The sequence below is a fragment of the Lentzea sp. NPDC051213 genome, assembly GCF_044455585.1.
GTDB lineage: Bacteria > Actinomycetota > Actinomycetes > Mycobacteriales > Pseudonocardiaceae > Lentzea.
The window spans coordinates 1-56,817 of the sequence record NZ_JBITEX010000013.1; the positions used below are offsets into that span (position 1 = coordinate 1).

General features: G+C 69.0%; 53 protein-coding genes (1 of these 53 only partly in view). 22 read left to right on the forward strand and 31 right to left on the reverse strand.

Features of this window, described 5'->3' with window-relative positions:
* Positions 1-498 precede the first annotated feature (498 nt).
* Positions 499-1,992, reverse strand: a complete 1,494-nt coding sequence (gene rpsA / locus ACIA8G_RS41160) for a 30S ribosomal protein S1 (protein ID WP_396424243.1) — start codon at positions 1,990-1,992, stop codon at positions 499-501.
* Positions 1,993-2,171: 179 nt separating this feature from the next.
* Here rpsA and ACIA8G_RS41165 point away from each other — a divergent pair, with 179 nt between their 5' ends.
* The 5 genes from ACIA8G_RS41165 to ACIA8G_RS41185 all read left to right on the forward strand — a co-directional run bounded on the left by ACIA8G_RS41165 (position 2,172) and on the right by ACIA8G_RS41185 (position 7,094).
* A complete protein-coding gene (locus ACIA8G_RS41165) occupies positions 2,172-3,005 on the forward strand; it encodes a class I SAM-dependent methyltransferase (protein ID WP_396424244.1) in 834 nt (277 codons plus the stop codon).
* An 11-nt stretch (positions 3,006-3,016) separates the two neighbouring features.
* Positions 3,017-3,937 carry a GNAT family N-acetyltransferase gene (locus tag ACIA8G_RS41170; RefSeq protein ID WP_396424245.1) on the forward strand — a complete coding sequence of 307 codons (921 nt, stop codon included), beginning with the start codon at positions 3,017-3,019 and terminating at the stop codon, positions 3,935-3,937.
* Positions 3,938-4,015: 78 nt separating this feature from the next.
* Positions 4,016-4,645, forward strand: a complete 630-nt coding sequence (locus ACIA8G_RS41175; RefSeq protein ID WP_396424246.1) for an ABC transporter ATP-binding protein — start codon at positions 4,016-4,018, stop codon at positions 4,643-4,645.
* On the forward strand, positions 4,642-6,522 hold the full coding sequence (locus ACIA8G_RS41180; protein WP_396424247.1) for a YhgE/Pip family protein: 1,881 nt from the start codon (positions 4,642-4,644) through the stop codon (positions 6,520-6,522). Before ACIA8G_RS41175 ends, ACIA8G_RS41180 begins: the two co-directional genes overlap by 4 nt.
* On the forward strand, positions 6,519-7,094 hold the full coding sequence (locus tag ACIA8G_RS41185; RefSeq protein ID WP_396424248.1) for a TetR/AcrR family transcriptional regulator: 576 nt from the start codon (positions 6,519-6,521) through the stop codon (positions 7,092-7,094). Before ACIA8G_RS41180 ends, ACIA8G_RS41185 begins: the two co-directional genes overlap by 4 nt.
* Here ACIA8G_RS41185 and ACIA8G_RS41190 read toward each other — a convergent pair.
* The gene (locus ACIA8G_RS41190; RefSeq protein WP_396424249.1) at positions 7,057-7,659 is read right to left on the reverse strand and encodes a DUF4328 domain-containing protein; all 603 of its coding nucleotides are present in this window, start codon (positions 7,657-7,659) and stop codon (positions 7,057-7,059) included. The two genes, ACIA8G_RS41185 and ACIA8G_RS41190, sit on opposite strands and share 38 nt — an antisense overlap.
* A 63-nt stretch (positions 7,660-7,722) precedes the next feature.
* Entirely contained in the window at positions 7,723-8,370 is a 648-nt protein-coding gene (locus ACIA8G_RS41195; RefSeq protein WP_396424250.1) for a DUF4328 domain-containing protein, read from the reverse strand.
* Between the two features lie 122 nt (positions 8,371-8,492).
* Between ACIA8G_RS41195 and ACIA8G_RS41200 the strand changes: the two genes are divergently transcribed.
* Positions 8,493-8,942, forward strand: a complete 450-nt coding sequence (locus tag ACIA8G_RS41200) for a hypothetical protein (protein WP_396424251.1) — start codon at positions 8,493-8,495, stop codon at positions 8,940-8,942.
* A 16-nt stretch (positions 8,943-8,958) separates the two neighbouring features.
* Here ACIA8G_RS41200 and ACIA8G_RS41205 read toward each other — a convergent pair whose 3' ends face one another.
* The 4 genes from ACIA8G_RS41205 to ACIA8G_RS41220 form a co-directional block, all read right to left on the reverse strand.
* Positions 8,959-9,471, reverse strand: a complete 513-nt coding sequence (locus tag ACIA8G_RS41205; RefSeq protein WP_396424252.1) for a hypothetical protein — start codon at positions 9,469-9,471, stop codon at positions 8,959-8,961.
* Positions 9,468-10,040, reverse strand: a complete 573-nt coding sequence (locus ACIA8G_RS41210) for an AAA family ATPase (protein WP_396424253.1) — start codon at positions 10,038-10,040, stop codon at positions 9,468-9,470. The genes ACIA8G_RS41205 and ACIA8G_RS41210 overlap by 4 nt, the downstream gene beginning before the upstream one ends.
* 88 nt (positions 10,041-10,128) lie before the next feature.
* Positions 10,129-10,332, reverse strand: coding sequence for a cold-shock protein (locus ACIA8G_RS41215; RefSeq protein ID WP_396424254.1), 204 nt, complete (start codon positions 10,330-10,332; stop codon positions 10,129-10,131).
* 173 nt (positions 10,333-10,505) lie between these two features.
* Positions 10,506-11,027, reverse strand: coding sequence for a hypothetical protein (locus ACIA8G_RS41220; protein WP_396424255.1), 522 nt, complete (start codon positions 11,025-11,027; stop codon positions 10,506-10,508).
* 139 nt (positions 11,028-11,166) lie between these two features.
* On the opposite strand from ACIA8G_RS41220, the gene ACIA8G_RS41225 reads away from it, so the two are divergent.
* Positions 11,167-12,690, forward strand: a complete 1,524-nt coding sequence (locus tag ACIA8G_RS41225; protein WP_396424256.1) for a hypothetical protein — start codon at positions 11,167-11,169, stop codon at positions 12,688-12,690.
* A 1-nt stretch (position 12,691) separates the two neighbouring features.
* Here the strand turns inward: ACIA8G_RS41225 and ACIA8G_RS41230 are convergent, their stop codons facing one another.
* From ACIA8G_RS41230 to ACIA8G_RS41255, 6 genes are read right to left on the reverse strand one after another with little or no spacing between them, the layout of a single operon-like run.
* The gene (locus ACIA8G_RS41230; RefSeq protein WP_396424257.1) at positions 12,692-13,738 is read right to left on the reverse strand and encodes a Gfo/Idh/MocA family protein; all 1,047 of its coding nucleotides are present in this window, start codon (positions 13,736-13,738) and stop codon (positions 12,692-12,694) included.
* Between the two features lie 5 nt (positions 13,739-13,743).
* On the reverse strand, positions 13,744-14,220 hold the full coding sequence (locus tag ACIA8G_RS41235) for a hypothetical protein (protein ID WP_396424258.1): 477 nt from the start codon (positions 14,218-14,220) through the stop codon (positions 13,744-13,746).
* Positions 14,217-15,044, reverse strand: coding sequence for a carbohydrate ABC transporter permease (locus tag ACIA8G_RS41240; RefSeq protein WP_396424259.1), 828 nt, complete (start codon positions 15,042-15,044; stop codon positions 14,217-14,219). The genes ACIA8G_RS41235 and ACIA8G_RS41240 overlap by 4 nt, the downstream gene beginning before the upstream one ends.
* Positions 15,041-15,856 (reverse strand): carbohydrate ABC transporter permease, encoded by an 816-nt coding sequence (locus tag ACIA8G_RS41245; protein WP_396424260.1) that lies wholly within the window; start codon positions 15,854-15,856, stop codon positions 15,041-15,043. The genes ACIA8G_RS41240 and ACIA8G_RS41245 overlap by 4 nt, the downstream gene beginning before the upstream one ends.
* Entirely contained in the window at positions 15,856-17,118 is a 1,263-nt protein-coding gene (locus ACIA8G_RS41250; protein ID WP_396424261.1) for an ABC transporter substrate-binding protein, read from the reverse strand. Before ACIA8G_RS41250 ends, ACIA8G_RS41245 begins: the two co-directional genes overlap by 1 nt.
* 9 nt (positions 17,119-17,127) lie before the next feature.
* Positions 17,128-18,393: a Gfo/Idh/MocA family protein gene (locus tag ACIA8G_RS41255; RefSeq protein ID WP_396424262.1), complete on the reverse strand. Its 1,266-nt coding sequence runs from the start codon at positions 18,391-18,393 to the stop codon at positions 17,128-17,130.
* 116 nt (positions 18,394-18,509) lie between these two features.
* Here ACIA8G_RS41255 and ACIA8G_RS41260 point away from each other — a divergent pair, with 116 nt between their 5' ends.
* Together ACIA8G_RS41260 and ACIA8G_RS41265 are read left to right on the forward strand one after the other, a co-directional pair.
* Positions 18,510-19,415, forward strand: a complete 906-nt coding sequence (locus ACIA8G_RS41260) for a nucleoside hydrolase (protein WP_396424263.1) — start codon at positions 18,510-18,512, stop codon at positions 19,413-19,415.
* 57 nt (positions 19,416-19,472) lie between these two features.
* Positions 19,473-19,991 (forward strand): hypothetical protein, encoded by a 519-nt coding sequence (locus ACIA8G_RS41265; protein WP_396424264.1) that lies wholly within the window; start codon positions 19,473-19,475, stop codon positions 19,989-19,991.
* 76 nt (positions 19,992-20,067) lie between these two features.
* Here ACIA8G_RS41265 and ACIA8G_RS41270 read toward each other — a convergent pair whose 3' ends face one another.
* Positions 20,068-21,546, reverse strand: a complete 1,479-nt coding sequence (locus ACIA8G_RS41270) for a hypothetical protein (protein ID WP_396424265.1) — start codon at positions 21,544-21,546, stop codon at positions 20,068-20,070.
* Between the two features lie 129 nt (positions 21,547-21,675).
* A complete protein-coding gene (locus ACIA8G_RS41275; protein ID WP_396424266.1) occupies positions 21,676-24,405 on the reverse strand; it encodes a BTAD domain-containing putative transcriptional regulator in 2,730 nt (909 codons plus the stop codon).
* 96 nt (positions 24,406-24,501) lie between these two features.
* Here ACIA8G_RS41275 and ACIA8G_RS41280 point away from each other — a divergent pair, with 96 nt between their 5' ends.
* Complete coding sequence (locus tag ACIA8G_RS41280) at positions 24,502-25,458, forward strand: FAD-binding oxidoreductase (RefSeq protein ID WP_396424267.1); 957 nt, start codon at positions 24,502-24,504, stop codon at positions 25,456-25,458.
* Positions 25,455-26,153 (forward strand): hypothetical protein, encoded by a 699-nt coding sequence (locus ACIA8G_RS41285; protein ID WP_396424268.1) that lies wholly within the window; start codon positions 25,455-25,457, stop codon positions 26,151-26,153. The genes ACIA8G_RS41280 and ACIA8G_RS41285 overlap by 4 nt, the downstream gene beginning before the upstream one ends.
* On the opposite strand, the gene ACIA8G_RS41290 is transcribed toward ACIA8G_RS41285, so the two are convergent.
* Positions 26,134-26,598, reverse strand: a complete 465-nt coding sequence (locus tag ACIA8G_RS41290) for a hypothetical protein (RefSeq protein ID WP_396424269.1) — start codon at positions 26,596-26,598, stop codon at positions 26,134-26,136. The two genes, ACIA8G_RS41285 and ACIA8G_RS41290, sit on opposite strands and share 20 nt — an antisense overlap.
* A gap of 24 nt (positions 26,599-26,622) precedes the next feature.
* Positions 26,623-27,135, reverse strand: a complete 513-nt coding sequence (locus ACIA8G_RS41295; protein ID WP_396424270.1) for a GNAT family N-acetyltransferase — start codon at positions 27,133-27,135, stop codon at positions 26,623-26,625.
* Between the two features lie 77 nt (positions 27,136-27,212).
* Here ACIA8G_RS41295 and ACIA8G_RS41300 point away from each other — a divergent pair, with 77 nt between their 5' ends.
* Positions 27,213-27,662, forward strand: a complete 450-nt coding sequence (locus ACIA8G_RS41300) for a winged helix-turn-helix transcriptional regulator (protein ID WP_396424271.1) — start codon at positions 27,213-27,215, stop codon at positions 27,660-27,662.
* A gap of 86 nt (positions 27,663-27,748) precedes the next feature.
* Entirely contained in the window at positions 27,749-29,209 is a 1,461-nt protein-coding gene (locus ACIA8G_RS41305; RefSeq protein WP_396424272.1) for an alkaline phosphatase family protein, read from the forward strand.
* 3 nt (positions 29,210-29,212) lie between these two features.
* Here ACIA8G_RS41305 and ACIA8G_RS41310 read toward each other — a convergent pair whose 3' ends face one another.
* Positions 29,213-32,215, reverse strand: a complete 3,003-nt coding sequence (locus ACIA8G_RS41310) for an AfsR/SARP family transcriptional regulator (RefSeq protein WP_396424273.1) — start codon at positions 32,213-32,215, stop codon at positions 29,213-29,215.
* 132 nt (positions 32,216-32,347) lie between these two features.
* Positions 32,348-32,950, reverse strand: coding sequence for a TetR/AcrR family transcriptional regulator (locus tag ACIA8G_RS41315; protein ID WP_396424274.1), 603 nt, complete (start codon positions 32,948-32,950; stop codon positions 32,348-32,350).
* 63 nt (positions 32,951-33,013) lie between these two features.
* On the opposite strand from ACIA8G_RS41315, the gene ACIA8G_RS41320 reads away from it, so the two are divergent.
* On the forward strand, positions 33,014-33,502 hold the full coding sequence (locus ACIA8G_RS41320) for a DUF1453 domain-containing protein (RefSeq protein ID WP_396424275.1): 489 nt from the start codon (positions 33,014-33,016) through the stop codon (positions 33,500-33,502).
* A complete protein-coding gene (locus tag ACIA8G_RS41325; RefSeq protein ID WP_396424276.1) occupies positions 33,489-34,703 on the forward strand; it encodes an aminotransferase class V-fold PLP-dependent enzyme in 1,215 nt (404 codons plus the stop codon). The genes ACIA8G_RS41320 and ACIA8G_RS41325 overlap by 14 nt, the downstream gene beginning before the upstream one ends.
* Here the strand turns inward: ACIA8G_RS41325 and ACIA8G_RS41330 are convergent.
* The 5 genes from ACIA8G_RS41330 to ACIA8G_RS41350 all read right to left on the reverse strand — a co-directional run bounded on the left by ACIA8G_RS41330 (position 34,700) and on the right by ACIA8G_RS41350 (position 40,305).
* Positions 34,700-35,743, reverse strand: coding sequence for an Hsp70 family protein (locus ACIA8G_RS41330; protein ID WP_396424277.1), 1,044 nt, complete (start codon positions 35,741-35,743; stop codon positions 34,700-34,702). The genes ACIA8G_RS41325 and ACIA8G_RS41330 overlap by 4 nt on opposite strands.
* Before the next feature lie 77 nt (positions 35,744-35,820).
* Entirely contained in the window at positions 35,821-36,978 is a 1,158-nt protein-coding gene (locus ACIA8G_RS41335; RefSeq protein WP_396424278.1) for a glycosyltransferase, read from the reverse strand.
* 101 nt (positions 36,979-37,079) lie between these two features.
* Positions 37,080-38,471 carry a LuxR C-terminal-related transcriptional regulator gene (locus ACIA8G_RS41340; protein WP_396424279.1) on the reverse strand — a complete coding sequence of 464 codons (1,392 nt, stop codon included), beginning with the start codon at positions 38,469-38,471 and terminating at the stop codon, positions 37,080-37,082.
* On the reverse strand, positions 38,468-38,977 hold the full coding sequence (locus ACIA8G_RS41345; protein ID WP_396424280.1) for a hypothetical protein: 510 nt from the start codon (positions 38,975-38,977) through the stop codon (positions 38,468-38,470). Before ACIA8G_RS41345 ends, ACIA8G_RS41340 begins: the two co-directional genes overlap by 4 nt.
* Positions 38,974-40,305, reverse strand: coding sequence for an Hsp70 family protein (locus ACIA8G_RS41350; protein WP_396424281.1), 1,332 nt, complete (start codon positions 40,303-40,305; stop codon positions 38,974-38,976). The genes ACIA8G_RS41345 and ACIA8G_RS41350 overlap by 4 nt, the downstream gene beginning before the upstream one ends.
* 380 nt (positions 40,306-40,685) lie before the next feature.
* Here ACIA8G_RS41350 and ACIA8G_RS41355 point away from each other — a divergent pair, with 380 nt between their 5' ends.
* The 4 genes from ACIA8G_RS41355 to ACIA8G_RS41370 all read left to right on the forward strand — a co-directional run bounded on the left by ACIA8G_RS41355 (position 40,686) and on the right by ACIA8G_RS41370 (position 45,096).
* Positions 40,686-41,258, forward strand: a complete 573-nt coding sequence (locus tag ACIA8G_RS41355; protein ID WP_396424282.1) for a hypothetical protein — start codon at positions 40,686-40,688, stop codon at positions 41,256-41,258.
* Between the two features lie 67 nt (positions 41,259-41,325).
* On the forward strand, positions 41,326-41,913 hold the full coding sequence (locus ACIA8G_RS41360) for an IniB N-terminal domain-containing protein (protein WP_396424283.1): 588 nt from the start codon (positions 41,326-41,328) through the stop codon (positions 41,911-41,913).
* A 7-nt stretch (positions 41,914-41,920) separates the two neighbouring features.
* The gene (locus ACIA8G_RS41365; protein WP_396424284.1) at positions 41,921-43,684 is read left to right on the forward strand and encodes a dynamin family protein; all 1,764 of its coding nucleotides are present in this window, start codon (positions 41,921-41,923) and stop codon (positions 43,682-43,684) included.
* Positions 43,681-45,096 (forward strand): dynamin family protein, encoded by a 1,416-nt coding sequence (locus tag ACIA8G_RS41370; protein ID WP_396424285.1) that lies wholly within the window; start codon positions 43,681-43,683, stop codon positions 45,094-45,096. Before ACIA8G_RS41365 ends, ACIA8G_RS41370 begins: the two co-directional genes overlap by 4 nt.
* Before the next feature lie 4 nt (positions 45,097-45,100).
* Here the strand turns inward: ACIA8G_RS41370 and ACIA8G_RS41375 are convergent, their stop codons facing one another.
* Positions 45,101-45,535, reverse strand: a complete 435-nt coding sequence (locus ACIA8G_RS41375; protein WP_396424286.1) for a VOC family protein — start codon at positions 45,533-45,535, stop codon at positions 45,101-45,103.
* A gap of 9 nt (positions 45,536-45,544) precedes the next feature.
* Positions 45,545-48,172 (reverse strand): DNA polymerase I, encoded by a 2,628-nt coding sequence (gene polA, locus ACIA8G_RS41380; RefSeq protein WP_396424366.1) that lies wholly within the window; start codon positions 48,170-48,172, stop codon positions 45,545-45,547.
* Positions 48,173-48,326: 154 nt separating this feature from the next.
* Here polA and ACIA8G_RS41385 point away from each other — a divergent pair, with 154 nt between their 5' ends.
* Both ACIA8G_RS41385 and ACIA8G_RS41390 read left to right on the forward strand, forming a co-directional pair.
* Entirely contained in the window at positions 48,327-48,686 is a 360-nt protein-coding gene (locus tag ACIA8G_RS41385; protein WP_396424367.1) for a hotdog fold thioesterase, read from the forward strand.
* Between the two features lie 76 nt (positions 48,687-48,762).
* Complete coding sequence (locus ACIA8G_RS41390; RefSeq protein ID WP_396424287.1) at positions 48,763-49,926, forward strand: lipase; 1,164 nt, start codon at positions 48,763-48,765, stop codon at positions 49,924-49,926.
* Between the two features lie 51 nt (positions 49,927-49,977).
* On the opposite strand, the gene ACIA8G_RS41395 is transcribed toward ACIA8G_RS41390, so the two are convergent.
* From ACIA8G_RS41395 to ACIA8G_RS41415, 5 genes are all read right to left on the reverse strand, one after another.
* Positions 49,978-50,694 carry an ABC transporter ATP-binding protein gene (locus tag ACIA8G_RS41395; RefSeq protein WP_396424288.1) on the reverse strand — a complete coding sequence of 239 codons (717 nt, stop codon included), beginning with the start codon at positions 50,692-50,694 and terminating at the stop codon, positions 49,978-49,980.
* Entirely contained in the window at positions 50,691-51,512 is an 822-nt protein-coding gene (locus ACIA8G_RS41400; protein WP_396424289.1) for an ABC transporter ATP-binding protein, read from the reverse strand. The genes ACIA8G_RS41395 and ACIA8G_RS41400 overlap by 4 nt, the downstream gene beginning before the upstream one ends.
* The gene (locus tag ACIA8G_RS41405; protein ID WP_396424290.1) at positions 51,509-53,242 is read right to left on the reverse strand and encodes a hypothetical protein; all 1,734 of its coding nucleotides are present in this window, start codon (positions 53,240-53,242) and stop codon (positions 51,509-51,511) included. Before ACIA8G_RS41405 ends, ACIA8G_RS41400 begins: the two co-directional genes overlap by 4 nt.
* On the reverse strand, positions 53,239-54,153 hold the full coding sequence (locus ACIA8G_RS41410; protein ID WP_396424291.1) for a branched-chain amino acid ABC transporter permease: 915 nt from the start codon (positions 54,151-54,153) through the stop codon (positions 53,239-53,241). The genes ACIA8G_RS41405 and ACIA8G_RS41410 overlap by 4 nt, the downstream gene beginning before the upstream one ends.
* A 75-nt stretch (positions 54,154-54,228) precedes the next feature.
* Positions 54,229-55,452: a branched-chain amino acid ABC transporter substrate-binding protein gene (locus ACIA8G_RS41415; RefSeq protein WP_396424292.1), complete on the reverse strand. Its 1,224-nt coding sequence runs from the start codon at positions 55,450-55,452 to the stop codon at positions 54,229-54,231.
* 226 nt (positions 55,453-55,678) lie between these two features.
* Between ACIA8G_RS41415 and ACIA8G_RS41420 the strand changes: the two genes are divergently transcribed.
* Positions 55,679-56,817, forward strand: partial view of a hypothetical protein gene (locus ACIA8G_RS41420; protein WP_396424293.1) — the 5' portion only. The gene runs 499 nt beyond the window's last position; only the first 1,139 of its 1,638 coding nucleotides appear in the window; its start codon is at positions 55,679-55,681; the stop codon falls past the right edge of the window.

Genomic DNA, 56,817 nt, shown 5'->3' on the forward strand with positions numbered 1-56,817 from the left:
GACTCAACAAGTCCACCGAGCCGGAGTGCTCACCCACCAGCGGCCACCAGGCCGAGCCTGCCAGAACGACCGGCCCACCACTCATTAGCCGAGCCGAGCCGCCCTGCCCACGAAGTGGGCGCGGTGGTGGCTCCCCCGTCTAGCGCTCCGAAGCCTTTGCCGCGCCCGAGGGGTCAGGTCAAGTCGACACGCTCTTCGTCGACTTGACCTGACCCCTCGGGCGCGGCTGCCTCTGGCGCGCTAGACGGGGGAGCCACCACCGCAACGCAACCACCTACGAAACCGCAAGCCGCCCAACGCAACAGGCGTGCCATCAACCCGCTAACGGCGTGGACGGCTCCTTTGGGAGTGTCGGGGTCTGGGGCAGAGCCCCAGGAATCGAACCAGGAACCCGCCAACGCACCCAGGCCACCTACGGAACCAGCGCGACCAACGACAAAGGCCCCCGCACCCAAGGTGCGAGGGCCAAAGTCAGTCAGCTAGCAAGCTGAACCCAGCTCACATACCGCCGGAAAGCTTCTCCCGAAGCGCAGCAAGCTGCTCATCAGAGGCAAGCGTGCCACCGGACTGAGCCGGCGCCCCAACCGAGGTGGAAGCAGGAGCGTCGCCACCAGAGGTGTAGTTGCCCGCACCCTCGGCAGAAGCCTCTTCCTCGGCCTCGGCAGCCTTCTTGATCTGCTTCATGTGGGCCTCGTAACGAGTGTGGGCCTCAGCGTACTGACGCTCCCACTCCTCACGCTGCTTGTCGAAGCCGTCCTGCCACTCCTGGGTCTCCGGGTCGAAGCCCTCGGGGTAGATGTAGTTGCCCTGGTCGTCGTACTCGGCGGCCATGCCGTACTGGGTCGGGTCGAACTCGGTGTCGACCGTGAAGCCCTCGTTGGCCTGCTTGAGCGACAGCGAGATGCGGCGACGGTCGAGGTCGATGTCGATGACCTTGACCATGACGTCGTCGCCGACCTGGACGACCTGCTCCGGGATCTCCACGTGGCGCTCGGCCAGCTCGGAGATGTGGACCAGGCCCTCGATGCCCTCGTCCACGCGGACGAACGCACCGAACGGAACCAGCTTGGTGACCTTGCCCGGCACGATCTGACCGATCGCGTGGGTGCGGGCGAACTGGCGCCACGGGTCTTCCTGGGTCGCCTTCAGCGACAGGGAGACGCGCTCGCGCTCCATGTCGACGTCGAGGACCTCGACGGTGACTTCCTGGCCGACCTCGACAACCTCGGACGGGTGGTCGATGTGCTTCCAGGACAGCTCCGAGACGTGGACGAGACCGTCGACGCCACCCAGGTCCACGAAGGCACCGAAGTTGACGATCGAGGACACGACGCCCTTGCGGACCTGGCCCTTCTGCAGCTGGTTGAGGAACTCGCTGCGGACCTCGGACTGGGTCTGCTCGAGCCACGCGCGGCGGGACAGGACCACGTTGTTGCGGTTCTTGTCCAGCTCGATGATCTTGGCCTCGAGCTCGCGGCCGACGTACGGCTGGAGGTCGCGGACGCGACGCATCTCGACGAGCGAGGCGGGGAGGAAGCCGCGGAGGCCGATGTCCAGGATGAGACCACCCTTGACGACCTCGATGACCGTGCCCTTGACGGGCTCGTCCTTCTCCTTGAGGGCCTCGATGGTGCCCCACGCCCGCTCGTACTGAGCGCGCTTCTTGGAGAGGATCAGACGGCCTTCCTTGTCCTCCTTCTGGAGAACAAGCGCCTCGACCTCGTCACCGACCTTGACGACCTCGTTGGGGTCGACGTCGTGCTTGATCGACAGTTCGCGCGAGGGGATGACGCCCTCGGTCTTGTAGCCGATGTCGAGCAGGACCTCGTCCCGGTCGACCTTGACGATGGTGCCTTCGACGATGTCGCCATCGTTGAAGTACTTGATCGTCTTGTCGATAGCTGCGAGGAAGTCCTCCTCCGTCCCGATGTCGTTGATCGCGACCTGCTTGGGAGCAGCGGCAACGGGGGCGGTGGTGGTGTCGGTGGACATTAGGTAGGTGGCTCCGGTACGGATTGGCATTATTGGCTGGTAGTGGTGCGCGCGCAGCGTCGCAGAGACCTTGAATCCCGACAGTTCTGGATCATGGGCAGCACTAACCCACTACGCACGCGATATCGTACGCGGCCGCGAGACGCGCAAGCAAACCAGCCCCCATGTGAAGGAGCAGTGTGTCCAACCAGCACGCGAGCGCGGAGCAAGCGCTCGGCACGACCGGCATCGTCAAGCGCGGGGCCGACGCCGCCGAGTCACGCGTGGCGAACCGAATCTGGTGGGACGCGGACGCCGACGACTACCACGAGACGCACGGCGACTTCCTGGGCGCGGCGGACTTCGTCTGGTGCCCGGAGGGGCTGCGCGAGGAAGACACCCGGTTCCTGGGTGAAGTCGCTGGTCAGAGCGTCCTGGAGATCGGCTGCGGCAGCGCGATGTGCGCCCGCTGGCTCGCCACGCAGAAGGCAGTCGTCACCGCTCTGGACATCTCCGAAGGCATGCTCCGGCACGCCCGCGAGAACAACGACAAGACCGGCATCCAGGTGCCTCTCGTCCAGGCGAGCGCTGATCAACTTCCGTTCCGGGCCAACGCCTTCGACGCCGCCTGCTCGGCGTTCGGGGCAGTGCCGTTCGTCGCGAACGTCCAGGAAGTCTTCAGCGAGGTCGCCCGCGTGCTGCGGCCCGGTTCCCCCTGGGTGTTCGCGGTGAACCACCCGATGCGCTGGATCTTCCCGGACGATCCGGGCCCGCTCGGCCTCACGGTCACCCAGTCGTACTTCGACCGGACCCCGTACGTGGAGGTCGACGGCGAGGGCCACGCCACCTACGTCGAGCACCACCGCACGCTCGGCGACTACCTGCGCGCCCTCACGAACACCGGCTTCGTGCTCCAAGACCTCGTCGAGCCCGAGTGGCCGAAGGGCCACACCCGCGTCTGGGGCCAGTGGAGCCCGCTGCGCGGCAAGCTCTTCCCCGGCACCGCGATCTTCCGCGCGCGCCTGACGTCGTAACCTAACCGCCCATGACCTCGGCACGCGGACTAGTTGCGGCCCAGTCAGCACGTTTCGCTTCACTGGACCCGCTACTCCCGCCCGCCGTAGAACCGCCGACGGACGGTCACGTCATCACGGCGGCACTCGCGGACGGCACCCGCGTGGCCGGGGTCATCAGCCACCAGACGTTCGAGCCGCACTCCACGACCCGGCTGTGGTCGGCGGCCGAGGTGTGGGAGCTGCTGCCGCTGGTCGGCACCACGCAGGGCATGGACGCGTTGCTGACGCGGTGGCGCAAGCACCTCGACACGCAGGAGCTAGGCGAGGACACCGCGTGCGTGCTGCACTGGCCGAGTCGTGACACGAAGGCCGCACGGGCGTTGCTCGACCACGGCCTGGTGCCGCTGTCCGTGCTCAGCATCAGGCTGAAGACTCCCCCGCCACGCGTCCCGCGCACGCTCACGATCCGCCGCGCCACCCCGCACGACCTCGAAACCGTCGTGGAGCTGTCGCTCGCGGAGCTGGAGTACTCCTCCTACGTCGGCTCGACGATCGTGCGCCCGGAAGCGCCGGCCCTCAAACGCCGTGCGCTCGCCGAACGCCTCACCAACGCGAGCCCCATCTGGCTCGCGGAACGCGACGGCATCGCGGTGGCGCTCGCCGAGTGCGCGATCGTGTCGTCCGAACCGGGCACCAACGCGGCGATGCGGCTGCCGCGCGGCCGCTGGGGTTACGTGAACTGCGTCTCCGTCCTGCCCGGCGCGCGCGGGACCGGCATCGGCCAGCAGCTCGTCGCCTACGCCCACCAGGAACTTCACCGGATGGGCGCGGTCGGCACGTACCTCTACTACAACCCGCCGAACCCGCTGAGCTCGGTGTTCTGGCCGCGTCAGGGCTACCGGCCGCTGTGGACCGTGTGGGAAGTACGCCCCGCCTCCGCCCTTAGGTGACCAATGTCCGAGTTGCCACGCGGACACGTCTGCGGGAGAATTTGTACTGACCGGTCAGTTTAAACGGAAGGTAAAGGCGTGGAGATCCGTGCGCAACGCGCAGGCGTCAACGGGGCTCATGGTCCCCTGCTCCGGCCGACTTCGCTGACCGTGCGACCGGGCGAGCTGACGCTGGTCGCGGGCGAGCCCGGCACCGGTCACACGGCACTCGGCCTGCTGCTCTCCGGCCGGATGAAGCCCTCCACGGGCACGGTCTCGCCGGACCCCCGGACGCTGCGCAAGCAGGTCGTCCTGATCGACGCCCCCGAGGTCAACGAGCCGGAGGACGCGCTGACCCTGGCCGCCGTCGTCGGCGAGGAGCTCGCGATGAACGGCAAGTCGTCCGGCAAGAAGGCGGTGCACGACTGGTTGGTGGAGCACGCCGCCGACGAGCACGCGGCCAAGCGCTTCGAGCACGTGCCGGCGCAGACCCGGTGTTCCGTGCTGCTCGAACTGGCCGCCGCCCGCCCCGGCATGACGGCGCTCGTCCTCGACTGCCCGGACCGCTACCACCCCGACCCGCGCGAGTGGTTCGCCTTGGCGCAGAACTACGTGACCCCTGAACGGTCCGTGGTCGCCCTGTGCTCGAACACCTCCGCCCACATCCTCGACATCCCGCACGCGCGCCTTGGTGAGGACAACGACACCAAGATGGAGATCACCGCATGAGCGCCCTTCGCATGGCCTTCAACGAACTTCGCCGGATCACCTCCGGCACGCTGCCCCGGCTCGCCGTGCTGGCACTGGCGCTCGTGCCGCTGCTGTACGCGTCGCTCTACCTGTACGCCAACAAAGATCCGTACGCGAACCTCAACCAGGTCCCCGCCGCGCTCGTCGTCAAGGACAAGGGCGCCAAGGACCTCAACGCCGGCAAGGAGGTCGCCGACGAGCTGCTCAACGGCAAGAAGTTCAACTGGCACGTCGTCGACGACACGGACGCCGCCGAGGGCGTGCGCAAGGGCAAGTACATCTTCGCTCTGACGCTGCCGGAGGACTTCTCCGACGCGCTCACCTCGCCGGAGGACTTCAAGCCGCGCCAAGGCGTGCTGACGCTGACGACCAACGACGCCAACAACTACCTGGGCAGCACGATCGCGAACCAGGTCGTCTCCGAGGTGCGCCGGGCGGTCACCGCGAAGGTTTCCACCGAGGCCGCGGACAGGCTGCTGCTCGGCTTCTCCACGATCCGCCAGGAGACCGCCAAGGCCGTCGAGGGCGCCACCAAGCTCGCCGACGGCAACGCGCAGCTGCGCGACAAGCTGGCCGAACTCGACAAGGGCGTCCAGCAGCTCTCCACCGGTGCCACACAGCTCAGCGACGGCACGCGCGAGCTCCGTTCGCAGACCGCCCAGCTGCCCGACGGCGCGAAGAAGATCGCTGACGGGGCGCGCCAGGTCGCCAACGGCAACGAGACCGCCGCGACCCAGGCCGATGAGTACGCGAAGAAGGCCCAGGCCCTCGTCGGCGTGCTCGACCAGGCCAACGGTGACATCGCGAACCGGTTGCGAGCCTCGGGCTTCACCGAGGAGCAGGTGCAGCACGTGCTGACCACGCTCGGTCAGGTCCGCAAGCCGGTGGACGACGCCAACGGCAAGGTCCAGGGTGCCTCCGGCGACCTGCGCAAGCTCGCGACCGGCGCGGACCAGGTCGCCGACGGCGCCGAGCAGCTCTCGGCGAAGATGCCCGGCCTGGCCGCGGGCATCGTCAGGCTCGACGACGGCGCCACGAAGCTCCGCGACGGCCTGCGGACGGCCGCGACCGGCACACCGCAGCTCCACGACGGCGCGGCCAAGCTCGCGGACGGTTCCGCGGAACTGCGCGACGGGCTGAACGGCGGCGTGAACAAGATCCCCAACGCCGACGACCCGACCCGCGCGGCCATCGCGCAGGCGATCGGCGACCCGGTCGCGGTGCAGAGCCTGTCCCAGACCAAGGCCGCCACGTACGGCGCGGGCCTCGCCCCGTTCTTCCTCGGCCTGGCGACGTGGATCGGCGCGTTCGTGCTGTTCCTGCTGCTCAGGCCGCTGTCACGGCGTGCGCTGGCTGCCGGCCAGTCCGCGCTGCGGGTGGCGCTGGGCGGGTGGCTGCCTGGTGCGCTGCTCGGCGTCGTGCAGGTGCTGGTGATGTTCTCGGTGGTGCGGTTCGTGGTGGACATCGAGCCGTCGAACCCCTTCGGCACGTTCGGGTTCCTCGTGCTGATGTCACTGACGTTCGTGGCGATCCTGCACGCGCTGAACGCGGCGTTCGGCGCAGTCGGCAAGTTCCTCGGTCTGATCCTGCTGATCCTTCAACTCGTCAGCGCGGGCGGCACGTTCCCTTGGCAGACCATCCCGGTGCCGCTGTATCCGCTGCACTACGGCCTGCCGATGGGCTACGCGGTCGACGGCCTGCGCCACCTCATGTACGGCGGTGACCTCGGCAGCGTGGGACGGGACGCTTTGATCCTTCTCGCCTGGCTGCTCGGGGCCCTAGCCTTGTCGTCCGTGGCGGCCTACAAGCAGCGCGTGTGGACACCCTCGAAGCTCAAGCCGGAGCTGGTCCTGTGAGCGCGCGAACCACGGCGACCAAGCAGAAGCTCTTCGACGCGGCGTTGAAGCTGGTCGGCGAACGGGGCGCGGCCTCGGTCACGGTCGACGAGATCGCCGCGGAGGCCGGCGTCGCCAAGGGCACCATCTACTACAACTTCGCCTCGAAGGACGCCCTGGTCGAGGCCCTGCTGCGGCACGGGGTGGAGATCCTCGCCGTCCGGCTGCGGTCGGCCGAGGGCTCGGAGGACTCGCTGGAGGCGCTGGTCGACGAGATGCTCGGCTTCTGGGCCGAGTACCCGGCGTTCGGCCAGCTGCTGGTCTCCGAGCTGTGGCGCACACCCGGCCAGTGGCACGGCACGCTGTCGCTGCTGCGCGACGACATCGTCTCGATCGTGCGCGGTCAGATGAAGCGCCTGGCCGACGCGGGCCGGCTCCCCGACGGAGTCGAGGTCGGCACCGCGTCGGCGGCGTTGTTCGGCACCCTGCTCGTGATCGCGCTCGACTGGCAGGTGTTCCAGCCGGAGCGGTCGCGGGCGGAGGTGCGCGAGTCGGTCATGCTGCTGGTGCGGGGAATGCGTTCTGCTCGTTGATCTGCATGTCGTTCACCTGACGGATCACCCGCGCGCCCAGCACCGCGGCCACGACCGACAGCAGCGCGGAGATCGTGGCGAACACCGCGACCTCGAACGCGTACTTCGGAGGCAGGGTCAGCGACACGTTCGAGAAGAGGAAGCAGAGCCACCACAGCAGGATCAAGCCGCTGGGCTCACGCTGCCGCAGGCCGATCATCGGCTGTGACCGGTCCGATCCACGCCAGATGTCCTGCATCACGGCGTACGGGATGTACAGGTTCGCGATCGGGATGAACCAGCCGAGGTACACCCACAGCTTTGCGAAGCGGCTCTGGTGCGGAGACGTGATGGTGTCGGCGTTGAGCCGCGCGTGGTGCATCCAGACCATGAAGGTGATCGCCGCGACGACGAACGCCACCAGCCAGATCCACGAGAGCGCGGCGGCCACCGCGGCGCCGAGCGGCGTGTACTGATCGGCATCGACCGTGAGCCACCCCAGGACCGCGACCAGGACCTTGACCCCGGCCACGATTCCAATCAGGACGGTCGCCGCCAGCCCGGCCCCGTGCACGGGTCTGAGCACACCGTTGTCCACTTGAAACCCCCGAAGACGCAGCTCCCCGACGTCGGCGGGGAGCGTACAGCCTCATGCTCCCGCGTGGGACGCGTTCTGCTCGTTGACGGAGTGCTGGGCGTCGTTGAGCGTCCGGATGATCCGGATCGCGAGCACCGCGGCCGCGACGGTCGCCAGCGTGGAGAACGTCGACCACACCGCGAAGTCCAGCTGGATCCTGCCGCCGACGTAGGCCAGCACGAACGACGCGATCCAGCAGGACCACCACGCGGTGACGAGGGTGCTCTTGGGCCTCAGCTGCAGCGCCAGCGTGCCCTGACTGCGGTCCGACGCACGCCAGATGTCCTGCATCACGGCGAACGGGACGAACAGGTTCACGAACGGGATGAGCCACCCGACGATCGTCCACATCGGTGCCCACTTGTGCTGGTGCTTGGACGCGGTGGCGTGGGAGTTGAGCCGTGCCCAGTACATCCACACCATGAACGTGATGCCCGCCAGCACATAGGCGACCAGCCACACCCACAACATCATCAGCAGCACCGCCTGCGCCGCCGTTACCGCTGTCTCGGACGCTTTGCCCAGCTCGTACTCGACCAGCACCTGGCCCACGGTCCAGTCCAGGACCGTGTTCACGATGTCGATGGCCGTCGTGATGATGATCAAAATGATCGCCGCGGTCCCGATCCCGCGCACGGGTCTGAAAGCCTCATTGCTCATTGCGAATACCCCCAGGCAAAGGTGCGTCCCCCGACGTCGGCGCGGAGCGTACAGCCTCAACGCCCGATCGAGCGATACCTTTGGTCGTGCGGGGCTAAACGGCTGCCGGTACCAACGATGACATGCCGAAACTTCTGAGCCTCGCCGCCGCACTGCTCGCCTGCGTCACCCTCACGACGGCCCCGGCGCTCGCAGCCGAGCCCGTGAAGGCCACCGCCGACTTCCAGGAGAAGCTGTTCTCCCCGGTCGACGGCACCCTCGACTTCGAGGAGACGGCCGACGGCATCAAGGTCACCGGTGTGTTCCAGAAGGGCTTCGCCTCCGAGCGGCCGACCGACTACCAGCTGCTGGTCCTCGACAACGCGACCGTGATCGTGGACTTCAGCGAGGCGTTCCAGGAGGTCGCCGAGATCGAGTCGGCCGAGGTCGCGGAGTTCGAGTTCACCACGAAGACCAAGAAGAAGATCGCCGACATCCGCAACGAGGACGTCGTGGTCCGCCAGCTCGTGGACGTGGCGGCGGGCATCAAGGTCCAGGCGGAGATCGGCCGGGCCAAGATCCAGAAGGGCTGACCTTCAGGCGCAAGTTTCAGCGGGCGTCCTCGTGGTGCAGCGAGGGCGCCCGCCCGTCCAACGCCCGTTCGACCGCCTTCAGCACGGCCTCGCGGATGTGCCGCGCCGCGTCGTGCGCGGAGTAGCCCAGCAACACCTGCTGCGTCGGGTGCGGGAGCACCGGATCCGGCACCGGCTGATGCGTGTGCACCTCCACCACCGGCGCGCCTTCTGCCAGAAGGTGCTGCACGGCTCTGAGCACGTCGTTGCGGTAGCTGTCGTGCACCCACGCCACCAGCAGGTTCACCTGACGGCCCTGCAGCTCGTCCTCGACCTCCGACGCGAGCTGCACGGGATCGGCCCAGTCCGCCTTGACCCAGGTCGGCCGGTGTCCCCGGCGGATCGAGGCCCGCGCCGCCCGGCCAGGCCCGTCATCGGCCATCAGCGGCTGCGTTCGCGACGGCAGCACCACCTGCCACCCGTCCGCCACGAGTCGTTGCGCACATCCGGACAACATCCCGGTCCCACCGAGCACCAGCGCCGTTCTCACCGAGCACGCTCCTCCCCGACCGAGGCCAGCGGCCCTGCCAGCCACCGTTCCACCTGGGCCTGCCCGGACAACCGCACGACCACGACCTGGTCGACCAGGGCCAGCACCCTGGTGCGGCTGCGCCGGTACGTCTTCCAGCCCCACCGCAGGATGTGCTCGGAGTCGGTGAACGCCGACCACAACGACGGCTCCTGGTTACCGTTCCACAACTCCACCCGCCGTGCGCGACGTCTGATCGTGCGAATCACCAGCCGCCCCATCACCATCGAGAACGGGTGATCGAGCCACACCAGCGTGTCCGCGCGCGCCAGCAACTCCCGGCGCACCTCGTTGTACTGGAACTCGGTGACCCAGCGGGTCTCCTCGGCGAACGCCGCCACCTCGGCGCGGAACTCCGGCCTGGGCGTCCACTGTGGACCCCAGTAGAGGCTGTCGAGCTCGACCCGCCTCAGGTCACGGCTTTCGGCGATGCGCCGGCAGAGCGTCGACTTGCCGGATCCGGCGTTGCCGGCGACGAGGATGCGCCGGGGCACGTGCGGCAGCGGATCGGCTGGTCCGAGCAACGGCATCGGCACAGGCTAACGAAAACCCAATGATCACAACACGAACGAAGGGCCCCCGGGAAATCCCGGGGGCCCTGCGTCAGCTAACCAAACGTCAGAGAGCGTTGACGTTCGTGGCCTGCGGGCCCTTCTGGCCCTGCGTGATGTCGAACGAGACCTTCTGGTTCTCCTCGAGGCTGCGGTAGCCGCCGCCGTTGAGGGCCGAGTAGTGAACGAAGACGTCAGCGCCGCCGTCCTCGGGGGCGATGAAGCCGAAGCCCTTTTCGGCGTTGAACCACTTGACGGTGCCGTTTGCCATGTACTTACTGCTCCTTCAATGCTGTAGAGCGGCCGCACTGTGCGACTGCCCCGTGGTTGGTCGTGAGCCGACCTCTCCAACCGCAAAGAAGGAGACGTGCCCGCAACTGGAGTTCAGCGAGCGTGAGAAGACACGAACACAAAACTGCAACCGATTGGACAGTCTAGCGCATGTCAGCCACGTCGCCCACGTGACTGTGGCACAGCGAACCTCTGCTGCATCGCCGAGACCCGCCAGATCAGGAAGCACGCGAACCCGGCCGCCCCGACCGCGCACACGGTGGACAGCGTCGAGAACACGACGTAGGCCGGTCCGTCCAGCATCAGGGTCTCCAGCAGGTCGAACAGCACCATCGCGAGGAACGTGTACTGCCACGGCCTGATCAACGGGCTCGTCGTCCGCTCCTTGAACGGCACCTCGCGCTGGCCGGGGTCGCTCGCCCGCCACACGTCCGCCATCAGCCGGACGCCGTGCAGCGCGATCGCCTCGGCGTTGTGGGTGACGTTGCGGAACCAAACGATGAACCCCACCGCGGCGGGCACCATCAGCAGCTGGGCGATGAAACTCCAGGTCGGCGACCCGCCCTGCCAGTCGTTGACCGTGCCCCACACGGACATGGCCGTGACGAGCACGATCAGGCCCTGGCTCACGTGGCCAGTCAGCCGGACATCCCTCAGGTCGATGTAGGCGCTCAACGCACAACCCCCGAAAAGAACGGACCTGGCCGGGGAGGGTACTCGGCAGCGACGGGTGCCGCCCGAGCCCCGCCGTCCATGCGCTGATCTGGCACTCGCCCGTGTCACGGCCGTGATCGCGGCACCGCAGGCTGTACCCATGCGAACCGGGGGGTTTCTGCGCTGGGTGGCACATCCGCTGACCGTGGGGGCCACGGCGGTGCTGCTGCTCAACGACCACGTGTTCAAGCAGGCGTGGCCCGGCCTCGTCACCGGCAAGCTCAGCGACGTGGCCGGGCTGGTGGTGGCACCGCCGGTGCTCGGGCTGCTGTCCGGCCTGTTCCTGGCCGGCCGGATCGGCGCCGCCGCGGCGGTGCTGCTGACCGGCGCCGGATTCGCGCTGGTCAAGCTGACCCCCGCGGGCGCAGAGGTCGCCTCGGCGGCGTGGTCGGTCGTCAACGGGCCCTCGGCCGTCCTGGCTGATCCGACCGACCTGGTCGCGCTGCCCGCGCTCGGCGCCGCGTGGTGGGCCTGGAGCCGGGTGGCGGCGGCCCCGCCGCTGCCGGACGGCCTGGTTCGCCGGGTGCGGGTGCTGGTCGCGGTGCCGTTCGCGGTGCTGGCGATCACCGCGACCTCGGCGCCACTCGACACGACCCAGTCGGTCGACTCCGTGAAAGGCCTGGACGAGACCGGCGCGCAGGTGAAGATCGAGGCGTACGGGCGGTCCTACGTCTCCCGATCGGGCGTTGGCGACTGGACGCCGCTGGCGGAGACGCCGCCCGAGCAGCGATCAAAGCGCCAGACGCGCGACGAGGCCTGCGTGCCCGGCGACGCCGCACACTGCTACCGGGTGCACGGCGGTGGTGGTGCCCTCGGCTCCTACGGGACACCGCCGCGCGGTGGTCGCCTGCTCGGCGTCGACGAAACGACCGACGCCGGTCAGACCTGGCGCACCGCCTGGGAGGTGCCCGCCACCCGGTGGCCGTTCGTCCTGCGCCAGCACCCGTTTCCCGGCGACATCGAGCGCCCGTCCAAGGTGGCCAGCGTGGACGTCCTGGTCCGCGCCGTCCCGGGTGGACACGAGGTGATCGTGGCCAACGGCGTGGAAGGGCTGGCGGTCCGCGGTGCCGACGGCGCCTGGCGCCGCGTGCCGGTCGTGGTCACGGACACCGGGCTGGACATCCGGCCGGCCCCGCTCACCGGCTTCGGCCAGGTGATCGGCAGAGAGGTCAGCATCGCCGGGCTGATCATCCTGCTCGCCCTGCTGATCGGGATCGCGATGGCGGCCGGCAGTGCCGGTGTCCGGTTCGCGGGCGGGATCGCCGTGCTGCTGCCCGTCGGCCTTCTCCTCCTGATGGACCTCCCGATCAGCGGCATGGTGGCGTTCTTCACCTCGGACTCCGGGTCGTCGACCGGGCCCTGGCTGGTGCTCACACTGTGCCTGGTCGGCGTCGGCACCGTGCTCACGTTGATTCCGGGGGTACTGCCCCGGCCGCGCATGGCGGTGGTCGCCGCCGCGGCGGTGCTGACCGGACTGGCGTTCATCGGACCCGTGCTCGGCTGGACCCTGGGTCACCCGCAGGAGCGCGCCCCCGCACTCCAGCTCGGGGCGCTGCTCGCGGCAGTGTGCATGGGCGGGGTCTTCGCGGCCGGCTGGTGGGCGGGCCGGCGACCGGCGAGCTGACCTACCTGCCGAAACCGCATCCCAGCTCGCCGAACGTCGCGATCTTCTCCGCGGCCCGCACGACGACCTCGTCGATTCCGTCCAGCACCACCCGGTCACCGTCGCGGCGGGCGGGCAGCAGCGGTACGTCGGCCTTCGCGCAGGACTCGACGACGGACGTGAACGCCCGTGCGGCCGCCAGCGGTGAAACCAGGGGTTCGCCGGTCTGCCGGTGCCTGATCAGGTTCTCCAGCAGATCGACGGGAGGCGCCACGGCCATCTTGTGATCGTTCACGGTCAGCCTGTCGTCGTCGTACCACCACACGGCCTGCCCCAGCGAGCCGTGCACCAGCACGACCGGTGGCAACGATGTCTGCGCGCACAGCGTTGCGGCCACCACGACCGGCGGCGCACCGTCAGCGGTGATCCGGACGCACGCGGTGTCGTCGGCGGTGATCGTGTCCCGGCACCGGAACAGTTCCATTTCGACGTTGATGTCCGTGCGTTCCTCGACGTCGGCGAGCAGCAGTGCGTTCTGCAGTGCGTGCGCGAACGGGTTCACCAGCGTGCCGTCCTCGCCGTGCCGACCGGCCCAGCTCGCGCGCGAGTAGTAGGAGTCCGAGCGCACCCACCGGCCGGCGGCGCCGATGCCCGAGATGTCGCCCAGCGCGCCCGACCCGATCAACGTGCAAAGCCGCCGGTACGAGCCAGTGCCCTGCGTCTGGAACCCGACCTGGCACACCAGGCCGCGCGCGGCGGCGGCCGCGGCGATCTCGTCGAAGTCCGCCACGGTCAACAGCGCCGGCTTCTCCACCAGCACGTCGCAGCCCAGCGCGAAGGCCGACAGCACCAGGTCCCGGTGGGTCGACGGCGGCGAGGAGATCACCACGATCTCTGGGTGCAGCTCGGCGGCCAGCGAGGGCAGATCGGGGTAGGACGGCACCGGCACGTCGACGTCGGCCACGTCGCAGACCCCGACGAAGGTGGCGACCCCGTCGTGGCCGAGCCGGAGCAGGTTCTCCACGTGCCGCGCCCCATGCCCACGTGCACCGACCAGCGCAACGCGCATCGTTCTCACCCTTCTCGGGCGGACTCCGCCGCCAGCGCGAGCGGTCCGGTGATCACCAGCGCCAGCGGAGGCAGGGCCCACACCAGCACACCGGCGACCACCAACGCGGCCATCAGCATCGGCCGAGGTGCGGCGAATTTCAATGCGCCGCGCCAACCAAGACGTGCTTGATCAAGAAGAAGAGCCCCCAAAGCGGCCGAAGCGAGCAATATCGCCCCACGAACCGGGAACGGCGCGGGCAACACCGTGACCACGAGGAGCACGTCCACCACCAGCACCACCCACAGTGCCGCGAACACCACGCCGGGCAGCGGTTTGAAGCGGAACAGCTCCCAGAAACGCCCGACCGGAAGTCCGTCCCGCAGCACCGCGCAGCCCGCACCGAAGGCCGCGAACGCGGTGATCAGCGGCAGTGAGGCGACGAAGACGAACAGCCCGACCAGCAGGGTGTCGGCGAGGACCTCCAGCCGTTCGCGGGTCATCCCTTCAGCCCGGTCGTGGCCACGCCGGCGACCAGGAACCGCTGGAACGCCAGGAAGAACAGCCCGATCGGCACCAGCGACAGCACCGACATCGCGAACATCGGCCCGTACGAGGACGACGACGTCTGGTCGATGAACAGCCGCAGCCCCATCGGGATCGTGTAGTTCTCCGTCGACGACAGGTAGATCAGCTGGGCGAAGAAGTCGTTCCAGGTCCAGATGAACGTGAAGATCGCGGTCGTCACCAGCGCCGGCCGGGACAGCGGCAGCACCACGTACCGGAAGCTGCGGACCGGCCCGCAGCCGTCGATCTTCGCCGCCTCGTCCAACTCGTGCGGAATGCCGCGCATGAACTGCACCATCAGGAACACGAAGAACGCGTCGGTGGCCAGCAGCTTCGGCAGGATCAGCGGCACGAAGGTGTCGATCATCTCCAGCCGCTGGAACACCACGTACTGCGGGATCAGCGTGACGTGCGCGGGCAGCATGATCGTGACCAGCGCGAACGCGAACAGCGGGCCGCTCAGCCGAAACCGCAGCCGCGCGAACGCGTACGCCGCCAGCGAGCACGACACGACGTTGCCGATCACCGCACCCGACGCGACGATCGTGGAGTTGCCGAGGAACGTCCAGAACGACTCGCCGCCCGCACCCTCCAGCGCATCGGCGTATCCGTCCGCCGTGATCCGGCCGGGGAACAACGACCGCAGGTTCGACACGAGGTCCTCGACCGGCGTCAGCGACGCGGAGATCAGCCACACGATCGGGTAGAGCACCAACGCCAGCGCCGCCAGGCACAGCAGAAAAGTCGCGGCCCGTTTCATCGTGCGTCTCCGTAGAAGACCCAGTACCGCGAAGTGCGGAACAGCACCGCGGTGATCAGCGCGATCGCCACCAGCAGCACCCACGCCATGGCGCTCGCATAGCCCATGCGGAACTCCGTGAAGCCGCGCTCGTAGAGGTAGAGCGTGTAGAACAGCGTCGAGTCGGCAGGGCCGCCACGACCGCCGCTCACCACGAACGCCTGCGTGAACGCCTGGAACGCGTGGATCGTCTCCAGCACGAGGTTGAAGAACACCACCGGGGACAGCATCGGCAACGTGATCGACGCCAGCCTGCGCCACCACCCGGCGCCGTCCACCGCGGCCGCGTCGAACAGGTCGCGCGGGATCTGCTGCAACCCGGCCAGGAAGATCACCATCGGAGCGCCGAACTGCCACGCGGACAGCAGCACGATGGTGACCAGCGCGTAGTCCGGTGTGTCGACCCAGGTGTCGAAGATCGCGCGCCACGCCAGCGCTAGGCCGACCGACGCACCGAGCAGCGACGGCGCGTAGAAAGCCGAGCGGAAGAACGCCTGCCCCCTGCCCCGCAAGGAGTTCAGCAGCAGCGCGACGGCCAGGGCGAGCACCAGCTTCAACGGCACCGACCACGCGACGTACTTCAGCGTGACGCCGACCGAGTGCAGGTAGCGCGGGTCGTCGCCGAAGAGCCTGGCGTAGTTGTCGAGGCCGACCCACCGAGGTTCGTTGAACAGGTCGTAGTCGGTGAACGACAGGTACAGCGACACGACCATCGGCGCGACGGTGAGACCGATGGCGCCGAGCAGCCACGGCCCCAGGAACAGGTACGGCACTACTTCAGTGCTTCTTCCGCGTCACGCCAGAACTCGTCCAACGCCTGATCGACGGTCTTCTTGCCGAACACGACCTCTTCGTGCTTGCGCTGCATCAGCTTGTAGATCGCGCCGTCGCCCTTCGGTGGCGCGGGCGGGGCGTCGCCGAGCTTGGCGTCGACCGACTTCTGGTACTCGAAGATGACTTTGCTGGCACCGCTGAGGTTCTGCGCCACCGCCTCGCGGATCTTCAGGTTCGCGGGCAACCCGCGGTTCGCGCCGAGGATCTTGCCCGCGTCCGGGTCGTTGAGCAGGAAGTCGATCAGCTTGACCGCGGCGTCCTTGTTCTTGGTGCGGGCGGACGCGCTGATGAGCTGCGACGGTTTGCGGTACGAGCCGAGGGTTTCCGCGCTGTCGCTCGGGTAGGGGCCGAGCTTCAGCTCGTCCGGGCGCACGGTGTTGTAGCCGCCGTAGAGGCTGTCGTAGCTGTGTTCGGACGCCGACAGCTTCTTGCCCATCGGGGTCTGCTCGGCGCCGGCGTTCAGCGTCGTCACGAGCTCGGCCGGGGTCGTGGCCTGGGCGTCGCGGAAGTCCTTGGAGAGCTGCCAGAACGCCTTCAGGTCGTCCTTGGTGTAACCGAGCCTGCCGTCGTCGCTGTAGAGCTTCTTGCCGCGCTGCCGCAGCCACGTCTCGAAGACGTCCTCGGTGCCGCCGAAGTCCGTGGAGCCCGCGACCTTGCCGCCGGTGCTCGCCTGGATCTTCCCGGCGACCTGCTTGTAGTCGGCCCAGGTCCAGCCGATCCTCGGTTCCTCGACACCGGCCGCGGCGAAGAGCTTGGGGTCGTAGACGATCGTCGTCGCGTTCTGCGCCAACGGCATCGCGACCTGCTTGCCGTTCAGCCTGCCGCTGCCGGCGAAGCCCTGGTTCCAGTCCGCGGTGCGGATCTCCTTGCCCACGAACGGGGTCAGGTCGAGCAGCACGTTGCGGCCCGCGTACTCGTTGAGGTAGCGGTAGTCCATCTGGATCACGTCCGGCGCGTTGCCGCCCGCGATCTCGGTGGAGAGCTTCTCGAAGTAGTTCTGGAAGTTCTGGAACGACGTCGAGACCTTGATGTTCGCGTTGCGGCTCTCGAACAGCTTCACCGCCTCGTTGGTCACCTTGGCGCGATCGTCATTGCCCCACCAGATGAACCGGATCTCGGTCTGGCCGTTGCTGCCGGATCCACCGCCACACCCGGCCGCCACGAGCGCGCCGCCGAGCACTAAGGCCACAGCCTTGTGCACGTTCACTCCTTATCGAAGGTCGATGACGTCCACGACGCGGACCGGTTCCCCGGTCTCGAAGCTGCGGTTGGCGGCGAAACCAGTCAGCAGCGAGAGCGTTCCGTCGTGGTGCGTCGCCTTGCGTCCCAACGGGTCTTCCTGCCCGGCCGGCCCGTACAGCGCGTCGACCATGCGCTGGTCAGCGCCGCCGTGCCCGTCTCGGTCGTACTCCAGCGGGATGTCCTCCCGTTCCTCGAACAGGCGCTGCACGGAGAGCTTCGCCCACCCCTCCTCGGGATTCGCGTTCACGCCGTGAACCGTCGGATTCTGGCTCGACACCCAGGAGTTCTCGACGACTTCGAGTTCGAGCCGCCCCAGGCTGCCGTTGACCATCAGCCGGTAGCCCTCCCACGGCGAGTAGGCCGTGAGGTGGTAGGTCAGGTTCGCGCCGCTGACGTAGCGGACGAGCACCGACATGTCGTCCTCAATGGACACACCGGGCGCGAACGGGTTCTGGTCGCGGTGGTAGCCGTCCTCGTGCCGGGCGTCGAGGTAGAGCTTCTTGAGCCAGTCGTTCTGCGCCAAGTCGAGCGTGAACCGGTCGTCCCGGGAGTAGCCGTGGCGCTCACCGTTTTCCTCGCCGTAGAAGAACAACCGGCCGTGCGCGTACACGGTGTCGGGCACCGAACCGACCCACCAGTTGAGCAGGTCGAAGTGGTGCGTCGCCTTGTGCACCATGAGACCACCGGAGTTGGCCTTGTCGCGGTGCCAGCGGCGGAAGTAGTCGGCGCCGTGCCGGGTGTCGAGCAGCCACTCGAAGTGCACCGACCCGATCTCACCGACGGCACCGTCCGCGAGCAGCGCGCGGACCTTCTCGTGGATCGGGTTGTACCGGTAGTTGAACGTGACGGTGACGTTGCCGTCGTTGCGGTGCACCGCGTCGAGGATCTTCCGCGCCGACGGGACGTCCGTCGTCATCGGCTTCTCCGTCACGACGTCGCGGCCCGCGTCCAGCGCCTCGACGACGTAGGTGACGTGGTGCCGGTCGACGGTGGTCACCACGACCACGTCGACCTGCTGCTCGTCGAGCATCTTGAGGAAGTCGTCCGCGTCGTACGTGGGAACCGGCTCGACCCCCAGTTCCGCGAGCCGGTCGTTGTGGACGTTCATCCGGGTGCGGTTCACGTCAGCGAACGCGACGAGCCGGCAGGTGTCCGCGTGCTCGACCGCGATGGCGTGGATGTGCCGCTCGGCCCGTGCACCGGTGCCGACCACGGCGTAGCGCCTGCGAGCCATCACGAACCTCCCCTGCAAACGTTTTCCACACGCTAGTCGCACCGGCCCTGACCTCGTCAAGGGTTGGCGAAAACGTTTTCGGCTGTTTCATGGACGTGAACGGCAGACTGGGGATCATGCCGACCCCAGTGGTGCTCGACTGCGACCCCGGCCACGACGACGCGATCGCGATCCTGCTCGCGGCCGGCGCGCCGGAGATCGACCTGCGCGCGATCACGACCGTCGCCGCGAACCAGACGCTCGACAAGGTCACCCTGAACGCCCAGCGGATCTGCTCGGCGGCCGGCATCGACGTGCCGATCGCCCGTGGTTGCGCCCGGCCGTTGGTGCGACCGCTTTACGTGGCCGAGGACGTGCACGGCGAGTCCGGAATGGACGGTCCCTCGTTCGGCCCGCCTTCCGTTGCGGTGGTGGAGGAACACGCGATCGACCTGATGCACCGGCACATGCCGGCGACGTTGGTCGCGACCGGGGCGTTGACGAACGTGGCTCTGTACCTGCAGCGCTACGGAAGCGCGGGCGTGCGCGAGATCGTGCTGATGGGCGGGTCGACCGAGCGCGGGAACACCACGCCGTACGCGGAGTTCAACATCTACGTCGATCCGGAGGCCGCGGCCGTCGTCTTCGAGAGCGGCGTGCCGGTCACGATGATCGGGTTGAACGTGACGCACCAGGCGTTGGTGACGCCGTCCGTGGTCGCCCGGTTGGAAGCTCTGGGACCGCTGGGGCAGATGTGCGAGGAGCTGATGACGTTCTTCGCGGCGACCTACCGCGAGGTGTTCGGTTTCGAGGCGCCGCCGTTGCACGACCCGGTCGCGGTGGCGCGGGTGATCGATCCGTCGCTGGTGACGTGCGTCGAGGCGTTCGTGGGGATCGAGACCGCCGGGATCTTCACCCGCGGCGCGACCGTCGTGGATCTGCACGGTCGCTTGAACCAGCCGCCGAACGCGCGTGTCGCCGTGGGACTGGACGTGGACCGGTTCTTCGACCGGGTCGTCGACGCTGTAAGCCGGCTCACGTAACGCCGTTGACGGCGTGGCGATGATAGGCGAAAGGGGGCTCTTTTCTTTGGGGGAATCATGACCAATCCTGTTTTCGACGCGCAGCAGCCCGCGGCCGAGCCGGAGCCACCGGCCGCGCAGCCGCCGGTGGAGTTCGACGTGTACACGCCGGTGTTCCCGCCGCAGCAGACCGCGCCCGCACCGGTGGAGCCGATGGGACCGGTGGCACCGCCGAAGCCGAAGAAGACCGGCATCGTCGTGCTTTCGGTGTTCCTCGTGCTGTTCTTCGGCGCGGCCGGCGCGCTCGGCGTGCTCTTCGCCCAGGAGAAGGACCGCTCCGCCGGTCTGACCAAGCAGGTCGAGGGCAAGGACCGCGAGATCGCCGACCTCACCAAGAAGGCTCAGAACAGCAAGGACGACGCGCTGCGGGCCGCGGACCTGCAGAAGCAGGCCGAGGCCGCGCAGAAGAAGGCCGAGGGGGACGCGGCGACGTCGCAGAAGTGCCGCGACGCGGCACGTGAGCTGAGGGCGGCGGCCATCGCCAACGACATGAACAAGGGCGAAGCGGCAGGCAGGGAGATCTTCACCCACTGCTGACCCCTGAAAATGCCATGAGGGTGACCTTCATGGACCTGAGGTCCATGAAGGTCACCCTCATGGCATTGCTAACGCATCAGCTGATGCCTCGGTCGCTGAGCAGCGCCCACTGGCTCCAGCCCGCCTTCTCCTTGTAGAAGCGGCGGATCAGCTTGCCGTCCTCGCTGCGGGCGAAGACCTCGATGGTCTTCGTCTGCGCGTGGTACATCGCGTTCGGTGCCTCGGTGACCTTGGTGGTGCCGAGCTTGGTCCACGTCGTCCAGCCGTTGGCCGTGGCGCGCGCGTGCTCGACGATGCCGCCCTCACCGAGCTGCACGACGTCGATCGAGCCGGTCGTCGTGTTGAACACCGCCGACGGAGCGCCGGTGCCCTTGCCGCCCAGCGTCTTCCAGACGCCCGCCGAGTACTGCTCGACGGAGCCGGTCTCGCTGCGGACGAAGACCTGGTCGACGGCGATGCTCGGGTCGCTGACGATCTTCGTGTCGCCCTGGTCCTGCCACTTCTCGCCGTCCCACTTGACGAGCTTGTCGTCGGCGGAGCGGGCGTAGACGTCCTTGTCGGCGATGGCCGGGTTGCCCTGGATCTTGCGGTCGCCGACCGGCGCCCACTTGTCCGTGAAGCGCAGCAGTTCACCCTGAGCGCCGCGGGCGAGAACCTCGACGGCCTTGCTCTTGTCGTTCCAGAAGAGCACCGGCTCGCCCGCGACGGCGGTGTCGCCGAGCGCGACCCACTTGCCGTCGACCCGGCGGTAGACCTTGTCGTCGGTGCCGCGTGCGAACACCTCGACGATCTTCGTCTGCGGGTTCATCAGCGCGACCGGGTCACCGGCGAAGAGCTCGGGCCCGAGCTGCTGCCAGCCGTTCCAGCGGCTCGTCTTGTGGAAGTTCGTGATGATCGTGCCGTCCGCGGCGCGTGCGTAGATCTCCAGCTGCTGCTGGCCGGTGTTGGAGATCTGCGGGCCGGCGGTCACGACCGGCTTGTCCGTCACCGGCGTCTCGCTGCCGGACTCGCTGTTGCCGCTGCCGCCGGACTCGACGAGGTTGTTGTAGCGCAGCGGCACGTACCGCTGGGCCGTGCTGGCGCTCCAGACCCGCTGCACGGGCTTGCTGCCGTCCGGGCCGGCCTGCTCGCGCACGATCGGCCGCGTCTTCGCGGCGTCCGCCCACCCGATGAACAGCGCGACGTGGTTCAGGCGGTCGTTGAGCGCGTCGCCGGGACGGAGGTCCGCCCAGTCGATGCGGTGGGCGACCTGCTCGAGGATGTGCGTGGTGTAGGAGATGCGCAGGCCCCAGGCCATCGACACGTAGCCGGAGCAGTCCGTGCGGTACGCGCCGTACTTGTTGCCGAAGCAGTCGCTCTGGCTGTACGGCACGCGGGCGCTGATCCACGTGCGCGAGCGCGCCAGGATCTCACTACGGGTGATCTTGGAGTTCGCCGCGTACGTACCGCAGGCCACCCCACCCTGGGCCTCAGCGACCGCGACGTCTGGCATGGCCAGCGTCGAGCCGAACGTGATGGCCGCTGCGGCGACCGCCAACATCCCCCACGATCTCATGCCGGTCACCGTAGCAAGGCGATGTGAAGTTTTGGTCCAGTCGAAGGTCCCATGTTCCAGCTTCCTGCCTGGTCGGGTGACGATCTTGAACACACGGTTGACTGATACCTGTGGTCTCGGGAAACAGGCTCACGGCGTTACCGGGCCGAGCGCATCGAGGCGGTCAATTGTGAACGGCCAGCCGAACCCGCGGGCAGCGAACTCCGCCCTCGCGGCCCGCGCGATCTCGCCCGCGCGGGCGGTGTCACCTTCCTTCGCGGCCAGCGCGGCGGCCACCGGCTGGACGGCCAGCCAGGTGAGGTCCTCCTCGTCGCTGGTCGCGGCGGCCGCGGTGAGCTCGGCCCTGGCCTCGGCCTGCTCGCCCTTGCGCAGCAGGGCGTAGGCGAGGTCCACGCGGAGCAGACCGGTGTCGGCGCCCGCCTCGGCGTCGTCCAGCACCGTGCGAAGCTGCACCACGGCCTCGTCGAACCGGTCGGCCAGCAGCACCGCACGGGCCCTGATCATGCCCACGAAGGTGGCGCCGATGACGTCGCCCAGCCGTTCGGCCAGGGACTCGGCCTCGTCGACGCGGGCCAGCGCGCCGGGCACGTCACCGGCGCTGAGCAGGACCACCGCCTCGTTGACCAGGCCCCTGGCCAGGCCGTGGTCGTCGCCCAGGGCCCGGTCGATGGCGTTGGCGTCGAGGTGGGACTGCAGCGCGGCGTCCAGCTCACCCGCGTACATCTGGGCGATGCCGAGGCAGCAGCCGAGCGCGGAGAGGTAGATCTGGTGCTCGATGCGCTTCGCCACCGCGAGGCCGCGGGTGAGCCAGGAGATCGCGGCGGCCGGGCAGCCGCGCTGGATCTCCGCGATGCCGCGGTAGTAGAGGACGCGGATCGTCAGGAGGTCGTCGCCCTCGGCCAGCGGGGCGGCGCGGTCGAGCAGCCGGGTCGCCAGCGAGAGACGGCCCACCTGCGTGCAGAAGAAGCCGTAGTTGCAGAGCGCGATGGCGCGGACGGAATCCTCGACGTCAGGTGCGTCGATCAGGCCCTCGTAGACGCGGGCGGCCTGGGTGACGACGCCGCGGACCATCCACGCGTCGTGCATCGACACCGCCAGGCGCAGGCCGGAGCCCGCCCGCGGGGTGCCGGGGGCGGTCTCCAGGGCGGCGAGCAGGTTCGGCCACTCCAGGTAGAGCTCGGGCATCACGGTCGCGGCTTCCGAGCCGATCTCGCGAGCCGCCACGTACGAGGCGCACCACGCGATGTGGCGGGAGCGCACGGTTTCTTCCTCAGCCGAGTCACGGAGCTTGGCGAGGGCGTAGTGGCGAACGGTTTCGAGCATGCGGAAGCGCGGGCCGTCGGCCACGGCGATCAGGTTGCGGTCGGCCAGTTCGGTCAGCGCGGCGGCGACGTCGGCGACCTCGATGCCGTCGAACGCGAGGACCTCCTCGGCCGCTTCGAGGGTCCAGCCGCCGAGGAACGCGCCCGCACGGCGCAGCACGGTCTGATGGACGTCGTCCAGCAGTTCGTGGCTCCAGTCCAGGGCGGCGCGCAGGCTGCTGTGGCGCTGCCTGCTTCCGCGCAGACCACCGACAAGCAGCCGCAACCGGTCGTCCAGCCGGCGAGCCAGCTGCGGAACGGACAGGGTGCGGGTGAGACCGGCGGCCAGCTCCACGCCCAGCGGCAGGTGGTCGACGGCGGCGCAGATGGCGTCGACGTCCGGGCCGGGTCCGGCGCCGCTGCGGTCGCAGAACAGCAGCGCGGCCGCGGCCGGCGGCAGGGCGCCGACGTGCCGGACCTCCTCACCCTCGGCCAGCAGCGGGCGCTGGGAGGTGGCCAGCACGGAGAGCTTCCCGGTGGCGGACAACAGGTCGGCGACCACCGCGGCAGCGGCGTCGAGAACGTGCTCGGCGTTGTCGACGACGAGCAGCGCACCTTCCAGTTCGACGAGGTAGTCCTCGCCGACCTCAGCGGTCAACGCGGGCAGGATCTCGTCAGCGGCGCGCACGGCCGTCAGGTCGAGCCACACCACCGGGCGTTCGACGACGCGAGCGACCTCCAGTGCCAGCCGCGTCTTCCCGCTGCCCGCCACGCCCGTCAACGTCACCAGGCGCGTCACCGACAGCCGTTCCGCGACGGCGGCCCGCTCGGCGTCACGCCCGAGGAACGTGGTCCCGGCATCGGGCAGCCGGCGCCGGGGAGCGCCTCCCGCGGCCTCCTGGCGCAGGATCTGCAGCTCCACCGCCACGGTCTCGGGCGCCGGGTCCACGCCCAGCTCGTCCGAGAGCCGGGAACGCAGCCGCGACAACACGGTCAACGCGTCGGCCTGACGGCCACCCCGATACAGCGCGAGCGCCAGCATGCAGCTCAACCGCTCGTGCAACGGATGCTCGCCGACGAGTTCCTCCAACTCGGCGCGCAGTTCGACACCGGCGCCCGCCTCCTGCTCGACGGCCAGACGCGCGACACGGAGGTCAACGCGCAGCGCGTCGAGGCGCTCCCCCTCGGCGAAACCGAACGGCACCGCGCGCAAGTCCGCCAACGAGTCGCCGCGCCACAGCTCGAGAGCCGCCGCGATCGCCTCCCGGCTGCCCCGCGACAGGGCCTGCTCGGCGGCGACCACATCGGACGGTTCGGCGTCGAGCACATAGCCCGCTCCGGTCCGCGACAACGCCGAGGACGCTTCACCGAGGTTTGCCCGCAACCGCGAGGCGAGCACGCGCAAGCGTTCGCGCGGCCGCGCCAGGTCGACGTCGCCCCAGAGGTCGCGGGCCAGGCGCTCGTCGGAGACGGCGACACCGCGGGCCAGTGCCAGCCGGGCGACCAGCGCGCGTTCGAGCGGCCGGTCCAGCATGATCGTGACATCGGAAACCCGCACGTCAACGGGTCCGAGAAGGCGTACCGAGAGGGTTGGCACAAGGTCAGCATCTCACGCTGAGACGTCCGTGAAACGCGCGCCCGCGACTCTCGTCCCATGGACATCACGACGTTGTGCACGGCGGTCAGGGGAACCGTGCGAACGCCGGGCTCCGGGGGGAGCGCCGCGGTCGCCGAGGTGCGGGTGGCGACGCCGCTCGACATCTCGGCGGCCATGCGGTTCGCACGGCAGCGCAGGCTCAGGATCACGACGAGCCGCCGTCCGAAGGGGGACGAGGTCGCCCTCGACCTGACCGCGCTCAAGGGGATCACGGTCAACGCGAGGGAACGCACCGCCGAAGTTCAGGCGGGCACGACGTGGGCGGAGCTGGACGCGGCGACGCAGGCACACGGCCTGGCGACGCCGGGACCGCGGCTGTCGCACACGTCTGTGGTGGGCGCTGTGCTGGGGAGGGCACAGGGCTGGCTGACGCCGTTGCACGGCACGACCAGCGACAACCTGGTGCGTGCCGAGTGCATCACGGCCGATGGCCGGCTCATCACCACAGAGGAACCGGAAGGCGTGATCACGAGCGTCACGCTGAAGCTGCACCCGTTGGGACACAAGGTCTACGGCGGTGTGCTGCTGTACCGGCTGGCCGATGCGCCCACCACGCTGGGGGTGCTCGGCGAACTCGCGTCGAGGGGGCGCGAGTTCGCCGGGCTGGCCGCCTACGTCACGGCACCGCCGGAACGGTTCGTGCCGGGCGATCTGGTGGGACGCCCGGTGCTCGCGGTGGTGCCCGCGTTCATGGGCGATCCGGTGATCGGGGCGTCTTATGCCAGGCCGTTGCGGGTGAAGGCAAGGCCTTTGGTCGATCAGGCCCGGCCACTGGCCTATGTGGAACAACAGTCGCTGTTCGATCGCCATGTGCCGCACGATCTGCGCTGCGACACCACCGAGGTCCCCGCGCTGACGCCGGACCTGCTGCGCCACTTCGAAGACACGAGCACCGCACTGAGGGTCCTGGTCCCGCACGGGTCGGGCTGGACCGTCCACGAGGGAGAACAGTGAGAATCACGATCATCGCCGCGCTCGTCGCACTACTCGCGGGGTGTGGTGCGGCATCGAAAGCGGGTCCCCAGACCACGATGCCGTCGACCCCTGCGGCTCAGGCCGGCACCCGGGGCGACGTGCAGGACGGCCAGTCCCGCGCCGGCGACATCGCGAGCGCCGACGAGCAGGACACCTACGACATCGACCTCGGCGACGCGACGGAGTTCGAGCTTGTCGAGGTCGAGGGCGAGGTCGACTTCAAGGTCGCCACGCAGGAGGAGAGCGGCGCGAACCAGAAGGGCAACGGCCTGCCCGGCCCGAACCAGTTCGGCGTCACCGCTCCCGGCAAGCACAAGCTCGTCGTCTCCGGACACGAGGGCCAGCCGGGCAAGTACAGCTTCCGCCTGGTCACGCTGAAGAAGCGCACGGTCCAGTCCAAGCCTGGCCAGATCAAGGGCAAGCTCGACGTGCCCGGCCGGGTCGACGTCCACGTGCTCGACGCGGCGAGCGTGCAGATCGAGGACGGCAAGCCGTGCGAGGACATCCAGCTGGGCTTCTCCGCCGAGTCGGCCGAGGACGAGGCGAAGACCTACACGCCGCACTACGTCTGCTGGAACCCGAAGCACGAGAGCGAGAACGGCAAGACCCAGATCGTGATCTGGTCGGAGACCGGCAAGACCGGCGACTACGAGTTCACGGTTCAAGCACGCTGAGGTAGCGGCGCGGCAGGTACAGCTCGGCCGCGCTGTCGTACGGGAACTCGATGTGCCGCAGGCGGGTGCGATGACCACCCGCCTGCTCGTACGCCCAGTACCAGCCTGGCTCCTCCGCCCACGCCGCGAAGATCACGACGTGCCTGGTGAGGTTGGTGCCGTCCGCCCGGATGAGCACATCACCCGCTCGCAGATCCCCCGACTGGATCTGCGAGCTCACCCCGGCGAGGCCGGGGGTGTCGAGTCCGCCGTGCCGGTCCTCCGGTTTGCCCGGCAGCCCCCAGGCCATCGAGACGAAGCCGGAACAGTCCGCGCGGTAGATGCCGTGCTCGTTCTGGTGGAACTTGGTCTGGCTGTACGGGACCGAATCGCGCAGCCACGTGCAGGCACGCTCCACGATCTCGGAGCGGAGGATGAGGCGGCCGGTGGCACGTGCGGTGGTCACGCAGCCATGGTCGGTCCGCGACCTCTAAGTCCCCTGCAAGCTGTCTATAAGATCGGCATCGGTGATCTCGGCGCTCGCCCACGCGAGCGGGTAGCGCAGCTGGATCGTGTCGATTTCCCTGGTCAGACGCACGCCGGGGAGCACCTTGCGGACCAGGGCGAGCATGCCCTCGTTGTCCGGCAGCACGTCGCCGTGCAGTTCCGCGACGCCCAGCCGTGCGGCGACCTCGGTCAACGCCTCCAGCAGCCGGCGGCCCACGCCACGGCGTTGCCACAGGTCGACGACGGCGACCGCGATCTCGGCGGCGCACTCACTGGTCTTGATCAGCCGGGCGATCCCGATCGGCTCGCCGCCGATCCGGGCGCACACCGCCGCGTGCCGTTCACCGTCCACGGCGACGAGCACCCGGCGCGCCGACGCCGTCAGCCGGGGCGTTGGAGCATGAAACCGCAGGTAGCGGCTTTGCGCAGACAGTCCTTCGAACACCGCGTCGACAGCTTCCGGCGCGGTGTCGCGGTTGAGCTCGGTGACGCGCATGAGGATCGACCCCTCTGAGTTCGGAATCCGAACTGTAGCTGAGTTCGAAAAACGAACGCAAGGGATATCCTGGGTTCATGCCGTACTCGAGCTTCGCCAGCATGCCGTGCACCGTGAGCCGTCCCGCGGCGCTCCTGGGCGAGCGCTGGACGCTGTTGCTGCTCCGCCAGATCTTCCTGGGGACACGTCGCTTCGAGGACTTCCAGACCACCATGGAGATCTCCCGCAGCGTGCTGACCGACCGGCTCAACGTGCTGCTGCAGGAGGGCGTGCTCAAGCGCGTGCCGTACCAGGAGGACGGCCGCACGCGGCACGAGTACCGCCTGACCGAGAAGGGCATCGACCTCTACACGGTGATGATGGCGTTGCGCACCTGGGGCGAGAAGTGGATGGCGCCGGAGGACGAAGAAGAGTCGTTCCACCTGCACCACCGCAACTGTGGCGGCGGCGTGCGGGCGAAGGTCGAGTGCACCGATTGCGGTACTGAGCTGAGCGCGCGCGATGTGCAGGTGACGGCCAGGTCGTGAACTTGTACTGACAACCGTCGAAGCCCGGGTGAACTTAAGTTCCACGCCATTGCTGACGACGGTTGCAGGGCGCAATCGTGCTTGTCATGACAAGAGCTGCTCTTGCGTTACTACTACCGCTGCTGCTCCTCGCCCCCGCCGCCACCGCGGCACCGGCGAAGACGCCGAAGGTGCTGGTCATCGGGCTCGACGGCGCCCGCTACGACAAGCTGCTGGCCGGCGACACGCCCAACATCAAGGCGCTGCTGAACCGCGGCTACGGCGCCCGCAGCGCGCTGTACGGCTCGGGCATGGCCCAGACGTCCAGCGGTCCCGGCTGGTCCACGATCCTCACCGGGGTGTGGCCCGACCAGCACAAGGTCAAGGACAACTCCTTCTCCGGCAACGTACTCACGTCGTACCCGAGCTGGCTCGAACGCACCGAGCAGGCGAAGCCGGCCCTGTCGACGTACGCGGCGGTGGACTGGAAGCCGATCAGCGACCGCATCCTGCGCACCGGCCAGGACCGCAAGTACGTGCTGGACGGCGACACCGCCGGTTACCCCGCGTCGGACGAGAAGATCACCGTCGACGCCGAGCAGCACCTGCGGTCCAACGCCGCGGACGCGTCGTTCGTGTACCTCGGGCAGATCGACATCGCCGGCCACAACAACGGCGCCGACTCCTCCCAGTACGCCGCGGCGATGCGCGCCAGCGACGCCCAGGTCGGCCGCCTGGTCGCGGCCGTCGAGGCACGCTCGACCTACGCCTCGGAAGACTGGCTGATCATGATCACCACCGACCACGGCCACACGGCGGCGGGCGGCCACGGCGGTGACTCCCCCGAGGAGCGGATGACGTTCGTGATCTCCACGGGCCCGGCTCGCCCGGCGGTGGCGCCGAAGCTGGTGGACGTCGCCGCGACCGCGCTGAAGCACCTCGGCGTCCCGGCGGCGCTGGACGGCTACGCGATCGGCAGCGCGCCGGCCGACCCGTTCGACTCGGCGACGTTGAAGCCGCGCCAGGACGAGACCGGCGTACCTGCCTCCGTGCTGGGCTGGACGCACCAGGGTCCCGGCGGCTGGACGGTGACCACGGCCTCGTCGATGCCGCAGGGTGTCGCGGAGTGGCAGGGCTGGTCGTTCACCACCGACGACTTCTGGACCCGTACCGCACCCTCGCAGCAGCGCGAGGCGAACGTGCGTGCGCGTGGCGTCTTCGCGGTCGCCGACCCGGACGAGTGGGACGACAAGGGTTCGCCGTCGGCACGCGGCAAGTTCGACTCCACGCTGACCTCGCCGGCCTACGACGTCACGGGCAAGGCGAGCGTGCGGCTGGAGTACGTCTCGCACTACCTGCAGGAGGGGTCTCAGCGCGGCACGGCCAGCGTGTCGTTCGACGGCGGGCCGGAGCAGATCGTCCGCACCCACAACGCGGACGGCCTCGCCCAGCAGATCTCGCTGAACGTGACCGTCCCGTCGGGTGCCCGCACGGCTCGCGTGTCCTGGCGTCTCTTCGACGCCGGCAACAACTGGTACTGGGCAGTGGACGCCCCGCGCCTGTCGTGACGGCTACAGGGCTGAGCGCCACTCGGCGCTCAGCCCACCCAGTTCCTTCGCCTCCCGCGCACCGAGCGACGCGAACAACTCCTTGGCCTGCAACCACATCTCGTCGTCACCGGTCGCCGCGGCGAGATCGCGCATCGTGCGTGCCCGCCAGATCGGCAGGCCCAGCGTCGTCCACTGGTCCAGCGCGGCGCGCAGCAGATCTGCCGCTTCCTCGTCGTTGCCCGTGGCCAGCGCGAGCTCGCCGAGCGTCCTCGTGACGAGCGCGACGCCGAACCGGTCGTGCTGGCGCGTGCAGACCTCCAGGCACTCGGCCAGGATGTCGTCCACACCCTCGAACTCGCCCACCCGCAGCATCGCCTTCGCCAGCGACTGGGCCGCGTACGTGGCACCGAGTTCGTCGCCCACCTCGCGCAGGATCTGCTCGGCCTCGCTGCTCAACGCGACCGCCTCCGCGAACGCGCCCGACGCCCGGTGACACAGGCTGAGTCCGCGCAACGCCAGCGCCTCACCACGCCGGTCGGCCTCGGCCCGGTAGAGCTCCACGCAACGCTCGAACGCGCGGGTGGCCTCGTCCAGGTCGCCGTGGTCGCGGTGGATCGCGCCGACGCCGTAGCTGGCCGCCGCGACAACCCCGTTGTCCCCCAGCGGGATCGCCTTGTCGAGCAGCTCGCGAGCCAATTCGAACTCGGCGAGGTCGCGGTGCACCGTGCCCATGCCGACGTACGCGACGGCGAGCGTCTCGGGTTCGTCGATGGCGGCCGCGATCTCCGCTGCCTGCTGGAAGTTCGCCAGCGCCGCGGCGAAGTCGTCCTGCTCGTACCGCAGCTGCCCGAGCCCGGCGAGCAGCACGGCCTCGGCACGCCGGTTGCCACGTTCACGCGCGGACCGCAGCGCCACCTCGTGGGTGCGCTGCCAGTTGCCGAACTCGTTGCGGGCGGCGAAGGGCGACGACAGCAGCGACGTGATCACGGTGGTGGTCAGCTCGTCGACACCGAGATCGTGGGCCCGTTCGACGGCACGCACCACGGCGCCCGTCTCGGCCAGCAGCCAGCCGGTCGGGTCCTCCTCGACGTCCTCGGCGAGCCGCTCGTCCAGCTCCACCTCGCCGTGCAGCTGTGGCCGCAATCCCAGCGTCACGCGCGGCAGCTTCCGCACGCCCGTCTCGACCAACGCGAGCCACGTCGCGAGCGTGCGCGTGACGGCCTCGGTGACCTCGTCCTCCGGTTCCTCCGCCGCGTGTTCCGCGCCGAAGAGCTGCACCAGGTCGTGGAACCGGTAGCGCACCCGGCCGATCTGGTCGACGCCCGCGACGTCCACCAGCCGCAGGTCCACCAGGTGCTCGACGACGTCTTCCGCGTCGTACGGCGAGATGTCCAGCAACGGCGCCGCGACCCAAGCGCCGAAGTCCGGCAGGTCGAGCAGCGAGAGGAGGTGGAAAGCCTTGCGGTGCAACGGGTCCAGCTCGGCGTAGTTGAGCTTGAGGGACGAGCGGATGGCGAGGTCGCCCATCTCCAGCTCGTCCAGCCGCCTGCGTTCGTCGGACAGGCGCTTGGCGAGCGTCTTCAACGGCCAGTGCGGCCGTGCCAGCAGCTTGGCGCCCGCCGCCCGCAACGCCAGCGGCACGCCTCCGCACAGCTGCGCGATCCGTTGCGCCGCTTCAGGTTCGGCGTTGACCCGGTCGGCGCCGATGATCCGGCTGAGCATCTCGCCGCTGACCTCGTCGCTGAGGAAGCCCAGCTCGATCGGCTCCGCGCCCTCCAGGCCGGTGAGCCTGCTGCGACTGGTGATGATCACGAAGCAGTTCGCGTTGCCGGGCAGGAGCGGCCGCACCTGGGCCTCGCTGCGGGCGTTGTCGAGCACGATCACCAGCCGGCGGTCGGCGACCGTGCGCCGGTAGAGCTCGACCCGCTCGTCCGGTGCGGCCGGCTGGTCGTGGCCGGAAATGCCGAGCAGGCTGAGGAATCGCCCGATCACCTCCTGCGGTTCGAGGTCGCGGCCGGCGCCGCGGAGGTCCGCGAACAGCTGCCCGTCCGGGTACGACTTGCGCAGCAGGTGCGCGGCGTGGACGGCCAGCGCGGACTTGCCAGCCCCGCCGAACCCGGACACCACCGCGGTCGGCGTCGCGGTGCTGCCCTCCGCCGCCTCGGTGAGACCGAGCACCTGCTTCAACGCCTCGTGGCGCCCGGTGAAGTCGCTGATGTCCGGCGGCAGGTGGTGCGGGATGACCTGTTGCGTGGTCAGCGCCGCCGCGGCCCGCGCCGGCAACGGCTGCGACTTCGGCTTGCTGACTTCGAGGGTGCCGTTGAGGATCGCGGTCTGCAGCTCGCGCAGCTTCTCCCCCGGCTCGATGCCGAGCTCGTCGAGCAGGTACTCACGCGAGTCGCGGTAGACGTTGAGCGCGTCCGCCTGCCGTCCCGCCCGGTAGAACGCGCGCATGAGCAGCTCACGCGTGTCCTCGCGCGCCGGGTACGCGTTCGCGAGCGTGGTCAGCCGGGCGATCGCGTCCTCGACCCGGTCCTGCGCGAGCTCGCAGCGGCCGAGGCCCTCCTCCGCGCTCAGCCTGGACTCGTCGAGCGCCAACGCGTGCCCGCGCGCGAACTGGGCCTCGACGCCGTGCAGCGCCGGGCCGCGGAACAGGGAAAGCGCGTGCTGGTAGTGCGTGATGGCGGTGGCCGGGTCGTCAGCCCGCTCCGCCTGCCGTGCGGTCGTGAGGTGCTTGGTGAACTGTTCGACGTCGCTGTCGACGTCCAGCAGGTACCCCGGCGCCCTCGTGACCAGCGCCTTGCCGACCGCGCGCCGCAACGACGACACGTACGTGTGGACCAGCGCGCCTGCAGTCTGCGGCGGCGACTCGTCCCAGATCAGGTCGATCAGCCGTTCCACCGGCACGACCTGACGCGGTTGCAGCAGCAGTGCTGCGAGCAATGTCCTCGGCTTCGGTCCGCCGAGGCTCACCTGTCTGTCTCCGACCCAGACCTCGATCGGCCCCAGTACGAGCGCTCTCACGCTCACACCCCCATCCCCCAGATGACCGTGCAGCTACGAGGATGCCTTATCCGCGCTGGATACGACACGTTTCGGCGCGCGAAGATCGGCGGCAGTTTCTGACACCCGCACTCTGTCAAGGTCGCCACCGCCCTACCGCAACGAGTCGAGGTGCTTGCGCAGCAAGGAGACCGTGAGGTCCGGCGTCATCCGGTCCGGGTGCAGCACGCCGTCCACGGTGAGGCCGTTGAGCAGCGACGCGAGCCGTTCGGTCTCCAGCGCTATGTCCAGCCCGGCCGCCACGGTGCCGGCCTCGGCCATCACGGTCAGCGCCCGGCCGCTGAGCGCGCGCACGCCGTCGTAGAGCCGTTCCGCGTGCGGCAACAGCGACGGGCGGGTGCGGGCGGCGGTGGCGAAAGCCAGCCACAGCACGGCTTCGTCGCGCCGCCGGTCGTCGAGCGGCAGGATCTCGGACAGCACGCGTTCGGCCGGCCGGCGGAGGTCCGTGCGGTCCTCGAGCGACTGCACGTGCGCGACGACCCGCTGGTCGATCGAGTGAATGAGGGCCTCGACGGCGAAGATGATCATGTCGTCGTGGCTGTCGAAGTAGTGCCGGATCGAGCCGATCGCCAGGCTCGCCTCCAGTGCGACGTTGCGCAGCGAGGCCTGTTCGACACCGTCGCGCACAACCACGCGGAAGACCGCCTCGGCGACGGCCTGGCGGCGAGCGGCGGCATCAACGACTCGAGGCGACACTCGCATTTTGTAGCATGGCCATGCTAATTTTAGTAGCAAGGCCATGCCACTTAGGGGGATGCAGTGACGTATGCGCTGATCGCGGCCGGTGTGCTGTACGTGCTCGTGCGCCGGTTCAGGGGCGAACCGCTCAACGCGCGAGACCTGCTCGCACCGCCGGCGTTCCTGCTGTTCTTCGGCATCCGGGCCCTGGAGGGCTTCCACCCGAGCTACCTCGTCCCGCTCGCCGCCGGGTTCGCGTTCGGGGCGCTGCGGGGCATGACGATCCGGCTCTACGAGAAGGACGGGCACCTCTGGCAGCGGTACACGCCGTGGACCTTGCTCGTGTGGGTGACGTCGATCGGCGCGAGCTTCGGTTTCGCGCTGCTGCTCGACCACCACGCCCCGACCCAGCTCTCCATCGGGGTGAGCCTGCTCGGCGAGCTGTGCACGGTCGGCGCAAAGGCGCTCAACACCGGCGTGCCGTTCGCCCCAGGTGATGAATCCCTGAAGAACGAACCCCTGTCCAACACCGTCCGTGAACGGTTCTATGGAAGGCATGGATCGTCGTGACTTCCTCGTCGGAACCGGTCTGCTCGCCGTCACGCCCACCTCCGCATCGGCCTCGCAGGGAGTGGACTGGGGCGCCGTGCGGCGCGAGTTCCGGCTTGATCCGTCGCTGACCAACCTGGGGTTGTTCTACCTCGCGTCGAATCCGCGCGAGGTGCGCGACGCGATCGAGCGGTTCAAGCGGCGGCTGGACGCGAACTCGCACGACCTCATGCCGGAGCAGGCGGACGAGGTCGCCGCGGCGCTCGGGCAGTACATCGGCGGGGCCGCCGGCGACATCGCGTTCGTCCCGAACACCACGATCGGGCTCTCGATCGTCTACGGCGGCCTGAAACTGCGCGCCGACCAGGAACTGCTGCTCAACGACCAGGACCACTCGTGGCACCGCCAGTCGGCCGAGCTCGCGGCACAACGCGTCGGCGCGAAGGTCAGGATCGGCACGCTCTACGAGAACTCGTCCACCGCCACCGAGGACGAGATCGCGACGCGGTTGCGGAACTCGATCACGCCGCAGACCCGTGCCGTCGGCATCACGTGGGTCCAGTCGAGCACGGGCCTGAAGATGCCGGTACGAGCGTGCGCGCAGGTCGTCGCCGACGCCAACAAAGGCCGCAAACAGGAAGACCGCTGTCTGCTGATCGTTGACGGTGTGCACGGCCTCGCAGCGGTGGACGACGACGCGGCGCGCTTGGGCGCGGACGTGTTCGTGGCGGGCACGCACAAGTGGCTGTTCGGTCCGCGCGGCACCGGCATCGCCTGGGTGAACCCCCAGGTCAGCGACCAGATCGTGCCGCTGCTGCCGAGCCTGTCGAACCGCAGCCAGACAGCGTTGCTCGGACCTGGCGGCTTCCACCCGTTCGAGCACTACTACGCGGTGAAGGCCGCCGTGGAGTTCCACCAACGACTCGGCCGCAACCGCGTGGCCGCGCGGATCACCGAGCTGGCGACGCGGTTCAAGGACGGTCTCGCGTCGATCCCCGGCGCCGTCATCCACACGCCACGGGAGCCGCGGATGTCCGCGGGCCTGGTGTGCTTCGACATCGCCGGGCAGTCCGGTCCCCAGCTGGTGGAGCGGCTGTCGCAGAAGCGCATCCAGATCACCACCGCCGCCTACCGGATCCCGTACGCGCGGATCGGCACGGCCGTGATCAACACACAGGCGGAGATCGACAAGACGCTGAAGGAGATCCGCGCTCTGACCTAGATCCTGGGCAGCACGGCCGTTCCCGGCGGCGCCAGCTCCACACTCGTGGTCTCCATCAGAACGTTCGGCCGGTCCATCGCCTCATGCGCGGCCCACCCACCAACAACGATCAGCGCCAACAGCCCGGCCGCGATGAACGGCGTGGTCGGAATCCGCCGCTTCGCCTCGCCCTCCTCGCGAGGTGCAGGCAGCCACACCGGCGGCTCCTCGGCCGGTTCGGGCTCGAGCTGCTTCGCCTCCAGCTGGGCGCCCATCGCCGCCGCACCCTCCGGCGCCCGCATCACCGGGATCGGCAGCCGCTTGGCGATTTCCTTGGCCACCAATGGAATTCGCGCCGACCCGCCAACGAGCAGGATGACGTCGGGCTCGCACAGCCCCGCACTCCACACGACCCGTTCGAGCGCGTCCACGACCATCTCGACCGCGGGCCGGATGATCGCCTCGAACTGCAACCGGCTGAGCCGGACCTCGCGGATCTCCGCCGCCAGCACGGGAATCCGCACCTCCGGATAACTGCCGAGCAGTTCCTTCGCCTCGATGCAGCTGCTTCTGAGCTCCGGCCCGTACTGCTCCATCGTCGCCCCGATGTGCTCGACCACGAGGTCGTCGAGGAAGTACCCGCCGACGTCGACCCGCTCCGGCCGACCCGCCAGCATGAACACGCCGTGCTTGCGCAACACCGTGATGTTGCAGCCGGTGGCCCCGAAGTCGAACACCGCAACCGTGCCGTGCTCCGGCAACTGCGCGTTGGCATCAAACGCGATGGCCGCCGCGTGCGGTGCCGGCAGGAAGAGGATGTCCGCGCGCCCCTCCTCGATCAGGTCCTGCCGCAGCTGCTCGAGGTACTCGTGCGGCCACTCGAGCGGGTGCGTCAGCGCGACCCTGCTGGGCGGCTCCCCGTACCGGTGCGCGAGGTCGTCCAGGATCTTCGCGATCTCCCTGGCCGGGGCGTTCCCGGCGGCACTGGTGGTCGTGACGCCCCGGTCGGTGGCGACGGTGGTGCCTGCGGATCCGAGATCGAGTCCAACCTGGTACGACATTGCGGGTCACCCCTTATGGCGCGGACACCCACAACACGTACGTCTCAGTTGGGCCGGTTCAGCCGCACAGCAAATTTCTAAAGCGCCATAAGGCATTCGGCGGCAACCCGTGCACCGTCCGTGCGGATCCGCGGTCCGGTCTTCGCGGCGTCATCGGCGAGCCGGAGGGCCTCGTCGAGCACCTCGGCGGTCAGGGCCGAGGCGCTGCGGCCGATGTTCAGGCGTTCGACCTGGTTGCCCCAGTAGTACTGGTCGTACATGTGCGGCAGCACGACCTGCGGTGTGCCCGCGGCGGCGGCCGTCGTGGTGGTGCCGGCACCGCCGTGATGCACGATTGCCGCTACACGGCGGAACAGGGCTTGCTGGTTCACCTCACCGATCGCGATGCAGTCCGTGGCGTCGTCGGTGAGCTGCAGATCTGCCCAGCCGCGTTGCAGAACGACCCGGCGACCAAGCTCGCGCGCGGCCTCGATGGCGTTCTTGGCCGCGTCCTGGGCACTGCGCATGCTGCCCAAGCCGAAGTAGACCGGCGGCTCACCAGCGTCGAGGAACTCCGCCAGCACCGGGTCGAGCGGACGTTGGTCGTCGGCCAGCCAGGCGCCGGTCTGCACGAGGTCGCCGGGGCCGGGCCACGGGCCGAGCACCGGGTCTGCGGCCAGCCAGGGGGCGTCGCCGAAGATGTGGTCGCGGACGTCGTCGATCGGAGCCAGGCCGAGTTCTGCGCGCTCAGCGTTGAGAGATTCGCGGGAGCTCGCAAAGAGGAGCCGATGTTGCTCCCACGACGCGAGGTTTTCCTCGGCCGTTCCGTTCACCGGAACATTGCCCAACATTGCTGGCGGCGCGTGGTGCGGCGAAGGAAGCGTGTTCGCGCAGAAACTCGCGTACACGTAGTACGCGCCGATGCTTTCCGACACCGAACGGGTCGCGTGCTGCAACGCACCGCCCGCCACCAGCACGTCCGCGCCGTCCGCTGCCGCACCAACGACCCGGAACTGCTCCCGCACCGTCTCCTCGACCAGTTTGCCCAGCTCCTCACGGGTCCGCCGGACGGCGGCGACGGTGCGCAGGAGCGGGCCCACGGGCGTGAAGCCGATGCCGTTGCCGGTCACGAGGTCCTCGAAGTCGGGCGGCGCGACGACCTTCACCTCGGCGCCCAGTTCTTTCAGCTGCACGGCCAAAGCGGTGACCGGCTGAGCCTCACCACGTGACCCGATCGTGGACACCAGAACTCGCATTGCGGATTCCCCCTTTTTGTCGAGGCCACGAATTGTGCGGGAATCCCGGGGTCTTGCGGCAAGTCCCCCAGTCGGTTATAAGTTGAAATGGGCCAAGAACGTCAGCCCGCCAGGCGCGCCCGCAGCGAGGCGATCAGCTCGGCCCTGCTCGACACCGCGAGCTTCTGCCGGATCCGTGCCACGTGCTGTTCCACGGTCTTCGGCGAGATGTACAGCCGCGCCCCGATCTCCTTCTGGGTCAGGCCGTCCAGCAGCAACTCGCCGACCGAGCGCTCGCGCTTGGACAAGCCGTCACCCGGTTCCTCCGTGGCGAACCGAGCCCGCAACGCCCGCCCGGTGCTCAGCAGTTCCCGCGCCTCGGTGGGATCGCTGAGCTTCGCCGCGGCGGCACCGCACAGCGCCATGGCCTCCCAGGCGTCGTCCAGCCCGGCCGCCACCGCCGCCACCTCGCGTCCGTCCACGGTCTCCCGCACGACTGATGCCCACGCGTGTGCGGCCGCGCCCCGCTCGGAGGCCCGCAACGCCGCCGCGGCCTGCATGGCCGTCTCGGCGTCCCCGGCACCGACGGCCCGGTGCAGCTTCCACCAGTGGTTGGCCCGCAGCGCCCACTCCGGCACCCCGGCCTTGGCGATGGCCGTGGTCATCGCTTCCACGACGGTCTCGCCGTCGAACCGCGACACCGCCGCCGCACCAACGGAAAGCTCGCCCCAGGCCTCGAGCAGCAGCACCTCGACGTCCGCGCCGGCGACGACCGGCGCGACGCGACGCCACGTGGCACGCAGGGCGTCCGGGTCACCGGCGCGCCGCGCGAGGCCGATCGTCACGGCCGCCGCGAGCACGGCGTCACGGCGCAGCACCGGTGCGCCACCGGCGGACGCGATCGAGGCGCGGGCCTCGGCGAGCCGTCCCGCCCGCAGGTGCAGCCAGGCGGCGAGCAGCCGGCGCCGTGCGGTCGGTGGACGATCTTCGTGCGCGGCAAGGACTTCCCGCGCGGTCCGGTCGTCGCCACCGGCGATCAGCACGGTCACCGCCAGGTCGTCCCACTGCTCGGCGGCGAGGCCGTCGACCGGCACGTTCGCGACCGCCAGCCCCGCCAACCGGCTGGCCGCGCGGTCGAAACCGCCGCGCACCGCCTCGATCGCGGCGGCCACACCGTCGAGGAACACGGTCAGCCCGCGCGGCGCCGCTCCCGACAGCAGGTCACGGGCCTCGGCGAGGTCCCGGTCGGCGGCTTCGACGTCACCGACCAGGCAGGCGGCCAGCGCCGCCCGTCCATGAGCGGCGACGGCGGGCGCACCGGTCAACGCGGTGGCGATCACCCTCCACCTGGCCGCCGCGTCGAGCAGCGAACCGTCGGCTGCCGCGGCAGCGGCGGCGACCCCGGCGGCGAGGCAGTTCTCGTCCGATCCCGCCGCGAGGATCCGGTCCGCCGCCTCGATCGCGGCGGCCGTGTCCCCGGCTCTCCACGCCAGTTCGACCTCGGGTGCCTTCATCTCTTCTCTCCCCCTGCGAACCACGATCGCGCCGCCGGCAGGAACGAGACGATCACCGCTGCGACGGTCATCCCACTCGCCACCACCAGGCCCACGAGAAACATCGACCGCAGTCCCCCAACCACGATCACCGCATGTAACAGCACAACACCGGCCAGCACCGCCAGCACCGGCCGCGCCCACCGCTTCCCCCGGTTCAGCGCGACCACGAAACTCAGCTCCAGCAACGCGATCAGCGGCCCGGTACCGAGCAGCAACGCCAGCACCGCGACGGCCACCCGTTCCCGCGTGGCCTCTTCCTCGGCCGGAAACCCTTGCGCCACCTCGGCGAGCACGTCGGCGTGGAGCTGCTGCCCGTCGATCAGCGCCAGCGACGAACTGACCAGCTGCACCACCGCGGCCACGATCCACAACCACACAGCCGCTTTGACGGCCCGCGGCTTGACCCGTTCGACGGGCTGCCAGCGCTGCAGGCGGGGTCTCGGAGGTAAGGCAGGTCTCGTCACGGGGCACCGGCTTTCTTCGTGCCGCTCGGGGTGGTGGTCGTCGAGCTCGGCGGCGGCGGAGTGGACTTCGTCGTGGTGACCGTCGTCGAGGGACGAGTGGTCGTGGTGGTGGGCTTGGGTTTCGGTGGCTGCGTGGTGTTCGGCGGCGGCGGAGGAGGAGCCTGCGTCGGCTGTTCGGGCACGTACTGAACAACCGTCGGCTCGGTGGTCGTCGTCGGCGGCGGCGCCGTCGTGGTCGTCGTCGTCTCGGCACCGGCTTTGTTGGTGAGCACGTTGTTCGCGAGCAATCCACCGCCGACGACTACCGCCAGCACACCGGCCGTCACGAACGGTGTCAGCTTCTTCCGCTTGGGCCGCAACGACTTCGGTGCTTCCGGGAGCGGCGGGCGGGTCCACATCGCGGTGGCGACGGCGGCGGGCTCCGGTTCGAGGCCGTGGGCCTCCAGCGCGGCACCGATGGCGACCATGCCGTTCGGTGCGGGCGACACGGCGCGGCCGAGCTGCGCCGACACCTCCTGCGTCACCAGCGGGATCCGTGCCGAACCGCCGACCAGGAGCACGGCGGCGAGGTCACGTGGCGGCACGGCGGCGGCCCGCAGCGCCCGGTCCAGCGCGGCCACGGTCTCCTCGACCGCGGGACGGATCATCGCTTCGAACTCGGTGCGGCCCAGCCGCACCTCCCGCGTCGCGATCCCCGGCAGCGCAACGGGAATCAGCACCTCGGTGTCGGCGGACAGCTTCTCCTTCGCCGCCGTGCAGGCGCGTCGCAGCTCAGCGACGGCGGCGAGCACCGCGGGATCCATCGGGTCCAGCTCGTCCCAGCCGGGCCGCAACGCCTCGACGACGTGCTGGAACACGACCTCGTCGAAGTCGAGGCCACCGACCTCCAGCTCCTCCGGCGGCCCCGCCAGCACGAACCGGTCGGCAGCGAGCTTGCGCACCACCGCGGCGTCGAAAGTCTTGCCACCGAGGTCGTACACGGCGACCGTCGCGCCTTCTTCCAGGCGCACAAGGGCATCGTGCGCACGGACAGCGGCCTGCGGTGCCGGCACGAACAGCGCGTCGGCCAGGCCGTTCGCGGACAGGGCGGCCCGCAACGACTCCAGCCGGTAGTGGCCCCACCCCGCCGGGTAGGCGAAAGCCACCCGCGTCGGCGTGCCACCAGGCAGAGAACCGAGCAGCCGCACCGAAAAACGGGCCGCGATCGCCTCCGCCGTCAACGCGGCGTCACCGATCCGCAACGGGGTGGGATCGCCGATGCGGTTCTTGAACTGCCGCGCGACGCGACCGGGATCGGTCAGCGCACGGCGTTCCGCATCCTCTCCCACGAGGAACGTCCCGTCCGGACTCTGAAAGATCACAGACGGCACAAGCACTTCGAGCCTCGCGGCTCGCTCCTGTCTCCAGGTCGACACGGTGGTGAAGGTCGATCCCAGATCCAGCCCAACCTGGTACGACATCGGACTCCCCTATGGCAATACGCAGCGGACGTACCCACCTACACGTGCGTCTCACTTGGTGCGGTTCACCGCGGTTGACAAATCAGGGGGCAATCCCTTAGTGACCCCGCCGCTCCTCCCTCGATCCCTGTGTTCGTGCCGGCGACGAACAGGGTTCGGTCCCGATGGCAGCGGCCTCGCCGGAACCTAGCTTCGTAGTAGTCAGCCGGTCGGAACCGCCGCCGGGGACCAACACCAAGGAGCTGGACATGAGCAACCCCATCGACCTCAACGCGTTCCTCGCCGACCTGACCGCCGACCTCGACCTGGACACCACCAACGCGGCCGAGCAGCAGCTGCAGACCGCACAGGTCAACCCGCAGGCCGCGGAGCAGGCCGCCGAGCAGGCCCAGGACACCACCACGGTCACGAACACCGAGGGTGGCGACGGAGGCAACGGCGGGACAGCCGTCGGGGGCGACAGCGGCAGCGCCAACGGGGGCAACGGCCTCGGCGTGGGCGGTGCCGGTGGCGACATCGACCAGGAGGGCCTGGTCAACGTCAACTTCGGCTCCACCTCTGGTGGCAGCGGCGTCGGCTTCGGCGGCAACGGTGGCGTGACCGGCGACGGTGGCGACGCGGACGCGTCCGGCGGCAACGGCGGCAACGCGCAGTCGAACGTCGACGTGGACGCCGACCAGGAGCTGGACCAGGACGTCGACCAGATCTCGGAGCAGGACGCCGACCTGGCCGCCGTGTCGGACCAGTCCAACGACTTCGACATCGACGTCGAGAACCAGATCGACAACATCGTCGAGGAACTGGAACTGCCCGCCTTCTGACCGCGAGCCGGCCCCGGCCGCGAGGGGTGGTCGGGGCCGGTTCGTTCCACGACGCTAGGAGCCGGACATGCTGTCCAATCTGATCGACTTCCTGATGAACCTGCTGAAGGACGACGAAGCCAAGAAGGCGTTCGACGAGAACCCGGACGGCGAGCTGAACAAGGCAGGTCTGAACGGCGTCACCGGACAGGACGTCCGGGACGCGCGGCTGATCATGGCCGATTCCGGCGGGGTGCGCGCCCGCGGTGCGGAGAGATCGTCCTCGAACGACGACGACCCCGTCCGGGAGATCCACCACACCACGCGCGAGTACGTGGTGGAGAAGCCGGTGACCAACATCGAGCAGAACATCAGCATCGACGACCGGGACGTCACGATCATCGACGACTCGTTCAACTCCGACGACGACACCGAGGTCAACTCGGTCGCCATCCAGGACAACGACACGAACGTCGTGCAGGTGAAGGACTCCTTCAACGAACCGGAGCCCAAGCCTGCCGAGGAGCCGGACGTGCTCCTGGAGCCGGAGCCCCTCGAGGACGACCCGGAGATCGTGCTGGACGACCCGGTCGTCCTGCCCGAACCGGAGCCGGAGGCGTTCCCGGTGGACGTCGAGCCGGAGCCCGTTGCCGAGCCCGACCCAGTGATTGCGTGATCTCACCATGACGACCACACCCGTCGAGGCCGTCGACCGCGCGCTCGCCGCCATCGCGCGCTACGACCGGCCGGACCTCGAAGCACGGTTGCGCCAGGCGAGGGCACGACTTCAGGACGACCGCGTGCGGCTGCTGGTCGTCGGTGAGTTCAAGCAGGGCAAGAGCATGCTGGTCAACGGCCTGCTCGGGGCGCCGGTGTGCCCGGTGTTCGACGACATCGCGACGTCGGTCCCGACCGTCGTCCGGTACGCCGAGCAGCCCGTCGTCACCCTCGTGCGCGGTGAATCGCGCATCGAGGTGCCCGTGGACCAGTTGCCCGTCTACGCCTCCGAGGCGGGCAACCCCGGCAACAAGGAACGCCTGGACCACGTCGAGGTGGGAATTCCGCGCCCGATCCTCGGCGAGGGGCTGGAGCTCGTCGACACCCCCGGTGTCGGCGGGCTCGGCTCCGTCCACGGCGCGGCCACCATGTCCGCGCTGCCCACCGCCGACGCGGTGCTGCTGGTGTCCGACGCGTCGCAGGAGTACACCGCCCCGGAACTGGAGTTCCTGCGCAACGCGGTGGCCGTGTGCCCGAACGTGGCGTGCGTCGTCACGAAGACCGACCTCTATCCGGACTGGCGGTTCATCGCAGAGCAGAACCAGGCACACCTGAAGTCGGTGGGCCTCGTGCCGTCGTTCTTCACGGTGTCGTCGACGCTGCGCTGGCACGCCCTGCAGACGGGTGACCAGGACGTGAACCGCGAGTCCGGTTACCCGCCGCTGGTCACCTACATCCGCAAGAAGGTGCTGGGCGAGGCCGACGCACTGGCCCGCCGCTCCACCGCGCACGACGTGCACGCGGTCATCGACCAGATCACCTCGTCACTGCGCGCGGAGGAATCGGCCCAGTCGGACCCGGCATCCGCCCAGGCGTTGATCGACAAGCTTTCGGTGGCGGAGCAGCGCGCCGCGGGCCTGAAGGAACGTTCCGCACGGTGGCAGCAGACGTTGTCCGACGGTGTGGCGGACCTGAACGCCGACGTGGACTACGACCTGCGCGACCGCATGCGCGAGATCGTCCGCGAGGCCGAGGAGTCCATCATGGACGGTGATCCGACGAAGATCTGGGACCAGTTCACGAAATGGGTCCAGGACACCGCGGCGTCGGCGGTCTCCGCGAACTCGGTGTGGGCGACCCAGCGAGCCCGCTGGCTGGCCCGTCGCGTGGCCGAGCACTTCGACTCGGACCGCGAGCAGACCCTGCCGTCGTTGCAGACGGCCTCCGGCGATCCGCTGCGCTCGGTGCGCGAGCTGGAGATCCGTTCCGACGAGAAGTTCGGTCTGGGCGGCCGTTTCCTCAGCGGCCTGCGCGGCGGATACTCCGGTCTGCTGATGTTCGGGCTGCTCGGTTCCGCGATCGGACTCTCGCTGATCAACCCGATCTCGATCGGCGCCGCGGTGCTGCTCGGCGGCAAGACCATTGGTGACGAACGGAAACGCATCGTCCAGCGCCGCCAGAACGACGCGAAGGCGGCCCTGCGCCGGTACGTCGACGACGTGACGTTCCACGCGGGCAAGGAATCCCGCGACGTGCTCCGCGCGATGCAACGCGACCTGCGCGACCACTTCACCGCGCTGGCCGAACAGCTCAAGCGCTCTCTGCAGGAGTCGATCCAGTCGGCCCAGAAGTCCGTGAAGGCCTCCTCGGCCGACCGGACCGCGCGGTTGCAGGAGATCGCCCAGGAACTCGCGGCACTGGAGAAGGTACGGGCGGAGGTGACGCCATGATCATCGACGAGGTGCGCCGGGTGTTGTCGCTGGCGGTCGACGCCTACCGGGACCAGCCACGCGCCGCGCACTTCCTGCGCGGCCAGTTGGACCGCCTGGAGTCGCCACTGCGCGTCGCGATCGCCGGCCGGGTGAAGGCGGGGAAGTCCACCCTGCTGAACGCGCTGGTCGGCGACTCGCTCGCCCCCACCGACGCGGGCGAGTGCACACGGGTCGTCACCTGGTACCAGGACGGGCGTTCGCCGCGCGTCGTGCTGCACCCCGTGACCGGGAACCCGGTGTCGCTGCCGGTGGTGCGCCGCGGCGGGGCGCTGTCGGTGGACCTCGGCGGGGCCGCCGTCTCGCGGCTGGTCGTGGACTGGCCGTCGCAGAGCCTGCGGCAGACCACGTTGATCGACACACCGGGCATCGCCTCGCTGTCGGCCGAGAACTCGGCTCAAGCGGTGCGCTTCCTGACCCCGGACGACGAAACGCCGACCGAGGCCGATGCCGTTGTGTACCTGATGAAGCACCTGCACTCGGCCGATGCGTCCTTTTTGGAGTCGTTCCGCGACCAGAGCATCGCCCGCGCGGCCGCCATCAACACCGTCGCGGTGATCTCCCGCGCCGACGAGATCGCCGGCGGCCGGGTCGACGCGATGATCTCCGCCCGCTCCATCGCGGCCCGCTACCGCTCCGCGCCGGAACTGCACGGCCTGGCGCAGAACGTGGTCGCCGTGGCGGGTCTGGTCGCGATGGCAGGCAGGACGCTGACCCAGGCCGAGTTCGTGGCCCTGTCGGCGCTGGCCGCCGAACCCCGGGAGTCGCTGGAGTCGTCGTTGCTCTCCGCCGACCGCTTCGCCTCCGGTTCCGAGGAACGGGCCGCCCTGCTGCGCCGGTTCGGCGTGTTCGGCATCCGGTTGTCGGTGACGTTGATCCGCCAGGGCGTCCGATCACAGGCGGCGCTGGCCGGCGAACTGGTGGCGCGCAGCGGTTTGCGGGAGCTGCAGCGGGTGCTGGAGACGCAGTTCAGCGAGCGCCGCGACCTGCTGAAGGCCCGGTCCGCCCTGCTGGCACTGGACCGGGTGGTGCGCTCGTCCGGCGGTGGCCGGCTGGCGGGCGAGGTGGAACGGATCTTCGCCGCGACCCACGAGTTCGCGGAACTGCGCCTGCTGTCGGCGTTGCGGTCCGGCGTGGTGTCCCTGCCGAAGCCGATGGTGGTGGAGGCGGAGCGCCTGCTGGGCGAGGCCGGCATCGCCCCCGCCATCCGCCTCGGCCTGCCCCCGGACGCACTAGCCGGCGAGGTGCGGCAGACCGCGTTCGCCGCGTTGCGCCGCTGGCAGGCGCACGCGGAGAACCCGATGCTGGGCCGCAAGTCCGCCGATGCCTGCCGCGTGCTCGTGCGGACGTGTGAAGGCCTGCTGGCCCGGTGAACGGTCAGTCGAGGCAGAACTCGTGGCCCTCGACGTCCTGCATCGTGATGCACGATTCGTTGATGCCGTCGGCATGCTGCGTGTACAGGTGTGTCGCGCCGAGCGCGATCAGTCGTGCGCACTCGGCTTCGAGCGTGGCAAGGCGCTCGTCACCCACGAGGCCGGTGCCGACCCGCACGTCGAGATGCACCCGGTTCTTGACGACCTTGCCCTCGGGCACGCGCTGGAAGAACAGCCGCGGGCCTACCCCGGTGGGATCGACGCAGGCGAACGCCGACCCCTGGTCGGCTTCCGGCAGCGAGCTGTTGAAGGCGTCCCAGCTCGCGAAGCCCGGCGGTGGTGGCGGGACGACGTAGCCCAGCACCTCGCACCAGAAACGAGCTACGCGCTCGGGTTCCGCACAGTCGAACGTGACCTGGACCTGCCTGACCGACCCCATCCGTCCACTCTAGTGGGCAGCGTCGTCCCAGGAGCGGCCCACGCCCACCGAGACCTCCAGCGGCACCTGCAACGGGTAGGCGTTGCCCATGTGCTCGCGAACCAGAGCCTCGACGGCCTCGCGCTCGCCCTCGGCGATCTCCAGCACCAGTTCGTCGTGGACCTGCAGGAGCATCCGCGACCGCAGCCCGGACGACTCCAGCGCCCGGTACACGCCCAGCATCGCGACCTTGATGATGTCGGCGGCGCTGCCCTGGATGGGAGCGTTGAGGGCCATGCGTTCGGCCATCTCGCGGCGCTGGCGGTTGTCCGAGGTGAGATCGGGCAGGTAGCGGCGGCGGCCGAGGACGGTCTCGGTGTAGCCGTCCTTGCCGGCCTTCTTCACGATCTCGTTGAGGTAGTCGCGGACGCCGCCGAAGCGGGAGAAGTAGGCCTCCATCTGCTCGCGGGCCTCTTCGGTCGGGATGCGGAGCTGCTGGGAGAGCCCGAAGACGGACAGGCCGTAGGCGAGGCCGTACGACATGGCCTTGATGCGGCGGCGCATCTCGCCCGTCACCTCGGAGGTGGGGATCGAGAAGGCCTGCGAGGCCACGTAGGTGTGCAGGTCCTCGCCGCTGTTGAACGCCGCGATCAGGCCCTCGTCGCCCGACAGCGTGGCCATGATGCGCATCTCGATCTGGCTGTAGTCCGCGGTCATGAGCTCCGCGTAGCCGTTGCCGACGACGAAGGCCTGGCGGATGCGGCGGCCCTCGTCCGTGCGGATCGGGATGTTCTGCAGGTTCGGGTCCGTCGAGGACAGCCGGCCCGTCGCGGCGATGGTCTGGTGGAACGTCGTGTGGATGCGGCCGTCGTCGGCCACCGACTTCAGCAGGCCGTCCACAGTGGACTTCAGGCGCGTGACGTCGCGGTGCGCGAGCAGGTGCTGCAGGAACGGGTGCTCGGTCTGCTCGAAGAGGTTCTGCAGCGCGTCGGCGTCCGTGGTGTAGCCGGTCTTGGTCTTCTTCGTCTTCGGCATGTTCAGCTCTTCGAAGAGGACCGTCTGCAGCTGCTTCGGGCTGCCGAGGTTGATCTCCTTGCCGATCACCGAGTACGCGTCCTGGGCTGCCTGCTTCACACCCGCCGCGAAGTGCGCCTCCAGCTCCGAGAGGTGCTCGACGTCGATGGCGATGCCGACGGCCTCGACCTCGTCGAGCACGTTCATCAGCGGCAGTTCGAGGTTCGCCAGCAGGTCGGCGCCGCCGATGGTCACCAGCTCTTCGTCGAGGCGGTCGGCGAGCTCGGCGACGGCACGCGCGCGCAGGATCGTGCTGGTGGCGACCTTCTGCGCCTCCTCGGACTCGTCGGAGAGCAGCGACAGCTGGCCGTCGCCGGACTCCTCAGCCCGCAGCTCCCGCTTGAGGTAGCGCAGCGCCAGGTCGTCGAGGGCGAACGAACGCTGGCCGGGACGCACCAGGTAGGCGGCGAGGGCCGTGTCGGAGGACAGGCCGCGCAGCTTCCACCCGCGGGCGCGCACGCGGCGCAACGGCAGCTTCAGGTCGTGGCCCGCCTTGGCCACCTTCTCGTCGGCGAGCCACGCGGCGAGCGCCTGCTCGTCGGCCTCGTTCAGCTCGGCGACATCGACGTACCCGCCCTCACCGGTGGCCGTGCACAGCGCGACGCCCTCGAGGTCGTTGACCGTGATGCGCAACGCCACGCCGACCCGCGTCTTGCGCGCGTTCTTGTCCAGCCACTTCGCGAGCGTGCCCGCGGGGATCGCGCCGCCGGAGACCTCGAAGCCCTCCTCGGCCTCGGGCTCCGCGGTCGTGAGCGTCTGGAACAGACGGTCGCGCAGCACGCGGAACTCCAGCTCGTCGAACAGCCGGTGCACCGCGTCGCGGTCCCACTGCTGAACCTCGAGCCCGTCGATCGTGTACGGCAGCTCGACGTCCTTGATCAGCTCGGTGAGCTGGCGGTTCATGATGATGTTCGACAGGTTGCCGCGCAGCGCCTCGCCGACCTTGCCGGGCACCTCGTCGACGTGGTCGACGAGCTCGTTGAGCCCGCCGAACTGGTTGAGCAGCTTGATGATCGTCTTCGGCCCCACGCCCGGCGTGTTCGGCAGGTTGTCCGACGAGTCGCCGCGCACCGCCGCGTAGTCCGCGTACTGGTCGGGCCGCACGCCGTGCTTCTCCTCGACGTACGCGGGGGTGAACCGGCCCATCTCTGAGACGCCCTTGACCGGGTACAGCACCGTGACCTTGTCGTTGACCAGCTGGAACGCGTCACGGTCGCCGGTGACGATCTCCACCTCGACGCCCTGCGCCACGGCCTGCGTGGTCAGGGTCGCGATGATGTCGTCCGCCTCGTAGTTCTCCTTCTCCATCGTGGGGATCCGGAGCGTCGCGAGCACGTCCTGGATCAGGGAGATCTGGCTGCGGAACTCGTCCGGCGTCTTGGAGCGACCGGCCTTGTACTCGGGGTACTGCTCGGAGCGGAAGGTCTTGCGCGAAACGTCGAACGCCACCGCGACGTGCGTGGGCTTCTCATCCCTCAGGATGTTGATCAACATGGACGTGAAGCCGTACACGGCGTTCGTGACCTGGCCCGTCTTCGTCACGAAGTTCTCGGCGGGCAGGGCGTAGAACGCTCGGTAGGCCATCGAGTGACCGTCGATGAGCAGGAGCCGCTTCACGTCTGAGGGAGTCACGCGCCCGAGTCTAGGGTGGAGGTCTGACAGTTTCGCTTGAGCCCTTGGAGCCCGCGTGATCCCCGACCTGCCCAGCGACCTCGAAGCCGAACAACTGGCCTCCCGGATGGGCGTCGAAATCACCCAATGGGATGTCCAGGAGATGATCGGCACGATGCCGGTCAAGGGCAACCGCCAGCCGTTCGGCCTGCTGCACGGCGGCGCGAACGCGGTGCTCGCCGAGCAGCTGGGCTCGGTCGCGTCCGCGATGCACGCCGCGCAGTTCGGCTCCATCGCCGTCGGGCTGGAGCTGTCCTGCACGCATCACCGCGCGGCCCGCGACGGCATGGTCACCGGCGTGGCCCGCCCCATCCACCTCGGCCGCAGCACCACGACGTACGAGATCGTCGTGACGGACGAGGACGGCAAGCGCACCTGCACCGCCCGCCTCACCTGCCTCCTGCGTCCCAAAGCGCCCGGAGCATAAGTACTGGGGTAAACCACACCTCAACTGTGCGGAAGACCCCAGTGTGCGGGCCCTGCCGGCCCGACATCGTTGAACCATGACCAGAACACGAATAGCGGCAGCAGTGCTGTGCGGCGTCGTGGTCGCGGCGGCGCTCCCGGCGACCGCCTCCGCGCACACAAAGCGCGGCGAACTGCTCGAGGTCGTCACGGTGTCCCAGCTGGACAGCGGGCAGGTCGCCACCTATCTGGCCAACTGGGGGCTGGACAACTCACGCGTGCGCTTCGGCGTGGACGCGAAGCGGATCGTCTACCGCACCATCGACCCGCGAGGAAAGCCGACCACGGCCAGCGCGCTGATCGCCGTACCGCGCAACGACAACAGATCACCCCGCCAGGTCACCTGGCTGCACGGCACCGCGTCCTACCGGGGCTCGGTCGCCTCGGTGGTGGACGGCAACGACAGGGCGGCGGCGCTGTTGTTCGCCTCCGCCGGCTACCTCACCACCGCGCCGGACTACCTGGGTCTGGGCACGGGCCCCGGTTTCCACCCGTACGCCGACGCCCCGTCGACCGTCACGGCGTCGGTGGACGCGTTGCGCGCGGCCCGGGAACTGGTCGCGCAACAGGGCCGCCGCCCCGACCCGCGCGTCATGATCACCGGCCACTCGCAGGGCGGGCACGCCACCATGGCACTGGGGCAGGCGCTGCAGAACGGTGCCGACTCGCGGCTCAGGCTCGGCGGGCTGGCACCGATCAGCGGGCCGATGCGACCGAGCGGGTTCGTGGAAGAAGTGGGCAACACCCTCAACGGCGTGGCGTACGCGGCGTACTGGACGGTGGCGTGGAACCGCCTCCACCACCTGTACGACTCGCCCTCGGAGGCGTTCAAGGACGCGTCGATCGAGGGACTCTTCGACGGCGAGCACCGAATCGACCAGATCCTGCCAAAGCTGCCCGGTTCGTTGTCCGGGCTGTTCCAGCCCGACTACCTCAAGCGCGTCGAGCACCCGACCGGTGTGCTGCGCGCCAAGCTGCGGGAGGCGGACAGCTACTGCGACTGGCGCCCGCGGGTGCCGGTGACGATCTACGCCTCGACCGGCGACCGCGACGTGCTGATCGGCAACTCCACCTACTGCCGCGAACGACTCGATCGCCACCACGCCACGAGCACGGTGATCGACCTCGGCCAGGGCGTCGACCACGCGAAGTCGGCCAAACTCGCGCTGCCGCGCGTGCTGGCCGGGTTCGACGGCTCATAAAGAAGCGGGGCGGAGGAAATCCCTCCGCCCCGCCTCAGCAAAACGATCAGCTCAGTGCGACTCACCCAGGTACGCGTCGCGCACCCGCTGGTCGGCCAGGAGCGACTGCCCCGGACCGTCCAAAGTGGTCTTGCCGAGGTCGATGACGTAGCCGTGGTCCGACAACGCCAGCGCGGCCAGCGCGTTCTGCTCCACCAGCAGAATGGTGGTGCCGAGCGACTGCAGTTCCTTGATGGTGTCGAAGATCTTCTGCGTCATGATCGGCGAGAGACCCATCGAGGGCTCGTCGAGCATCAGCAGACGCGGCTTGGACATCATCGCGCGACCGATGGCCAGCATCTGCTGCTCACCACCGGAGAAGAGACCGGCCTTGTTGTGCCGGCGCTCTCCCAGGACGGGGAACAGGTCGTAGACGCGCTGCATGTCGGCGTCGATGCCGTCGTCCTTGCGGACGTAGGCACCGAGCTGCAGGTTCTCCTCCACGGTCATCCGCGGGAAGAGCCGGCGACCCTCGGGGCAGTGGGCGATGCCCTCGCCGAGGATCGCGTGCGCCGGGTCGGAGTGGATCGGCTTGCCCTGGAACAGGATCTCGCCGGACGCCGGACGCAGCAGGCCCGAGATGGTGCGCAGCGTGGTCGTCTTGCCCGCACCGTTCGAGCCGATCAGCGACACGATCTGGCCGGCCTCGACGGTGAACGAGATGTCGCGGACGGCCTCGATCGCGCCGTAGGCGACCGACAGGTTGCGAACTTCGAGCAGCGCGGTCATGCCTGCTCCTCCTCAGCAGAAGCAGCGGCCGCCTCGATGTCGTGCTCGACTTCGTCCGGCGGCTTGCCGAGGTAGGCCTCGACCACCCGCGGGTCCGCCCGCACGACCTCGGGGCTGCCCTCGACGAGCAGCTCGCCCTGCACGAGCACGGAAACCGAGTCGCACAGCCCGAAGATGAACTTGATGTCGTGCTCGATCACGACGACCGACACGCCCGTGTCGCGGATGCGGAAGATCAGCTGCTGCGTCGCTTCCGTCTCCTGCGGGTTCATACCCGCCGTGGGCTCGTCCAGCAGCAGCACCGCCGGGTCGGTCGCCAGCGCACGCGCGATCTCGAGACGGCGCTGGTCGCCGTACGGGAGGTTGCGCGCGAGCTCGTCGTCCGGACCGGTCAGGCCGACGAACTCGAGCAGCTCACGCGAGCGCTCACGAGCTGCCTTCTCGCCGCGCTGGTAGGCCGGGCCGTGGAACAGCGAGGCCAGCGGGCCCTGCTTCATCCGCACGTGACGGCCGACGAGCACGTTCTCCAGCACGGTCATGCTGGGGAACAGGCGGATGTTCTGGAACGTGCGGGCAACGCCCGCGTCCGTCACCTTCGCCGGGTCGCCGGGCAGCTCGTTGCCCTTGAGCAGCACGCTTCCCGTGGTCGGCGTGTACAGACCCGTGAGGCAGTTGAAGAACGTGGTCTTGCCGGCCCCGTTCGGGCCGATCAGACCGACGATCTTGCCTTCTTCGAGCGTCAGCGTGACGCCCTTCAACGCCTTGAGGCCACCGAAGACCATCGAGACATCGCGCGCTTCCAGTACTGGCGTGGTCACGCCTTCGCCTCCTTCGGAGCCTCGTGCACCTCATCGACCGGCACACCACCAACATCCTCGTCGGCCAGCTCCGCACGGCGGTGCCGGTCGGGGATGAGGCCCTGCGGACGGAACCGCATGATCACGATCAGCGCGAGGCCGAAGATCATGAGGCGGTACTCCTCGAAGTCGCGCAGCTTCTCGGGCAACACGAACAGCAGCGCCGCACCCAGGACCGCGCCGGGGATGGACCCCATGCCGCCGAGGATGACCGCCGCGAGCAGCGTGACCGACTCGAGGAACTTGAACGACTCGTAGGACACCGTGCCGTTCTTGTGCGCGAACACCGCACCCGCGAGACCCGCGAGCATGGCGCCGATGAGGAACGCCAGGATCTTGGCCTGGCCGGTCTTGATGCCCATCGCGCGGGCCGCGTCCTCGTCCTCGCGGATCGCGATCCAGGCACGGCCGATGCGGCTGAACTTGAGGTTCGCGAACACGGCCATGGTGGCGGCCACGAGGAGCACGATCAGGACGTAGTAGAGGACACCGGCGGGCAGCTTCACCGCGCCGATCGAGAACTCCTTGTTGAACTCCGCGCCGAACAGGGACAGCGGCGGGATGCCCGGGATCGCGTTGGAGCCGTTGGTCAGGCTGCCGATGTCGTTCTGCGCGGAGCGGGTGAAGATCTCACCGAACGCCAGCGTCACGATCGCCAGGTAGTCACCGCGGACCCGCAGCGTCGGCGAACCGACGATCGCGCCGAAGATGCCGGCGACGATCGCGGCGATGGCCGCGGCCAGCGGGAACGGCAGGGTGATGCCGAAGTTCGCGGCGGCGGCACCGGAGAAGTTCGCCGCGACGAGCGCGCCGATGCCCATGAACGCCACGTACCCGAGGTCGAGCAGACCGGCGAGACCGACGACGATGTTGAGGCCGATCGCGGTGGCGGCGTAGATGCCGATGTTCGCCGCGACCGTCATCCAGTACTCGTTGCCGGCGTCGGTGAACGGCAGCAGCAGCGCACACGCCGCCAGCACGATCACGCTGAACACCCGGTGCTCTTCCGAGAGCTTCGAAAGCCAGCGGATGTACCCGACACCGCTCAGTGCGCCGAGAACACCGGCCGCGAACCCGAGGAACGACAGGAAGATCGCACCCGCGTACGGGTTCGAGGTACCGACGCCACCGGTGGTCAGCATCGCCGCGACCGCGAGCAGCACGCCCGCGAACGACAGGAGCAGCACCAGGTACGCGACCGGAGTCGAGATCTTGAACTTCCACTCGCCCACCGGCTCGATGCCGATGCCGTAGCCGGCCAGGATCGCCAGCACACCACCGATGAGGCCGGCGACGCTGCCGAACGCGAACGCGCCGTCAGCGGCCGTGATGGCGCCGAAGCCGCCACCCTTGTTGGTGATGTACGCGCCGTTGATGAACGAGACGGCGACGAGGCCCCAGCCGAGCCACCTGATGACGCGGCCCTTGGACGGGACCGGCGCGAAGGTCGCGATGAGGATGAAGATGCCGAGCAGCAGGACGTGCCAGCGGAAGCCGGTGACGGCGAACGGCGCGTCGAAGAACTGCAGCGTCGACTTGTCCGGCCAGTTGCCGTCGTTGAGGCTGAACGTGACCCACGGAAGCAGGGCCGCGACGATGCCGAGGACGCCGGCCACAGCCGCGAACGGCTTGCCCAAGGACGCGAGGGCGGAACGCTGTCCAGAAGGAGTGGACACAGTGCTCGTGCTCATGCGCGCACCCTTTCCGGCTCACCGAACAGACCCTGCGGGCGGAAGACCAGCACGAGGATCAGCACGACGAAGATCCACACGTAGTCGTACTGGGTGCCACCCGGCATGTACTGACCGGCCAGGGTCTTGATCAGACCGATGATGAACGCGCCGACGACCGCGCCGCGGATGCTGCCGACACCGCCCAGGACGGCCGCCGTGAAGGCGAAGATGCCGTTCTGGAAGCCCATGTCGATGTTGATGTTGCCGAGGAATCCGCCGTAGAGAACGCCGGCGACACCGGCGAGGACGGCGCCGAGGACGAACGTCGTCACGATCACGCGGTCGGGGTTGACGCCCATCAGCTTCGCGGTGTCGGGGTCCTGCGCGGTCGCGCGCATCGCGCGGCCCATCCGCGAGCGGTTGATGTAGGTCTGCAGGACGACGGCGAGACCCACCGAGAGCAGGACGAGCAGCACGCCGGTCCACGAGATGTTGACCGAGCCGAGCGTGAGGTTGCCCTGCGGGAAGACGTTGGGGTAAGGCAGGTTGGACTTGGCGTTGGGGTACCAGACGCGCACGGCCTCCTGCAGGAACACCGAGACACCGAGCGCGGTGATGAGCGGCGCCAGCCGGGGCGCGTTGCGCAGCGGCCGGTAGGCGAACCGTTCCATGATCACGGCTACGACGACCGCGATCAGAATGCCGCCGACGAACATGAGCGGCAGTGCCACGGCAGGCGACTTCTTGAGGTCGTCAGGAAGAAGCGTGAACGTGGCGAGGCCTCCGTACGAGGCCACCATGAAAACCTCGCCGTGGGCGAAGTTGATCAGCTGGATGATGCCGTACACCATCGTGTACCCGAGGGCGATCAGGGCGATCAACGCGCCCTGCATGACCCCGTTCGCCAGCTGTTGAAGCAGGACTGACACGACTACCTCCGTAGACGGCGGGGGCGAGCAAACAACGCCCGCCCCCGCCGTAGCTCAATCAGTTATCAGTAGTCGTCAGCCGGTGAACTCGCCGGTCTGAACGTCCTTCCACTTGCCAGAGGTGACCTGGTAGACGGTCAGAACCTTGTTGGTGCTGTCGCCGTACTGGTCGAACTTGACCTCACCGGTGGCGCCGGAGCCGCTGTACTTGCCGACGTTGGTCAGCATGTCCGGACGCTTCGCGTCGGCCCAGTCGCCGCTCGAGAGCGTGGCGGCCAGGGCACCGATGATCGCGTTCGCGGCGTCGTAGGAGAACGCACCGTAGGCGGCGTAGTCCTCCTTGCCGAACTTCGCCTTGTACGCGTCGACGAACGCCTTGGCGGTGGCCAGGGACTCGGTCGGCGCGCCGACGGAGGTGGCGAGGTCGCCTTCCTTACCGCCGAGCTCGATGTACTTGCCGTCGAAGATGCCGTCGCCGCCCATCAGCGGGACGTTCAGGCCGGCGGACGCCATCTGCTTGGACAGCGGACCCGCGACGGGGTACTCACCGCCGTAGTAGACGGCCTCCGGGTTCAGGGCCTTGATCTTGGCGATGACGCCGGAGAAGTCGGTGTCCTTCTCGCCGACCTTCTCGGAGCCGACGATCGTGCCGCCCTTCTTGGCGACCTGCTTCGACAGCTCGGCCGCGAGGCCCTCACCGTAGGTCTTGCCGTCGGTGATGATCGCGATCTTCTTCTTGCCAGCCTTCTCGACGAGGTAGTTGCCCGCGTACGGGCCCTGCAGGTCGTCGGTGGTGCAGACGCGGAAGTAGTTGTCGAACTGGCGCTTCGGGGCAGTCAGGAAGTCGTTGCCCCTGGTCAGCGCCGGGTTGGTGTTCGCGGGCGACACCTGGGGGATCTTCTTGTCCCGCAGGATCGGCTGCACGGTCTGCGCGACCGAAGAGTTCAGCGTGCCGACGACACCGACGACGTTCGGGTCGGTCGACAGCTTCGTGGCGGCCTGGGCACCCTTGGCGGGGTTGGCCTCGTCGTCCTGCGCGGAGACGGCCAGCTTGTAGCCCTTCACCGTGCACTTCTTGTTCGCCTCGTCCACGGCGAGCTCGGCGGACTGCTTGATGCCGATGCCGAGAGCGGACAGGTTGCCGGACAACGGGGCAACGACACCAACGGTCAGAGTGCCCTTCGACGTGTCGCAGCTGCCCCCCGCGGCATTTTCTTCACCCTTGTTCGTGCCACAGGCTGCGACGACAAGCAGCGTGGCGCCGACAATCGCAGCGGACTTCACAATGTGCTGACGCACGTGATGTCCCTCCTCTATCCCTGCTCCCGGCGGACGCGAGTTCTCCGCGCACCGCTCCACGACCCTCTCCTGAGGGATGGCCGGAACCTAGGCGATGACTGTGACCGCAGTCATCAAAGCCAATGGGCTCGTGACCATAACGCAACGCGGCGTTATGTTTGACTTAAGCAATGTCACATACGGTAACCCCCGTTCACTCTTTGGGCCCCTGCCATAACGTGTACGTATGACTCCGCGTCGTCGGATGATCGCAGTGCTGGTATCAGCCGGGGTGCTCATCGCCGCGGTGGTGGTGTTGCGCCAGGCCGACGACACGCCGAATAACCCCAGTTCAGAGCCCGTTCGCCTGACGGACTACGCGGCGGAGTTCGTCAAATCACCGTCTCGATCGGCGCCGCTCGACGCGCCCTCCTCCGTCTGGAGCAGCGACGGGAGGGTCCAATGGGCGCCCGTGACCGGCGCTGCGGGCTACGAAATCCTCGGAAAACTCGTCGCGTCGCCCGAGATCTCCGGCTCCGGCAGGCCGGACGTGCGGGCCGTGGACGCCTTCGGCCGGCGGTCGCTGCCGGTCAGGGCCGAGGAACGCGCCACCGACGACTCGTGGCGCCAGGCGGTCAAGGGATCGCTGGACGACTTCGACGACTCGTTCCTGGCGCGCCGCTACCACCTGAGCGGCCGCGTGGGCTGCGTGAACCCCAGTCAGGGGTCCGGCCGCCTGGTGCTCGACATGCCCTGCGGCGACGACACGGCGGTGCTGCGCTCACGGACGCCGTTGCAACTCAACGACGCCGACGACGAGCTGGGCCGGGTGACCGTGGTGACGGACGCGGCGGGACCGCGCGGCAAGCTCGTGCTCGACCTCGTGCCGGGCACGCCGGACCGCGTGGGACCGATACCTCCTGCTGATGCGGTTCGCGTGGTGGTGGACGACTCGGTGTCCCCCGGTACGCGCGGTGCGGGCGTGCTGCATCGATTCGAGGTAGTGCTGACACGCGGCGGCGTGCGCGTTCTGCAGGACGGCGCGCAAATCGCTTCGGCGCCGACGGTGCCGAAATGGCGTGAGGCGAGCGTGCTGATCGGTGTCACCGCGCCTCCCGGCTATCCAGGACGCGTGGAGATCGACGCGGTCGGCATCTCCGGCGGGCTCTTCTCGGCGCCTGAGGTGACCGAGACGCCGATCGTGGCGGGCACGTTGCGCGTGCTGGAGCCCGACGAGGAGGCGCCAGGCATAGGCGTGGCGCGCGCACCGTTGCGTGCGGCGCCTTCGGCTCGCTTGCGGACAACGGTCCGGATCGGCGACCGCGGCGACCTGAACGGCCTGGTCGCCCAGCTCGGCTCGGCCCGGCTGCCGCTGCGACCGGTGGT

Coding starts and splice junctions, on each gene's coding strand:
- ACIA8G_RS41200 (WP_396424251.1), top strand. CDS start 8,493: ATGCCGAAACTTCTGAGCCTCGCCGCCGCACTGCTCGCCTGCGTCACC.
- ACIA8G_RS41210 (WP_396424253.1), bottom strand. CDS start 10,040: ATGCCGTTGCTCGGACCAGCCGATCCGCTGCCGCACGTGCCCCGGCGC.
- ACIA8G_RS41295 (WP_396424270.1), bottom strand. CDS start 27,135: ATGCGCGTCACCGAGCTCAACCGCGACACCGCGCCGGAAGCTGTCGAC.
- ACIA8G_RS41340 (WP_396424279.1), bottom strand. CDS start 38,471: ATGAAGGCACCCGAGGTCGAACTGGCGTGGAGAGCCGGGGACACGGCC.
- ACIA8G_RS41300 (WP_396424271.1), top strand. CDS start 27,213: ATGCCGTACTCGAGCTTCGCCAGCATGCCGTGCACCGTGAGCCGTCCC.
- ACIA8G_RS41405 (WP_396424290.1), bottom strand. CDS start 53,242: ATGAGCACGAGCACTGTGTCCACTCCTTCTGGACAGCGTTCCGCCCTC.
- ACIA8G_RS41365 (WP_396424284.1), top strand. CDS start 41,921: ATGACGACCACACCCGTCGAGGCCGTCGACCGCGCGCTCGCCGCCATC.
- ACIA8G_RS41260 (WP_396424263.1), top strand. CDS start 18,510: ATGCCGACCCCAGTGGTGCTCGACTGCGACCCCGGCCACGACGACGCG.
- ACIA8G_RS41375 (WP_396424286.1), bottom strand. CDS start 45,535: ATGGGGTCGGTCAGGCAGGTCCAGGTCACGTTCGACTGTGCGGAACCC.
- ACIA8G_RS41325 (WP_396424276.1), top strand. CDS start 33,489: ATGGATCGTCGTGACTTCCTCGTCGGAACCGGTCTGCTCGCCGTCACG.
- ACIA8G_RS41390 (WP_396424287.1), top strand. CDS start 48,763: ATGACCAGAACACGAATAGCGGCAGCAGTGCTGTGCGGCGTCGTGGTC.
- ACIA8G_RS41195 (WP_396424250.1), bottom strand. CDS start 8,370: ATGAGCAATGAGGCTTTCAGACCCGTGCGCGGGATCGGGACCGCGGCG.
- ACIA8G_RS41235 (WP_396424258.1), bottom strand. CDS start 14,220: ATGACCCGCGAACGGCTGGAGGTCCTCGCCGACACCCTGCTGGTCGGG.
- ACIA8G_RS41255 (WP_396424262.1), bottom strand. CDS start 18,393: ATGGCTCGCAGGCGCTACGCCGTGGTCGGCACCGGTGCACGGGCCGAG.
- ACIA8G_RS41305 (WP_396424272.1), top strand. CDS start 27,749: ATGACAAGAGCTGCTCTTGCGTTACTACTACCGCTGCTGCTCCTCGCC.
- ACIA8G_RS41215 (WP_396424254.1), bottom strand. CDS start 10,332: ATGGCAAACGGCACCGTCAAGTGGTTCAACGCCGAAAAGGGCTTCGGC.
- ACIA8G_RS41270 (WP_396424265.1), bottom strand. CDS start 21,546: ATGAGATCGTGGGGGATGTTGGCGGTCGCCGCAGCGGCCATCACGTTC.
- ACIA8G_RS41355 (WP_396424282.1), top strand. CDS start 40,686: ATGAGCAACCCCATCGACCTCAACGCGTTCCTCGCCGACCTGACCGCC.
- ACIA8G_RS41240 (WP_396424259.1), bottom strand. CDS start 15,044: ATGAAACGGGCCGCGACTTTTCTGCTGTGCCTGGCGGCGCTGGCGTTG.
- ACIA8G_RS41180 (WP_396424247.1), top strand. CDS start 4,642: ATGAGCGCCCTTCGCATGGCCTTCAACGAACTTCGCCGGATCACCTCC.
- ACIA8G_RS41385 (WP_396424367.1), top strand. CDS start 48,327: ATGGGCGTCGAAATCACCCAATGGGATGTCCAGGAGATGATCGGCACG.
- ACIA8G_RS41280 (WP_396424267.1), top strand. CDS start 24,502: ATGGACATCACGACGTTGTGCACGGCGGTCAGGGGAACCGTGCGAACG.
- ACIA8G_RS41170 (WP_396424245.1), top strand. CDS start 3,017: ATGACCTCGGCACGCGGACTAGTTGCGGCCCAGTCAGCACGTTTCGCT.
- ACIA8G_RS41335 (WP_396424278.1), bottom strand. CDS start 36,978: ATGCGAGTTCTGGTGTCCACGATCGGGTCACGTGGTGAGGCTCAGCCG.
- ACIA8G_RS41395 (WP_396424288.1), bottom strand. CDS start 50,694: ATGACCGCGCTGCTCGAAGTTCGCAACCTGTCGGTCGCCTACGGCGCG.
- ACIA8G_RS41330 (WP_396424277.1), bottom strand. CDS start 35,743: ATGTCGTACCAGGTTGGACTCGATCTCGGATCCGCAGGCACCACCGTC.
- ACIA8G_RS41265 (WP_396424264.1), top strand. CDS start 19,473: ATGACCAATCCTGTTTTCGACGCGCAGCAGCCCGCGGCCGAGCCGGAG.
- ACIA8G_RS41360 (WP_396424283.1), top strand. CDS start 41,326: ATGCTGTCCAATCTGATCGACTTCCTGATGAACCTGCTGAAGGACGAC.
- polA (WP_396424366.1), bottom strand. CDS start 48,172: ATGGCCTACCGAGCGTTCTACGCCCTGCCCGCCGAGAACTTCGTGACG.
- ACIA8G_RS41225 (WP_396424256.1), top strand. CDS start 11,167: ATGCGAACCGGGGGGTTTCTGCGCTGGGTGGCACATCCGCTGACCGTG.
- ACIA8G_RS41230 (WP_396424257.1), bottom strand. CDS start 13,738: ATGCGCGTTGCGCTGGTCGGTGCACGTGGGCATGGGGCGCGGCACGTG.
- rpsA (WP_396424243.1), bottom strand. CDS start 1,992: ATGTCCACCGACACCACCACCGCCCCCGTTGCCGCTGCTCCCAAGCAG.
- ACIA8G_RS41370 (WP_396424285.1), top strand. CDS start 43,681: ATGATCATCGACGAGGTGCGCCGGGTGTTGTCGCTGGCGGTCGACGCC.